53 protein-coding genes and 1 tRNA gene (1 of these 54 running past the window's edge) are annotated in these 56,948 nt (G+C 59.2%); 28 read left to right on the forward strand and 26 right to left on the reverse strand.

The annotated features are described in order from the left end of the window. Positions 1-489: 489 nt before the first annotated feature. Positions 490-1,248 carry an NAD kinase gene (locus GKA01_RS07785; protein WP_146861114.1) on the forward strand — a complete coding sequence of 253 codons (759 nt, stop codon included), beginning with the start codon at positions 490-492 and terminating at the stop codon, positions 1,246-1,248. A gap of 27 nt (positions 1,249-1,275) precedes the next feature. Here the strand turns inward: GKA01_RS07785 and GKA01_RS07790 are convergent, their stop codons facing one another. Continuing rightward, positions 1,276-1,536 (reverse strand): hypothetical protein, encoded by a 261-nt coding sequence (locus GKA01_RS07790; protein ID WP_146861117.1) that lies wholly within the window; start codon positions 1,534-1,536, stop codon positions 1,276-1,278. Between the two features lie 288 nt (positions 1,537-1,824). On the opposite strand from GKA01_RS07790, the gene GKA01_RS07795 reads away from it, so the two are divergent. From GKA01_RS07795 to GKA01_RS07825, 7 genes are all read left to right on the forward strand, one after another. Further along, complete coding sequence (locus GKA01_RS07795; protein WP_146861120.1) at positions 1,825-3,186, forward strand: autotransporter strand-loop-strand O-heptosyltransferase; 1,362 nt, start codon at positions 1,825-1,827, stop codon at positions 3,184-3,186. A gap of 402 nt (positions 3,187-3,588) precedes the next feature. Next, positions 3,589-3,975, forward strand: coding sequence for a hypothetical protein (locus GKA01_RS07800; protein WP_194265873.1), 387 nt, complete (start codon positions 3,589-3,591; stop codon positions 3,973-3,975). A gap of 104 nt (positions 3,976-4,079) precedes the next feature. Beyond that, positions 4,080-4,652 carry a DUF4405 domain-containing protein gene (locus GKA01_RS07805; RefSeq protein WP_194265872.1) on the forward strand — a complete coding sequence of 191 codons (573 nt, stop codon included), beginning with the start codon at positions 4,080-4,082 and terminating at the stop codon, positions 4,650-4,652. 167 nt (positions 4,653-4,819) lie between these two features. Next, positions 4,820-5,545: a tonB-system energizer ExbB gene (gene exbB / locus GKA01_RS07810; protein WP_146861123.1), complete on the forward strand. Its 726-nt coding sequence runs from the start codon at positions 4,820-4,822 to the stop codon at positions 5,543-5,545. 6 nt (positions 5,546-5,551) lie between these two features. Then, positions 5,552-6,001: a TonB system transport protein ExbD gene (gene exbD / locus GKA01_RS07815; protein ID WP_146861126.1), complete on the forward strand. Its 450-nt coding sequence runs from the start codon at positions 5,552-5,554 to the stop codon at positions 5,999-6,001. Next, the gene (locus GKA01_RS07820) at positions 6,001-6,831 is read left to right on the forward strand and encodes an energy transducer TonB (RefSeq protein ID WP_146861129.1); all 831 of its coding nucleotides are present in this window, start codon (positions 6,001-6,003) and stop codon (positions 6,829-6,831) included. The genes exbD and GKA01_RS07820 overlap by 1 nt, the downstream gene beginning before the upstream one ends. Before the next feature lie 184 nt (positions 6,832-7,015). Further along, the gene (locus GKA01_RS07825) at positions 7,016-7,366 is read left to right on the forward strand and encodes a zinc ribbon domain-containing protein YjdM (protein ID WP_146861132.1); all 351 of its coding nucleotides are present in this window, start codon (positions 7,016-7,018) and stop codon (positions 7,364-7,366) included. Here the strand turns inward: GKA01_RS07825 and GKA01_RS07830 are convergent. Beyond that, positions 7,353-9,032 carry a SulP family inorganic anion transporter gene (locus GKA01_RS07830; protein ID WP_146861405.1) on the reverse strand — a complete coding sequence of 560 codons (1,680 nt, stop codon included), beginning with the start codon at positions 9,030-9,032 and terminating at the stop codon, positions 7,353-7,355. The two genes, GKA01_RS07825 and GKA01_RS07830, sit on opposite strands and share 14 nt — an antisense overlap. Positions 9,033-9,168: 136 nt before the next feature. Here GKA01_RS07830 and GKA01_RS07835 point away from each other — a divergent pair, with 136 nt between their 5' ends. Then, on the forward strand, positions 9,169-9,900 hold the full coding sequence (locus GKA01_RS07835) for an SDR family NAD(P)-dependent oxidoreductase (protein WP_146861135.1): 732 nt from the start codon (positions 9,169-9,171) through the stop codon (positions 9,898-9,900). Positions 9,901-10,060: 160 nt separating this feature from the next. Here the strand turns inward: GKA01_RS07835 and GKA01_RS07840 are convergent, their stop codons facing one another. After that, on the reverse strand, positions 10,061-10,309 hold the full coding sequence (locus GKA01_RS07840) for a hypothetical protein (RefSeq protein ID WP_194265871.1): 249 nt from the start codon (positions 10,307-10,309) through the stop codon (positions 10,061-10,063). Between the two features lie 248 nt (positions 10,310-10,557). Between GKA01_RS07840 and GKA01_RS07845 the strand changes: the two genes are divergently transcribed. Next, positions 10,558-10,938, forward strand: coding sequence for an ArsC family reductase (locus GKA01_RS07845; RefSeq protein ID WP_146861138.1), 381 nt, complete (start codon positions 10,558-10,560; stop codon positions 10,936-10,938). Here GKA01_RS07845 and GKA01_RS07850 read toward each other — a convergent pair. Further along, positions 10,913-11,818, reverse strand: coding sequence for a helix-turn-helix domain-containing protein (locus GKA01_RS07850; protein WP_146861141.1), 906 nt, complete (start codon positions 11,816-11,818; stop codon positions 10,913-10,915). The two genes, GKA01_RS07845 and GKA01_RS07850, sit on opposite strands and share 26 nt — an antisense overlap. A 430-nt stretch (positions 11,819-12,248) precedes the next feature. On the opposite strand from GKA01_RS07850, the gene GKA01_RS07855 reads away from it, so the two are divergent. Together GKA01_RS07855 and GKA01_RS07860 are read left to right on the forward strand one after the other, a co-directional pair. Beyond that, positions 12,249-14,720 (forward strand): membrane-bound PQQ-dependent dehydrogenase, glucose/quinate/shikimate family, encoded by a 2,472-nt coding sequence (locus GKA01_RS07855; protein WP_146861144.1) that lies wholly within the window; start codon positions 12,249-12,251, stop codon positions 14,718-14,720. Positions 14,721-14,796: 76 nt separating this feature from the next. Then, a complete protein-coding gene (locus tag GKA01_RS07860) occupies positions 14,797-15,687 on the forward strand; it encodes a transporter (protein ID WP_146861146.1) in 891 nt (296 codons plus the stop codon). Here the strand turns inward: GKA01_RS07860 and GKA01_RS07865 are convergent. Beyond that, positions 15,675-16,439, reverse strand: a complete 765-nt coding sequence (locus tag GKA01_RS07865) for a hypothetical protein (RefSeq protein WP_146861149.1) — start codon at positions 16,437-16,439, stop codon at positions 15,675-15,677. The two genes, GKA01_RS07860 and GKA01_RS07865, sit on opposite strands and share 13 nt — an antisense overlap. 57 nt (positions 16,440-16,496) lie before the next feature. After that, positions 16,497-17,969 carry an aminotransferase class V-fold PLP-dependent enzyme gene (locus GKA01_RS07870; RefSeq protein WP_146861152.1) on the reverse strand — a complete coding sequence of 491 codons (1,473 nt, stop codon included), beginning with the start codon at positions 17,967-17,969 and terminating at the stop codon, positions 16,497-16,499. 123 nt (positions 17,970-18,092) lie between these two features. On the opposite strand from GKA01_RS07870, the gene GKA01_RS07875 reads away from it, so the two are divergent. After that, the gene (locus GKA01_RS07875) at positions 18,093-18,554 is read left to right on the forward strand and encodes an Lrp/AsnC family transcriptional regulator (RefSeq protein ID WP_146861155.1); all 462 of its coding nucleotides are present in this window, start codon (positions 18,093-18,095) and stop codon (positions 18,552-18,554) included. Positions 18,555-18,603: 49 nt separating this feature from the next. Further along, positions 18,604-19,902, forward strand: coding sequence for an amino acid permease (locus GKA01_RS07880; protein ID WP_146861158.1), 1,299 nt, complete (start codon positions 18,604-18,606; stop codon positions 19,900-19,902). Between the two features lie 4 nt (positions 19,903-19,906). Here GKA01_RS07880 and GKA01_RS07885 read toward each other — a convergent pair whose 3' ends face one another. Next, complete coding sequence (locus tag GKA01_RS07885; protein ID WP_146861161.1) at positions 19,907-20,305, reverse strand: DUF4186 domain-containing protein; 399 nt, start codon at positions 20,303-20,305, stop codon at positions 19,907-19,909. A gap of 93 nt (positions 20,306-20,398) precedes the next feature. On the opposite strand from GKA01_RS07885, the gene GKA01_RS07890 reads away from it, so the two are divergent. Further along, a complete protein-coding gene (locus GKA01_RS07890; RefSeq protein WP_146861164.1) occupies positions 20,399-21,433 on the forward strand; it encodes an exodeoxyribonuclease VII large subunit in 1,035 nt (344 codons plus the stop codon). A 3-nt stretch (positions 21,434-21,436) separates the two neighbouring features. Here the strand turns inward: GKA01_RS07890 and GKA01_RS07895 are convergent, their stop codons facing one another. Next, positions 21,437-21,763 (reverse strand): hypothetical protein, encoded by a 327-nt coding sequence (locus tag GKA01_RS07895; RefSeq protein WP_146861167.1) that lies wholly within the window; start codon positions 21,761-21,763, stop codon positions 21,437-21,439. A 93-nt stretch (positions 21,764-21,856) separates the two neighbouring features. Next, a complete protein-coding gene (locus tag GKA01_RS07900; RefSeq protein WP_146861170.1) occupies positions 21,857-22,351 on the reverse strand; it encodes a hypothetical protein in 495 nt (164 codons plus the stop codon). A gap of 145 nt (positions 22,352-22,496) precedes the next feature. Here GKA01_RS07900 and gap point away from each other — a divergent pair, with 145 nt between their 5' ends. Then, positions 22,497-23,519 carry a type I glyceraldehyde-3-phosphate dehydrogenase gene (gene gap, locus GKA01_RS07905; protein WP_146861173.1) on the forward strand — a complete coding sequence of 341 codons (1,023 nt, stop codon included), beginning with the start codon at positions 22,497-22,499 and terminating at the stop codon, positions 23,517-23,519. 3 nt (positions 23,520-23,522) lie between these two features. Next, positions 23,523-24,737, forward strand: coding sequence for a phosphoglycerate kinase (locus tag GKA01_RS07910; RefSeq protein WP_146861176.1), 1,215 nt, complete (start codon positions 23,523-23,525; stop codon positions 24,735-24,737). 256 nt (positions 24,738-24,993) lie between these two features. Here the strand turns inward: GKA01_RS07910 and GKA01_RS07915 are convergent, their stop codons facing one another. Further along, on the reverse strand, positions 24,994-26,229 hold the full coding sequence (locus tag GKA01_RS07915; protein ID WP_146861179.1) for an MFS transporter: 1,236 nt from the start codon (positions 26,227-26,229) through the stop codon (positions 24,994-24,996). 30 nt (positions 26,230-26,259) lie between these two features. Further along, entirely contained in the window at positions 26,260-26,409 is a 150-nt protein-coding gene (locus GKA01_RS07920; RefSeq protein WP_228119982.1) for a hypothetical protein, read from the reverse strand. Positions 26,410-26,714: 305 nt separating this feature from the next. Here GKA01_RS07920 and GKA01_RS07925 point away from each other — a divergent pair, with 305 nt between their 5' ends. Continuing rightward, complete coding sequence (locus GKA01_RS07925; protein ID WP_167506333.1) at positions 26,715-26,912, forward strand: SDR family oxidoreductase; 198 nt, start codon at positions 26,715-26,717, stop codon at positions 26,910-26,912. Positions 26,913-26,975: 63 nt separating this feature from the next. Here GKA01_RS07925 and rpoH read toward each other — a convergent pair whose 3' ends face one another. After that, complete coding sequence (gene rpoH / locus GKA01_RS07930; RefSeq protein ID WP_146861185.1) at positions 26,976-27,869, reverse strand: RNA polymerase sigma factor RpoH; 894 nt, start codon at positions 27,867-27,869, stop codon at positions 26,976-26,978. Positions 27,870-28,113: 244 nt separating this feature from the next. Then, positions 28,114-29,082, reverse strand: coding sequence for an RluA family pseudouridine synthase (locus tag GKA01_RS07935; RefSeq protein ID WP_146861188.1), 969 nt, complete (start codon positions 29,080-29,082; stop codon positions 28,114-28,116). Here GKA01_RS07935 and GKA01_RS07940 point away from each other — a divergent pair. Next, positions 29,081-29,455: a hypothetical protein gene (locus tag GKA01_RS07940; protein WP_194265870.1), complete on the forward strand. Its 375-nt coding sequence runs from the start codon at positions 29,081-29,083 to the stop codon at positions 29,453-29,455. The two genes, GKA01_RS07935 and GKA01_RS07940, sit on opposite strands and share 2 nt — an antisense overlap. Positions 29,456-29,612: 157 nt before the next feature. Here the strand turns inward: GKA01_RS07940 and GKA01_RS07950 are convergent, their stop codons facing one another. Beyond that, entirely contained in the window at positions 29,613-29,912 is a 300-nt protein-coding gene (locus GKA01_RS07950; RefSeq protein ID WP_146861191.1) for an ArsR/SmtB family transcription factor, read from the reverse strand. A 94-nt stretch (positions 29,913-30,006) separates the two neighbouring features. Here GKA01_RS07950 and GKA01_RS07955 point away from each other — a divergent pair, with 94 nt between their 5' ends. Beyond that, the gene (locus GKA01_RS07955; protein ID WP_146861194.1) at positions 30,007-31,092 is read left to right on the forward strand and encodes an alkene reductase; all 1,086 of its coding nucleotides are present in this window, start codon (positions 30,007-30,009) and stop codon (positions 31,090-31,092) included. 42 nt (positions 31,093-31,134) lie between these two features. On the opposite strand, the gene rlmB is transcribed toward GKA01_RS07955, so the two are convergent. After that, positions 31,135-31,980: a 23S rRNA (guanosine(2251)-2'-O)-methyltransferase RlmB gene (rlmB, locus tag GKA01_RS07960; RefSeq protein ID WP_194265869.1), complete on the reverse strand. Its 846-nt coding sequence runs from the start codon at positions 31,978-31,980 to the stop codon at positions 31,135-31,137. Positions 31,981-32,048: 68 nt separating this feature from the next. Between rlmB and GKA01_RS07965 the strand changes: the two genes are divergently transcribed. Next, positions 32,049-32,134 (forward strand) — tRNA-Tyr (locus tag GKA01_RS07965). Positions 32,135-32,291: 157 nt separating this feature from the next. On the opposite strand, the gene GKA01_RS07970 is transcribed toward GKA01_RS07965, so the two are convergent. Beyond that, complete coding sequence (locus GKA01_RS07970) at positions 32,292-35,366, reverse strand: TonB-dependent receptor (protein ID WP_228119981.1); 3,075 nt, start codon at positions 35,364-35,366, stop codon at positions 32,292-32,294. 690 nt (positions 35,367-36,056) lie between these two features. On the opposite strand from GKA01_RS07970, the gene GKA01_RS07975 reads away from it, so the two are divergent. Beyond that, entirely contained in the window at positions 36,057-36,362 is a 306-nt protein-coding gene (locus GKA01_RS07975; RefSeq protein WP_146861200.1) for a hypothetical protein, read from the forward strand. 30 nt (positions 36,363-36,392) lie between these two features. Here the strand turns inward: GKA01_RS07975 and GKA01_RS07980 are convergent, their stop codons facing one another. The 3 genes from GKA01_RS07980 to GKA01_RS07990 form a co-directional block, all read right to left on the reverse strand. Continuing rightward, on the reverse strand, positions 36,393-37,499 hold the full coding sequence (locus GKA01_RS07980; protein ID WP_146861413.1) for an SMP-30/gluconolactonase/LRE family protein: 1,107 nt from the start codon (positions 37,497-37,499) through the stop codon (positions 36,393-36,395). A gap of 93 nt (positions 37,500-37,592) precedes the next feature. Beyond that, positions 37,593-38,789, reverse strand: coding sequence for a DUF2075 domain-containing protein (locus tag GKA01_RS07985; protein ID WP_146861204.1), 1,197 nt, complete (start codon positions 38,787-38,789; stop codon positions 37,593-37,595). A 5-nt stretch (positions 38,790-38,794) separates the two neighbouring features. Then, on the reverse strand, positions 38,795-39,274 hold the full coding sequence (locus tag GKA01_RS07990; protein ID WP_146861207.1) for an aminoacyl-tRNA deacylase: 480 nt from the start codon (positions 39,272-39,274) through the stop codon (positions 38,795-38,797). A gap of 310 nt (positions 39,275-39,584) precedes the next feature. On the opposite strand from GKA01_RS07990, the gene GKA01_RS07995 reads away from it, so the two are divergent. After that, a complete protein-coding gene (locus GKA01_RS07995) occupies positions 39,585-40,373 on the forward strand; it encodes a triose-phosphate isomerase (RefSeq protein ID WP_244289186.1) in 789 nt (262 codons plus the stop codon). After that, positions 40,373-41,233, forward strand: coding sequence for a DeoR/GlpR family DNA-binding transcription regulator (locus GKA01_RS08000; protein ID WP_146861213.1), 861 nt, complete (start codon positions 40,373-40,375; stop codon positions 41,231-41,233). Before GKA01_RS07995 ends, GKA01_RS08000 begins: the two co-directional genes overlap by 1 nt. Here the strand turns inward: GKA01_RS08000 and GKA01_RS08005 are convergent. Together GKA01_RS08005 and GKA01_RS08010 are read right to left on the reverse strand one after the other, a co-directional pair. Continuing rightward, positions 41,199-42,248: an alpha-E domain-containing protein gene (locus tag GKA01_RS08005; RefSeq protein ID WP_194265868.1), complete on the reverse strand. Its 1,050-nt coding sequence runs from the start codon at positions 42,246-42,248 to the stop codon at positions 41,199-41,201. The two genes, GKA01_RS08000 and GKA01_RS08005, sit on opposite strands and share 35 nt — an antisense overlap. Beyond that, a complete protein-coding gene (locus GKA01_RS08010; RefSeq protein ID WP_228119988.1) occupies positions 42,230-43,660 on the reverse strand; it encodes a circularly permuted type 2 ATP-grasp protein in 1,431 nt (476 codons plus the stop codon). The genes GKA01_RS08005 and GKA01_RS08010 overlap by 19 nt, the downstream gene beginning before the upstream one ends. Before the next feature lie 388 nt (positions 43,661-44,048). Between GKA01_RS08010 and GKA01_RS08015 the strand changes: the two genes are divergently transcribed. The 3 genes from GKA01_RS08015 to GKA01_RS08025 all read left to right on the forward strand — a co-directional run bounded on the left by GKA01_RS08015 (position 44,049) and on the right by GKA01_RS08025 (position 48,658). Continuing rightward, a complete protein-coding gene (locus GKA01_RS08015; protein WP_146861219.1) occupies positions 44,049-44,948 on the forward strand; it encodes a transglutaminase family protein in 900 nt (299 codons plus the stop codon). Next, positions 44,935-46,008: a zinc-binding metallopeptidase family protein gene (locus GKA01_RS08020; RefSeq protein ID WP_146861222.1), complete on the forward strand. Its 1,074-nt coding sequence runs from the start codon at positions 44,935-44,937 to the stop codon at positions 46,006-46,008. Before GKA01_RS08015 ends, GKA01_RS08020 begins: the two co-directional genes overlap by 14 nt. A gap of 223 nt (positions 46,009-46,231) precedes the next feature. Then, positions 46,232-48,658, forward strand: coding sequence for a TonB-dependent receptor (locus tag GKA01_RS08025; protein ID WP_146861225.1), 2,427 nt, complete (start codon positions 46,232-46,234; stop codon positions 48,656-48,658). An 18-nt stretch (positions 48,659-48,676) separates the two neighbouring features. On the opposite strand, the gene GKA01_RS08030 is transcribed toward GKA01_RS08025, so the two are convergent. From GKA01_RS08030 to GKA01_RS08050, 5 genes are all read right to left on the reverse strand, one after another. Next, positions 48,677-49,969, reverse strand: a complete 1,293-nt coding sequence (locus GKA01_RS08030) for an NAD(P)/FAD-dependent oxidoreductase (RefSeq protein WP_146861228.1) — start codon at positions 49,967-49,969, stop codon at positions 48,677-48,679. Positions 49,970-50,240: 271 nt separating this feature from the next. Beyond that, the gene (locus tag GKA01_RS08035) at positions 50,241-51,632 is read right to left on the reverse strand and encodes an NAD-dependent succinate-semialdehyde dehydrogenase (RefSeq protein ID WP_146861231.1); all 1,392 of its coding nucleotides are present in this window, start codon (positions 51,630-51,632) and stop codon (positions 50,241-50,243) included. 570 nt (positions 51,633-52,202) lie between these two features. Then, positions 52,203-53,849, reverse strand: coding sequence for a phosphoglucomutase (alpha-D-glucose-1,6-bisphosphate-dependent) (gene pgm, locus GKA01_RS08040; protein WP_146861234.1), 1,647 nt, complete (start codon positions 53,847-53,849; stop codon positions 52,203-52,205). Positions 53,850-54,032: 183 nt separating this feature from the next. Further along, positions 54,033-55,208, reverse strand: coding sequence for an alpha-hydroxy acid oxidase (locus tag GKA01_RS08045; protein ID WP_208653399.1), 1,176 nt, complete (start codon positions 55,206-55,208; stop codon positions 54,033-54,035). After that, positions 55,205-55,990 carry an SDR family oxidoreductase gene (locus GKA01_RS08050; RefSeq protein WP_146861237.1) on the reverse strand — a complete coding sequence of 262 codons (786 nt, stop codon included), beginning with the start codon at positions 55,988-55,990 and terminating at the stop codon, positions 55,205-55,207. Before GKA01_RS08050 ends, GKA01_RS08045 begins: the two co-directional genes overlap by 4 nt. A gap of 242 nt (positions 55,991-56,232) precedes the next feature. On the opposite strand from GKA01_RS08050, the gene GKA01_RS08055 reads away from it, so the two are divergent. After that, positions 56,233-56,948, forward strand: the 5' portion of a protein-coding gene (locus GKA01_RS08055; RefSeq protein WP_146861240.1) for an NAD(P)-binding domain-containing protein. The gene runs 763 nt beyond the window's last position; 716 of the gene's 1,479 nt are visible here — the first part of the coding sequence; its start codon is at positions 56,233-56,235; its stop codon lies off the right edge, out of view.

Here is a 56,948-nt window from a genome sequence, read left to right on the forward strand (position 1 = left end):
CCAGGTGTTTAGTCCCGTGGTTTGATGGCGTGATATTTTCACGAGAGTGGAAGGAAGCCTTATGGGGCAGATATGTCGTGGCGCCACGCCTATGACGTTTCTGTCTCGGAACAAACCTTTGCCAGACCTTCACGGTGAGTTTCCCCGGACCTATCGTAAGACGTTACTCTTGTGCCGCAAGTCGTCATCTGGCGCGGATCGCTGGAATGGCCCTTACGTCAAAAATGGAAAAATTCCGCGCGATCCCTAGCAGCATCCCTATCTCTATCAGAATCCGTCTTTACGCGAGGGACATGACTATGGTCTGTGTTCGGGCAGCAGGGGATCTCAGGGGCAGGATGGCATGATCTGTAGCCGAGCCGTTTCAGCGGGGCAGGGGTTCGGGAGAGAGCCTGTCGTGACCGGTTGTGGGAATGTGCTGGAATGAAAATTCTTTTTAGAGCCTGCGAACAGGGCGCATTTTTCCCAGAATGAGCTAATGTCCCGGATATGAAAATCCATTTCGTGGCGTCTTCAGCGGACGCTCCCCAGACGGCCCTGACACAGCTTTCCCAGAAATACGGCAACGTTCCCCTGCACAGGGCTGACGTTGTCGTCTGTCTGGGAGGCGATGGTTTCATGCTGGAGGCGCTGCACAAGGTTCTGGACAGCAGCATCGCCATTTACGGAATGAATTACGGAACTGTCGGCTTCCTCATGAATGCCGCGGATGAGGGTGAACTTCTGCTCCGTCTGGAACAGGCCCAGCCTTCGGTCCTTCATCCCCTGCATATGACGGCTGTGACGAAAAGCGGCGAAGTCCGCACGGCTTTGGCTTTCAATGACGTTTTTCTGTTCCGCCAGACACGTCAGACCTCCCGGATCCGGATCGACATCGATGGCCAGACGCGCCTTGAGGAACTGATCTGCGACGGGATCATCGTGTCCACTCCGGCGGGATCGACGGCTTATAATCTGTCGGCGCATGGCCCCATTGTGCCGCTGAGCGCCAATCTTCTTCCGTTGACCCCGATCTCGCCCTTCCGTCCGCGCCGCTGGCGGGGCGCGCTGCTGCCTTCGACGGCGGTTGTGAAACTCACTTTGCTGGATACGGAGAAAAGGGCGACTGCCGCCGTGGCCGATTTCACCGAGTTCCGCGATGTGGTCGAGGTTGTCGTGAGGGAAGACCGCGACCGCAAGGCAACAATCCTGTTCGATCCCGGCCATGGCCTGTCGGAGCGGATCATCGCCGAACAGTTTATCGCTTGAGCGGCGCGGTTTTCGGTCTTCAGTCTTTCAGCTCCATGGTATGAAGGATGCGGCGCTGGGGATCGCATCGAGCGTCTTGCGTAGTGTCACGGTCCGCGGCAGGGCCTCCCTCAGGTCTTCGGTCAGTTTCGCGGCCGGCCTGTCCGTCTTCGGTGTTGCCCAGCCGCCGGGAAGGGGATTATCGGCGATACCGTCATCCTGCCGGGACTGACCGGTCGTGCTCTGGCCCTGTCCGCTGCCGGAGGAACTGTTCTGACTGCTGTCTTTCGTCGTGACCATGGACGGCACACGGTTTCATCAGGGCGCCATCCTCGATGTCATGGGAAAAAAATGCTGGCGCGTCCGATGCGCTTCGTCGCTGGCATGTTCAGCATGATTGCGGCAGTCCCGGGACGCAGGGCTCAAGATCCTGATCAGAGCAGGACGGGTCTCTCACGAGGTTTCATTGATCTTTGACTTCCACAGGGCTTCATTACGTCTATGCCTGTCCCTCTGGTGTCCCGCCCTCGACTAGGCAGGAATGGATAGGTTAACCTCGTTTCAGAGGCGTATTTTCGTACCAGCAGAGGACGTAGGATGACCCAGGCCGAAAGCACATCGGAGGTTTCCATAACCGCCGGGAATTCCTCTGTCGCTCTGTCGTCCGAATCTGCCTCTTCCGTCGTATCGTCTGCTGCTGCTTCGCCGGATACGAAGACCCCCTATCTTCCGGCCTCGAAGGTGCCGACCGTCGAGGCGCCGAATGGCGTGCGGTTCGATTTCAATGATGGTGCGCGCGTGCTGGTTCCCGCCCTTGCGGAGGGGCAGGGACAGTGGCGTGTCCGTCTTATGGACGCGGAGACGGGCAATATTCTTTTCGATACCAAGGTATCGGGCGGACTGGTTTCTTCAGCGAAAAAGTATTTCGTGCCTTTCGGCGTGGATGTCTGGTTCCATGCTCCGGATGGCGCGGTCACCCATGTCGTGCAGCATGTGATGTATCTGCGTGGTCGCAAGGTTTTCGTCCAGATCCCGGTCGGAACGCTGGGTGACACGCTGGCCTGGCTGCCAGCGGTGTCCCGTTTTGCCCGGGAGACCGGTGCCCTCGTTACCGCGACCGTCTCCGAAGCGATTTTTCCGCTTGTCGATGGCGCGGATCCGGCCATGAAGCTTGTCGTGCAGGGGGAAGCCCAGAAAGACAAGGCGTTTACGGAACAGTTCTATGCGACCTATGCGCTCGGCCTGTTCTTCACGGACAAGGAGCATGTCCGCCAGCCGACCGATTTCCGCCATGTCGGGCTGCACCGGACCGCATCCTACATCCTCGGAATCGATCCCTGGGATGATACACCTCCTGCCCTGAATGTGGATGATGGGGAGCGTCCGATCGAAGAACCGTATGTGTGCATCGCTGTACAGGCCAGTACGCAGTGCAAATACTGGAACAATCCAGGAGGATGGCGTGATGTCGTCACCTTCCTGAAATCCTGTGGCTACAGGGTGGTGTGTATCGACCTCAAACCGATCTACGGTCAGGGAATCGTCTGGAACCATATTCCCTACGGTGCGGAAGACGAGACGGGCGTACGGCCCCTGTCCGAGCGCGCACGGTGGCTGCGTCATGCTGCATTTTTTGTGGGGCTGTCGAGTGGTCTCGCCTGGCTTGCCCATGCTGCGAGAACGCCGGTCGTAATGATTTCGGGCTTTACCCACCCCGATAACGAGTTCGCGACGCCCTATCGCGTCATTAACTGGCATTCCTGCAACTCCTGCTGGAACGATGCGGCCCATCAGTTCGATCACAAGGATTTCCTGTGGTGTCCACGACATGCCAGTACGCCGCGCCAGTTCGAATGCACCCGCCTCATCACAAGCCAGCAGGTGATCAGGACCGTTCAGAAACTGCTGGGAGATTACGCGCTACCTGGCGCGGACAGGCCTGCTTACGTTCCTACCTGAGTTTTCGGGTGCGCCCCGGCGCGGAGAAAAGGCCGATCAGGTCTGATGCCGCTGTGTTCGCGTGGCAACAGTATCCCCATTGAAAAATTCTGTAAATGAGAACCATTTGCATTTTAATTTAACCTGAACCAAAGAGGCACCAGTCAGAATGTCGCGAGGACTTTTCCGGTGCGCGCGAGCTGAATGCAGAGGAGGAACCGGGTTTTGCAACTGGTGTCCTGCCGCTGTTTCGTGCCGGGTTGAAGTCAACCCAGGGAAAGCCCTTTCGACGTTCTGTGGAGCGTTTGAAAGTTCAGGTGTTGCATGCCTTCAGAGAACGATTTTTTGCACTCCCTGTCATCTGTAGCTCCTTTCAGGTCCTGTTGCCGCGAAGGAGAGGGGCAGAGATGGTCGGCTCTCATCTTGCTGCCGCTTGGTGCGGGATTCGGTATTGTGGAAACCGGGGACGCTGAAGCACGGGATAGTGTGGATGCCACGGCCACAGATAGTGTGAGCCGGCTGCTGGATATGCGTGTTCACGGACAGGGCAACGCTAAAAGCAGCAATAGCAACAACACGTCTTTTGATATCGGGCAGATGCCGCGTGAGGTCCGCGATATGCTTCAGACCATCAGCGTCGTACCAAAAGAGCTGATCGTCCAGCAGCGTCTGTTCACGCTGGATAATGTTCCGGGCATCATGATGTCCACGGGCAATGGTGGCCTGAATGGGGATCAGTTCTGCATTCGTAGCCAGCAGGCGCGCAGTGACATCTATGAGGACGGTCGGGATGTTTCCCATGCGTCTTGAGCCTGTTTCGTTTCATGGAAACAGATTTCGGATCCGTGTCCGTTTTCCGGACGCTTTTTCCCACCTTCCGCTGCTTTCGGCATGATCCGGCACAGGAAAGTCAGATGTTCAAGAAATTTATGAACCGTTATGGAACGCCGCTCACGACGGGGTTCTTTATTGTCTCTGGCGTGACAGGGGTCGCGCTGTTCTTCCACTGGGCGCCATTGGCGTTTCATCCCATTCATGAATGGCTCAGCATGGCGCTTCTTGTGCCTTTTGTGCTGCATGTCATCAAGAACTGGACGTCATTCGTCAACTACGCGCGCCGGAAGACATTGTTTGTGCCGCTGATCATTGCGTTCATGGCCTGTATTCCGTTCTTTTTTCAGGGGCCCGGTGGTCATTCGGGCAACAGAAAGACGGCTTCAATAGCGCTGCCCGTTCTCGAGCATGCCCCGTTGTCCCAGATTGCACTCCTGATCCACACGGACGGAGATGGACTTGTGGGGCGTTTGCAAGGGCAGGGCTATACGGTTCAGACGGCAGACCAGACTCTTGAAGAGATCGCGAAAGCCTCCAACCGCCCCATCAACGATGCTGTCGTCGCAGCGCTTCAGCCTTCCCACCACAAACCGGGTGATGGGTCAGGTCGTGGGCACCATCAGGCTGCCGGAACAGCCTCTGAAGGAAAATAATCTTTGCGAATTCCTTAGACGTCGGCCCGGTTCTGTGGAACCGGGCCTAAAGACCTGCGGTGCTGACACGACAGGGTATACGGGATCGTGCAATCATTCATTGATAATGAGAATTAGTCTCACTATTGTGTGTATTCAGGATTGTTTCAACCCATGTAGGTTTCGTGATGTCGCTCAGTTTCTCTCCCTGGCAGATGTTTCTCAACGCAGGTCCGGTTGTGCGGGGCGTTATGACGATCCTCGCGATGGCCTCACTCGTCACCTGGACGATTTTCATTGCCAAAACCATCGAACTTCAGCATTTGCGCTCGCGGCTGAAGAAGTCGGAAATCGCTCTGGAGGATGCCGAAACGCTGGATATGGGCGAGGAGTGGACGCGCACCGGTTCGGGGTCTGGGATCGTGCATGCCATGGTTGTGGCGGCCGAAGTCGAGCGTCAGCGTTCGCAGGACATTCCGGGCGACCGTGAAGGCATCAAGGAACGCATTGTCCTGCACCTTGAACGGCTGGAAGCGGCTGAAGGGCGCAGGTTAATGCGAGGGACCGGCGTTCTTGCGACCATCGGAGCGACGTCTCCGTTCGTCGGCTTGTTTGGCACGGTCTGGGGGATCATGTCATCCTTCACAGGGATCGCTGCGGCTCACGCCACCAGTCTCGCGGTTGTGGCGCCCGGCATCGCCGAAGCTCTGCTGGCCACAGCACTTGGTCTCGTCGCGGCCATTCCGGCAGTGGTAATCTACAATCATCTGGCCCGTCAGACGGCGGCGTGCCGGGCCTGTGTCGCGGATCTTACGTCGCTCGTGATGCGTCTTGTCTCTCGCGATCTGGCGCGCGGAACCAGCGGCGGCAGGGTGCTGAGTTTCGGTCGCGATACGCTGGCCGCGGCAGAGTAATTTTCCATGGCCATCCGGATCCGCCATGCGGACGACACCGTGCTTGAAGCACATGAAATCAACGTCACGCCCTTCATCGACGTCATGCTGGTGTTGCTCGTGATCTTCATGGTCACGGCCCCCCTCACAACCGTCAACGTGCCGGTGGAGCTTCCGTCGTCCACTCAGCAGCCGACGCCCAGACCGGATGAACCCGTTTTCCTGACGGTCAAGGCAGACCATACGCTGTCTCTGGGCGAAAATGACGTGGCCGCCACGCAACTGACGGAAGCGCTGAACGCGGCGACCAAAGGCAATCGTGACGAGCGCATTTTCCTGCGGGCTGACAAAACAGTGGATTACGGCACGTTGATGGACGTTATGGATCATCTGCGCAGCGCAGGATATCTGAAGGTGGCCTTCGTGACGCTCCAAGGCGGGAACATACCGGCTCGGACGACCGGGGCGACGCCCTGATGTCGGATGGTCTTTTCTCACCGCAGGGGGCGTCTCTGTCTTTCAGGCGGTGGTATGAGGCGTCCTGCCGTCTGGAAGATCGCCGGAGCATGAGGCTGTGGGGAGGGGTAGGTCTCGGTGTGACCGTGCTGACAGGGGTAGTCCTGTTCTGGGCGCTGATATCCGTTCCTCCTCAGGCACCGCTCGCGGAACCCGCGCCTGCCGCGATCAGCATCGATCTCGCACCTGCGCCCGCGCCGGTTCCCGTTCCGCAGCAGGATAGCGATCCGGGCCCGCAGCAAGTCGTGGCGTCTACAGAGCCGCAGTCAGACGATCCACCGAAAGTCGAGGCACCTCCTAGCCCCGCACCCAATCCGCCTGTTCCTGTGCCGAAGGCGCAGAAGGTCAGGCCGCACAAACCGTCACTTCACAGTCCAGCGCCCCCCGTGCCCCTGAAGGCCGCGTCTGCGGAAAAAACGACTGCGCCGCGAAGCGTCGATGTGCCTCCGGCCGCCAGGCCGAGCGCCTCTTCAGTCGCGTCGTCCAGTCAAGCCTCCCATGATCCCGTGACCTGGCAGGGAGAGCTTCTGGCCCGACTGGAGCGGTTTAAGCGCTATCCCGCAGCGGCCCAGTCTATCCGGCAGGAAGGAACGTCCCTTCTGCATTTCGTGATGGACCGCAAAGGCCATGTACTGAGCGCCAGCCTTAGCCGGAGCGCGGGTTATGATCTGTTGGACGCGGAGACACTGGCACTGATCCGACGCGCTGAGCCCCTGCCGATCCCGCCAGACAGCGTGCAGGGCGATCCATTGTCTCTGACGGTTCCTATCGAGTTCTATCTGGAGCACTGATCCGTAGGGGATGCTCTCGCCCCTCAGACTTCGATATCATCCAGTTCGAGAGTGACGAGCTTTCTGCGGCTGATAATTTTTCCCTGCATGTCGATCGGTAGGGTGCTGCAGGCGTCTGTCGAACAGGTTATGAAAATCGTATCCTGTGCGGTAATGTCCGGCCACGAACGAAAACAGGGTTATCATGGACAGTCATCTGAAATGCCCGGTCTGCGGGTGCGAACATGTTTATCCGGATGGTGCGCTCTGGATGTGCCCGGAATGCGCGCATGAGTGGAATCCGGCTGAAACCTCAGAAGAAAATGGCGGAACGTCTGGAGAAATCCGGGACGCAAATGGCAATGTGCTGGCAGATGGCGACACGATCACAGTCATCAAGGATCTGAAGGTCAAGGGTTCGTCCCTTGTCGTCAAGGGTGGCACCAAGGTGAAGAACATCCGTCTGTCGGACGGCGGCGACGGGCATGACATCGCCTGCAAGATCCCGGGGATCGGCGCGATGAACCTGAAATCTGAGTTCGTCAGGAAAGCCTGACGGACGGGGGCGGGCCGTCCAGAATATCGTGGGCGGCTTTCAGTGCCGTGTGCAGTTCGGCATAGATATTGGTTGCTCCGAGGGCCAAGGTGATGTGGTGCCGATCCATGTCCGCGCGAAGAAAGACGCTTACCCGGCCGAAAATCAACGCGATGTCGCGTTGATGTAACTGCGCGATCAGATCCCGCAGGTCCGCGGCGGCGGAATAGTCGATATCGGTGACGGGACTGGCATCCAGCACTATGCATCGCACCGGATGTGGGGCGTGGTCCACCAACGCTAGCAGATCCTGACGAAAGCGCGTCGAATTGGCGTAGAACAGGTCCGCGCAGAAGCGGAAGACGATTAGCCCCGGTGAACTTTCCTGTCCGTTCTTTGCGGGCAGGGCTTCTAGAACTCCGGCAGTTGGAGACTGTTGCAGCACCAGTGTATGCGGTTCGTAGCTGTGCCGGACGTGGCGGAACAGGGAGAGCGCGATGGCGAGGAAAATGCCTTCCTCGACGCCCACTCCCACCACGACCGCAGCTGTCGTAACAGCCAGCCAGAACTCACCGGGGCTTTCCTGCCGGATCGCGCGCAGGCTTTTCAGGTCGATCATGCCAACCGCGACCGTAAAGACGATCCCGGCCAGCACGCAGCGCGGCAGGGCTTCGAGTGGGCGTGTCAGGAACAGCAGCACCAGAAGCGTCACGCAGGCAAACGTAGCCTGTGCCAGCTGCGTTCGTGCACCGGAGCGGACGGCCATGGCGGTCTGTGTCGGGCTGCCATTGACGGTGAAGGTACCGCTCAGCCCTGCGGCAACATTGGCCGCCGACAGGCCCAGAAGGTCGCGGTCTTCATCGACGGTTTCATGAAACCGCTCCCCGAACGCCCGGGACGTGGCAGCACTTTGGGCAATGATGACGAACACGCAGGATGCCGCGACGGGCAGCAGGGCCAGAAGCTCGTTCCAGGAAACGTCCGGCAGGCCGAAATGTGGCAAGCCGCCCGCAACATGCCCGAGTGTCGGGACATCGTGATGAGACAGGTTCAGCGCCATACTCAGCATAATGCTTCCGATCACCACGCAGAGCCCTGCGGGCAGATGCGGCGCAAGGCGTTGCCCGGCCATGAGGGTCCCGACCGTCACTGCCGACAGGCCCGCGACCATGAGACTCCCCTGCGGAATGTGCCGGAAGGTCTCATAAGCCTGCACCAGCGGATTATGTGCGCTGACGGACACGCCCAGCATATCATGCAGCATGGCGATACAGACCTGCACGCCCACCCCGGCCAGAAATCCAGTCAGCACGGTCCGGGAGAGGAAATCCGCCAGAAAGCCCAGCCGGAAAACACGCGCCACGAGGAGAAGTACCGCGCAGAGCAGCGCCGTTGCGCTGACGAGCGCAATGTAATGCGCGCTGCCTGGGAGCGCCATTTTGCCGATGGCGCTTGAAAAAATGGCTGCCGTCGCGGAGTCAGCGGCCACGACCAGATGCCGCGATGATCCGAAGGCCCCGAATGCGATAAGCGGCAGCAGGACCGTATAAAGTCCCGTGACTGCCGGCATGGCCGCAATCCGCGTATAACCCAGAACCTGCGGAATATTGACGGAAGCGAGGGAGAGACCTGCGACGATATCCGACCAGTTCGGCCGGCCGGTGATGGGCTTCTGCTGTTCCGACATGGCATCTGTTTTAAGCGCGTGACGCAGATCTGTCTTCACAATGTTCCGCGGGAGGTTGGGTCAGGCTCGAAAATGGCTCATGCTCCGGCAGATGGAGGACGGCTCTTCCGTCCATACAGCCAGAAGGAACAGGATCATGACCCAGAGAGTGGCGCTTATTACCGGTGGATCACGCGGCATCGGCGCGGCAATCGCGTTGAAGCTGGCGCAGGATGGCTTCGATATCGCTATCACCTATGCCCGTAACGAAAAGGCCGCGCAGAAAGTCGTGTCAGAAGTCGAGGCACTGGGCCGCAAGGCCGTCGCCGTTCAGGCCGATGGCGGCAGCACGGACGGCAATATAGCCGCCATTACGAAGACGCATGAGGCGTTCGGGCGTCTGGATGCGCTGGTGTGCAATGCGGGCATCTATCCTTATGGTCCTATTGACCAGATGACGGTGGCGCAGATCGAGGACGTCCTGAACCTCAACCTGCGCGCCGCGATGGTTGAGACGGTCGAAGCTCTGAAATACATAAAGGCGGGTGGTCGCCTGATCTATATCGGCTCGGCTTTCGGCGAACGTGCGCCATTCCCCGGTATCTCGCTATACGCGTCGACGAAGGCCGGTCTGATCGGCTTTGCGAAGGGCGTAGCGCGGGATCTTGGACCGCAGGGTATCACGGCGAATGTTGTCGAGCCCGGCCCGATCGCAACGGATCTAAACCCTGAAGATGGTGCCGCCGCCGCGGTCATCCGCAAGTTCACGGCAACGGAATCCTACGGCAAGGTGAATGACATTGCCCGCACCGTGTCGTTCCTGGCCAGCCCGGATGCGTCTTACATCACGGGTGCCTCCATTCTGGTGGATGGCGGTCTCGTCGCTTGAGACTGAAAACGGCTCCCTCGCAGCAGGGAGCCGTCGTTTCTTCAGGAGCCGAGGGACAGCGAAATCATCATCGAGAAGGGAGTCTATGCCATGAAGAATGTCGGCAGGTGATAGCCAAGCGCCAACGAGCTCGAGAAATAGGATGGCATCGCCTGATCATTCAGAATGTTGAGTATTGTTTGTCCGTGTAGCGAATGCTGGTGTTGAGGAAGAGCGGGCCTGCCGTATAGGTCAGGCCGACGCTGCCCATGAACTTCGGCATTATGATAGGCGTGCGGCCTTCGGTCCTCAGAAAGTCGATCGAACCGTTATCGGCTGCGATGGGCAGGTTGTTGTCCATCGTGGCGTGCAGGTATTCAAACGACAGATACGGCCTGACGCGGTGGAACAGCGACTTGGTGGAGAGCATCGGCACCGCGCCGCTGGGAACTATTTGTTCACATTGTGGAACGTATTCTACAGTGTTGAGACCAATACATTATTTACTATATATTATGGGAAGAATTAATAATTTAGATTTTGTGCTTCCAACAAAATATGACGGGAAAGATCGTCGACGGTGGTGTGCCAGCGGGTTTGTCGAACCGGGCGTTCCATGATTTTATGGGGTCTTTCGAGCCTTGAAAAACCGCCTTTTTGCGATTGGGAACAGACCGAATGACAGCGTCGCTAACGATTTACGGGCTTGCGAACTGCGATACGATGCGCAAGGCGCGGACGTGGCTGCGTGAGCATGAGATCAGTGTGGTTTTCCACGATTATCGCAAGGAAGGCGTGGACCCTGAGCGTCTTAGGGCCTGGGTGGAAAAGTTCGGCTGGGAGAAAATACTGAACCGGTCCGGCACGACCTTTCGCAAACTGCCTCCCGAGCGTCGAGAAGGTCTTGATGAACAGCGTGCTCTGGCGCTCATGCTGGAACAGCCCGCCATGATCCGCCGACCGGTTCTCGAAGGGCAGGGAGTTCTTCTCGTCGGATTCCGGCTGGAGGACTACGCTGTGGTGCTGTCGGGGGCTAGCGCTCCAGACCGAGCGCTCTGATCTTGCGGTGCAGCGTGGCGCGGCTCACACCCAGCAGTCGTGCCGCCGCGCTGACATTTCCGTGGACGGTTATAAGCGCCGAGCGGATCACCTGAGCCTCCGCCCGGCGGAAGCTGGGTTCCTCGCATGCATCAAGCAGGGTGAGCAGCGCCGGAAGTCCTGTGAGTTCGCCTTCAGGCCAGTGCATATGTTTACGGCTGGCATGGGTAGCGCCCCGGACATGCCCGTCCCTGTCTATGGCGACAAGCATCGCGGAAGACGCGGTCGAGGGCCCCAGCGACACAATCATGTCCTTGTCGAAGCGATCGTGAAACAGTTTCTCCTCCACACGCCGCGCAGTTGTCTGAAGGGCATCCATCAGAAGCGATGCAGCGGGAAGAACATTTTCCGCCGTGAAAGAACAGATGTTGAGGGCGCCTGCAAGCTCTCCGATTGAATTGTAGACCGGCACTGCCATCCCGGTCAGTTTTCGGAAACACAGACGCCAGTGCTGGTCATGAACGACCATGACCGGGCGTTCCTCGCGTAGGCAGGTGCCGATGGCATTCGTGCCCGCATTGCGTTCATCCCAGACTGCTCCGGCCTGAAACCGCCATCGGCGGCATCCGCTCAGATTTCCCCGCTGGGTGTGGCGCGAGAGAACAATTCCCGTGGGGTCCGCCAGAAGCACCGTGAAATCCAGCGGATCGACAAGCGTATGCAGGCGTTGCATTTCAGGTACGGCGCTCTGGATCAGGCGTTGCGTCCGGCTGCTGACAAAACGCAGTTCGGGTTGGCTGAGAACCTGTGTTTCCCATTGTTCGGCCGGGTCGAGATTATAATTCGTGGAGCAGCGTGCCCAGGAGTCCGAGAGGCATGTCCGCGTCGTGGAGAGCGTCATCGCGCACTCGCGACTGCGGCATAAGACACCGGGTGCCGAAAACCTGTCGCAGTTCTGCGACAGGTGCGACGCAGCCCGTCACAATCGGGTGAGAGTTCAACGATGCGGGATAGCCCCGCGCGAGGACAATGGGGAATGACGGTTTCCGGGAAGGACGAAAAGTTGCGTGTCGGGGATGTAATCTTACAGGCCATCGGTAACGCAGCGCTCCTCGTCTTTCTCGGTACAGTGCTGTGGTTCGGACGGGAAACAGGCCTCAATGCCGGTGTTTTTGCAAGCACTGGTTCATAAGGTCCCCGACGCGCGAACAGGACTGTCCCGACCACCACAGCCATGACGGAACGCAAACGATATCGCGTTCCGCCGATGATCAGGAAAGACAAATCATTTCAAAGAAAGTGATTTCCGTTTTTCACAAGAACGAGGTCTCATGTCTGCTTCACTTCAGAGGGTAATGTCGCCATTAACCTCTATCCTGCTCGCGCTTGTCGGGCTTTTCCTGCTGGGAGGAGGAGGGTATCTCCTCGTTCTCGGTGGTTCGTGGTTTTATGCCCTTCTGGGCCTCGTGATGCTCGCCGCTGCTGGCGTCAGCTTCAGAAACCCGCTTCTGGCTGTACGCCTGTATGCGGCCCTGCTGCTCGTGGCGACCGTCTGGTCCATTTTCGAGGTCGGTTTCGACATCTGGGGTCTGGAAGTCCGTCTGTTCACGCTTGTCGGCATCGCAGCCTGGATGCTGCTGCCGTGGGTTTGGCGGACCAGTGAGAGCTGGGTTTCGGACAAGCGCGAACTGCTCGGCTCGGCCGTTATTGCGATGGTTGCGATCATTGCAAGCTGCTTCACATCCTATTCCATCAACGGCACGCTGCCGGCGGATCGTATGGCCGCCAGCGGACAGTCCGATCTGACGGCCAAGAATACGTCGGCAGCCGACTGGCCAGCTTACGGCCGTACGGTTGGTGGTGATCGCTACAGCCCGCTGGCGCAGATCACACCCTCCAATGTCAGCCATCTCAAGCGCGCCTGGGTGACCCGCACGGGTGACGTCCAGAAGTCTGATGAAGGTGTTGTCGCAGGTCCTGATCAGGGCCACGAGTTCAACCTTGAAGTCACCCCCATTAAGGTTGATGACACGCTCTATCTCTGCACGCCGCATAACTGGGTCATGGCGCTTGATGCCAAGACTGGTAAGGTGAAGTGGAAGTTCGATCCAAAGCCTGCCGCCGCCGATCTGGCTGCGAACGTCTATCTGGCCTGCCGTGGCGTGTCCTACTATAAGGCACCGGACGACTATACGGCTCCTGATGGCTCCAAGGCTTGCCAGAAGCGTATTTTCTCCCCGGTTGGCGACGTGCGCCTGCTGGCTGTCGATGCTGAAACCGGCAAGCCCTGCGAAGACTTCGGCGAGCACGGCTTCATCTCCCTGCGCCAATATCTTGGTCATGTTCCGCATGGCTTTCACTTCGTGACGTCGCCGCCGCTGGTAGTGAAGGATCGCGTAGTTCTGGGCGGCTGGATCTTCGACAACCAGGCGAATTTCGAGCCTTCCGGCGCAATCCGTGCGTTCAACCCGATCACGGGCGAGATCGAATGGGCGTGGGATGCCGGTCATAATCCGGAAAACTGGAAGCCCGGCCCGAACGACGAGCTGACGCGTGACACACCGAACGCCTGGGGCGTTTACACGGCCGATCCGGATCTCGGCCTGCTGTATATTCCGACGGGCAACTCTCCGCCGGATAACTGGGGTGGCTCGCGCCGTCCGTTTGACGACGCAACCTCCAGCGCCACGATTGCTCTCGACATTGAGACGGGTGAGCGTCGCTGGACCTTCCAGACCGTTCATCATGACCTGTGGGACATGGATCTTCCAATCGGTCCGTCCATGGTTGATCTGCCCGGCCCGAATGGTGAAAACATTCCGGCTCTGATCCAGAGCACGAAGCGCGGTGAGTTCTTCGTTCTGGACCGTCGCACCGGCAAGCCTGTTCCGGGATATCCTGTCGAGGAACGTCCGGTTCCGACCGCAGGTGTAGCTCCGGATGATCATGTAACGCCAACGCAGCCTTTCGCTGTTGGTCTGCCGTCACTGACGCCGCCGGATCTGAAGGAAAGCGACATGTGGGGTGCGACACTGCTGGATCAGATGATCTGCCGCATCCAGTTCCGTCAGTCTTCTTATGACGGTCAATTCACGCCGCCGCATGTTGGCAAGACGACGATCGTCTACCCCGCATTCTATGGCGTGGTGGACTGGCAGGGCGCATCCATTGATCCGCAGCGTAAACTGCTGATCGCCAATGCGAGCTACCTGCCGTTCCGGATCCGTCTGGAACACCGTCAGAAGGCTGAAAATGCCGGCATTCTTCCGAAGTGGAACGGCCAGGGTGACAAGCCGGAAGCCAAGGGCGATGCGCTGAGCGTCTCTCCTGATTACGGTACGCCTTATATCGCCTACACCAGCCCGTGGCTGAATCCGCTTCAGATCCCCTGCAAGGGGCCGGCCTGGGGAACGATCACGGCAATCGATCTGGTGACGAAGAAGATTGTCTGGCAGCACCCCGTCGGCACTACGCGCGACACGGGTCCTTTCCGGACGCATAACAATCTTCCGCTTCCGACCGGGATGTACAACATCGGCGGCAGCGTTCTGACGAAGGGCGGCGTGTCCTTCATGGGGGCGACGGCCGACGATTACCTGCGCGGTTTCGATATGTCGAACGGCAAGGTCATCTGGCAGGACCGTCTGCCCGCTGGCGGACAGGCAACACCGATGTCCTATCAAATTGATGGGAAGCAGTATGTTGTGATCGCCGCTGGTGGTCATGGGGGCCTTGGCACCCGCAGCGGTGATTATATTATCGCTTATTCTCTGGACGGAGATCAGGGCGCGACTGCGCGCTGATCCTTTGATCGTGGCTGGAGCGTGTTCCCTGGGGGCACGCTCCACACCCTCATTCATTTCGATGGAAATTCACGTTATGCGTCGCAAATTCACGCTCGGAGTGCGTCTTGGGGCCTTCGCGGCCTCCCTGCCTGCCGTTGCTCTCTTTCCGGGCTTCGCCGCGCATGCCTCGGATATTCCACTGGCCATCATTGGACCGCACGAATACGATCTTCCGGTGGATTTTAAGCCATTCAACGTGCTGGTGCAGTACGGTGACGGCAACGCGGCGGGCCACACTTATGACAGTCTCGGAAACCGCCAGCCAAGGGGTGGAAGTCACACCTGGGCGGGTATGACCAAATACGTTCATTTCCGCAGTTTCGACGCTATCCCGCATGTCGGTTTCGCATTCGAGCTGATCCAGTCCGAGAGCTTCGCGCTGGCCAACGGGCAGAACTGGGGTGGGCTGGGTACGACGATTGTCGGACCGGCAGCCTGGTTCAAGCCTAACAAGCATAGTACGCTCGGTATCCAGACGTTTATGGAAACGCCGTCGGGGACGCGGGATTCCACGGCGATGCATTACTGGGCGAACCTGTCGAGCATCATTTTCGATTATGAATGGAAGCATTTCAGTTTCGATGGCGATCTTGGCAGCGTCGTGAGTTCGACAAAACATCGCAACGGCGAACACAGCTATTCGGCCGGGAACGTCTTCTACACGAATCTGCGTTTTAGTTGGAAAGCGACAAAGATGGTTGAGCCGTTCTTCTCGCTCGACTGGCAGAACACGGGCGGCATGCACGACAACACGTCCAATCTCTGGGTCGCGAATTCAAGCAGCAGGGAAACGGCGCTCGGTGTCGGCGCAATGTTCAACGTGACACCGCATTTCTCGATTACGCCGCGTTATTCCCATTCCGTGGAGGGCCGCAACACGCCTGAAACGAATGCCTATTACATGAAGATTGTCTATCTCTGGTAGATTCTGGCAGGCTCCGGAATCAGAAATGTTTCCGGACAGGCGTCGCTTGCAGGGGCTTCATCGGCGAGCGATGAGGGTGCCGGAAAACGGGCCAGCCGTCGGGCACGGATGCCGATATAAATCCTGTCGAGCAGGCTTTCCCGCGTTTCGGCATCGGTTGCACAGCGCAGACGGATCGCATTGGTTTCTGTGGTTCCCAAAGAGGCCGCAAGCTCATGGAGCAGGGCGTCCCGATGGACCATTCTGCCGGCCTGATCCCTCAGAAATGTGCCTGCCGCACTGTTGCTGAAGGCGGCATAGGTCTGTCTGGCTTCCTGAAAGAAACTCTCCTGCGGAAATCCCAGACAGGCCGCTCGAATCTGGTAATCCCAGCTCAGACCTCTGACAGTCTCTCCTGGCGTCAGGTCAAGCATTGCCTGTTGCAGGGTCGGTGAGAGGGCGACAGGGGGAAAGTGGACTGGTCCATAGGCGCGGCATCCCCGCTCGCGCCAGTCATCCGCAGACAGACCGGCCTTTTGCAGATCCTTCGGGATCGACCCCCTGAAAGCCCAGAGATAGAGGGTCCGGGCCGGGGGTGACAGGGTTTCGGTGCTGCTTGTGCTTCCAGTCCGTTTGAGAGAGGGTGTCCATCCCACTTCAAGCGTATAAGCTGAAAACTGACGACCATGCACCGGCTTCAGAGGGCCCGTTCCGGCACATCCCGTCAGCGACAAAAGACATCCTGCAAGCCAGATCCCTGTCTGTCGTCTCATGGCGCTTTCTCTATCACGGTCCCGTAATAAAGACCCTGGACGGAGCGGAAGATGATTTCAAGCGGCTTTCGGGCGGAAGCGCGCCGTGGTGATGTCGCAGTCGTAATGCGCTGCCGTCTCGCACGGATTGCTGGCAAGTTCGCTGACGGCATCAAGGATACGCTGAACTTTGGCGTCCTCCATCAGCACGCTGAAATTCAGGCGCGTCCAGCCCGGCTTCTCGATTTCCTGCCCGGACAGAATGGCTCCGCGGATCAGCCCTGATTCGTCTTCATCAATCCCAAGCAGTCGATGAGCGTACGGGCCTGCACAGGCACAGCCCCCACGGACCTGAATACCATAGCGGTCCGACAGCATGCGGGTGAAAAGCTGTTGATGAATGAAGCCGCCATTCTTCACGTCGCGCACCCGGAACGAGAAGATCGGGAGGGCCGCTGCGGTCGGGTGCCCCAGAATTTCGATGGCGGGATTGCTGGCCCAGGCTGTCATGGCACGCTCGCGCAGTTCGGCGTTGCGCTGCGCCATGTAGGCGTCTCCGATGACGTCCTTGACGATGAATGCCAGAGCCGCCCGGATGTCGCCGATCACGTTCGGCGTGCCGCTTTCCTCGCGGGCGGCAAGGCTCGCGGTGTAGTCGTGGTTCCAGGGCGACACGAAGCGGACGGTCCCGCCGCCCGGCAGGACGGGGCGCGTGCGGGTGATCGCTGCATTGCGCACGATCAGGATGCCCGACGCCGCCGGACCGCCAATGAACTTGTGGCAGGAAACGACCACCGCGTCCTTTTCAAAGGACGTTCCGGGCTGCATGTCGATCGGGCAGTAAGGACCGGCCCCGGCATAATCCCAGATGGACAGCGCACCATGACGCTTGAGAAGTGCCGTCACGGCATTCACGTCCGTCAGGATGCCCGTGACGTTGGATGCGGCCGAGAAAGAGCCGATCCTCAGTCGCTCCGCCGGGCAGGATTGCAGAGCCTGCTCCAGAACCCACAGGTCGGGGCCACCCGCGGGGGCTTCGGGGATCTCGACGATTTCCGCGCCACTTTCGCGCCAGGGCAGGATGTTGGAGTGATGCTCGTAAGGGCCGATGAAAACGATCGGACGCTCATCGGCCGCGCACAGGGCCGGAATGTCCAGAAGATGTACGAGGCGGTTCAGGCCGGCCGTGGCGCCGTTGCCCACGAAAATGGTCGTGAAGTCAGGGGAGGGCGCGTGACAGATCCCCGCGATCGTGGCGCGCGCGCTGTTGCGCAGCCGCGTCATGTAGGCGCCGCAGAACGAGGCTTCGGTATGACTGTTGGCATAAAACGGCAAAATCTCGTCCATGATGAACGTTTCGATCTGCTTCAGCGCGCGACCTGAGGCAACGTAATCGGCATAAAGCAGGGATTGCGTCCCGAACGGCGTTGAAAACTTCGCACCATCACCGATCACGCCCCGCCCAAGCGCGGCCAGCCCGTTGTTGCGCAGCGTTTCCTCGAACTGCTCAAGAATGGCGGTGCTGTCCTCGAGATTGCCGATCGTTTCCATGGCGCGATGTTTTCCCCGTCCGTAATAGCCCTGCGTGACGAGAGAACGATAGACCGACGGAAAGAGTAAAAACCGCTTCTTTTTTAAGGATGAAAAATCCTTTTTGTGGTCATATGATGCGTAATGGCCAGAAAACTCGATCAGACGGACAGGGCAATCCTGAGAATCCTGCAAAAGCAGGGCACCCCCTCGCAGCGCGAACTCGCCGAGAAAGTCGGGCTGTCGCAGAATGCCTGTTGGCGGCGGCTCAATGCCCTGCGCGAGGACGGGGTGATCGCCCATGATACCGTGCGGCTCAATGCCGCTGCGCTGGATCTGACCCTGACGGTGTTCGTGTTGATGCGGACGCGACATCACTCGCGCGAATGGTTCGAGACATTCCGCAAGGTGGTCGGTTCGATCCCGAACATAGTTGATTTTTATCGGATCGCGGGCGAATACGATTATCTTCTGAAGGTGGTGGCCTGCGACATGAACGATTTCGATCGTGTTTATCAGCAGATCATCAGCAAGGTGGAGCTTGATGCCATCACCTCGTACATCACCATGGAAACCCTGGCGGATAACAGGGATCTTCCGGTCTGAAGCGTCCGGCCAGCAACACCGTCCCGTCCACAGCAGGAACCCCTTGTCCATGAGCCAGCCCGACCAGCTTGCCCACAGTCTGCGTACGCGCCATGTCGTCATGATCGCCCTCGGCGGCGTGATCGGGGCGGGATATTTCATCGGGGCGTCCGCGGCGCTCTCGCTGGGTGGGCCGGCGGTGCTGCTGTCCTATGCTCTGGCCGGCACGCTGGTGTTTCTGGTCAATCTGATGATGCGCGATCTGGCGCTGAAAGTGCCGGGACGGGCTTCGTTTCTGGGCCAGATCCAGTATGCGCTCGGAAACCGCGCGGCCTTCGTCGCGGGCTGGGCATACTGGCTGACATGGATCATCGCGATCGCCGTGGAGGTCATCGCGGTGGCGACGATGCTCGCCCCCTATATTCCGCTGCCCTACGCGGTGCTGGAAATCCTGATCATGGCGGTGATGACCGGGGTGAACCTCATGTCCGTCAAAGGATACGGGGAATTCGAATACTGGTTCTCGGCCATCAAGGTTCTGGCGATCGTCTGCTTTATCGGGATCGGCCTCTGGGCGTTGTTGAGCCATCCTGTTCCGGTCCATGAAAATCTGTTCGCGCATGGCGGCCTGTTGCCGCATGGCTGGCTGGCGCTTCTGGCTGTGATCCCGACGATCCTGTTCTCCATGGGCGGCAGTGAGATTTCCACCGTTGCGGCCGTTGAATCCGACAACACCGAACAGAATATCGTCCGTGCTACGCGCTCCATCGCGCTGCGGATCGGTGGGTTCTATATCGTGTCCATTGCGCTCGTTCTGTGCCTGGTGCCATGGAGCGATGTAGTCCCGGGATATTCGCCATTCCTGCTGGTGCTGCATCGGGTGCATGTTCCATTCGCGGATGTGGCGCTGGCGCTCGTCGTCATGACGGCGGCGCTCTCCAGCCTCAACTCCGGGATTTATGTGACGTCCCGCATTCTGTACGAACTGGCGGAATCCGGCTCTGCACCGGGACTGTTCCTGACGGTGGATACAGCCACGAAACTCCCCCGCCGCGCCATTCTGGTCAGTGCGCTGGCGTCCATTCTGGTCGCTGCCGTGGCCGTGTTTTCTCCCACACTGATTTTTGGTCTTCTGGTCAGTCTGACGGGCGGGTTCATGGTGTTTAACAACACCATGATCGTGGCGGGACGGCTGAAACTTGTGCCGGAAACCCCTTGGAAGGCCTATGCCGCGCTTGCTTTGATCGGCTGTACGCTGGTCGCCATGCTGATCCAGCCTGAGACGCGCTCGCAGATCGTGCTGGGGGCGTTTGCCCTGCTGCTGATCTTCATAGCAGAGCGGTTCGTGCCACGTCGCCAGCCAAACTGAACCTTTAGAAAAGAGCGCCCTGCGCCGGGCTTTTGGGCACGGACCCTCCAAAGTCCCGCTCGATCCAGTGTCGCAGTACGAGCAGGATCCGTGCCTGCTGCTCCGCCGTTAGTGCTTGTCCGGGCGCCATACTGTGCCATTTGGACAGGCAAGTCCGGCAACATGAGCCAGTTGCATGTTGGGCAATGAAGACAGGATGGCCACGCATGGGCGTCTGTTTGCCGTCCTGTGGCGGGTGGGCGGGGGCAAGACGCTCTGCGATGAAGGTCGCGCCATGCTCTATGACGGCATCCAGCCCCCGGCTTTCAAGATAGAGTCGCGCCTGATCGTCCAGATGAAATCGTGCCCTGAAGCGCGAGCGGGAGAGGCGTTCGAACAGTTCAGCGGGATCAAATCGGTTCACCGGCCCACAACCTTCTGAAAAACAGACAAAAATCCGCGTGAGAAGGCCGTGACCCCCTGTAAGAACATTTGTTCTTTCTCCATATGGTGACGGATGGACGCTTTTCCGAGACGCTCCCGCTCATCTTCCGCGGCGGGAGATACAACGACACTGACGGCTCTCTCTCCGCTTCAGGTGCAGGATCTTTTTTCTGCCCGGCTGGAAGAAATCTGTGCGGCTTTCGACGAATGGGGCTTCCCGCTGGTCGTCGCGGGTCAGCTTGGGGACGCCGCGTCTAATAATTACCCGAAATACTACCAGCTTCCTCTCGTCGATCCGCAGTTCGGCACAACCCTGTCCCTTGAAGTTAAGAAAGACGTTCTGACACGGGCGGAGGTCGGGCCGGGCGATCATGTCCACGTCACGGGAATGTTGCGGGCACGGCAGTATCGCGGGCAGGTCGTCCTGCGGTTCGAAGTGGTCGCGGTGGAACTGCATGATCCGGGTCGCCAGAAGGTCGAAAGGGTGGAGCGTTCCATTCTGGACACGCTGCGAGGATTGCCCTGCGCGTTTCATCCCTATCCCACGCGCCCGGATGCCCGGCTCCTGCTGATCCATTCCGCCGCGTCCAGTACGCTTGTGGCGGAGGATTTTCTTCAGGCTCTGGGGGGCGCCTGGCGTCCCGAGCGTGTGCGAAGCCTGCCCGCCGCCATGAACGATCCAGGACGACTGGCGGAAGCGATCGGGACCTGTCGGGAAGACATTATCGTTCTGATACGCGGCGGCGGTGATGCCTCGGATTTCGTGGTGTTTGAAAATCCTACGGTGATGGAGGCGCTCGCCGTCTGCCCGGCGCATCGCGTTCTGGGGGTAGGGCATACGGCCAACCGGACGCTGGCCGAACGCGTCGTGGATCATGCAGCAACGACCCCGGCAGATGCCGGGCATTACATTCGACGCATGAGTGGCCGGGTGTGGCAGGAACAGGAGGAAGCCCGGGCGCAGCAGGAAGAAATGACCGCGCTCCGGGACAGTGTGGCGCTCAACGTCGCACCGGAGCGCATGCCAATCGGGGGACGTCTGCGCAACGGGTTGATTCTGTTGGCGATCGGTCTCGCCTTCGGCTTGCTCCTGCCGAAGCTATTCTGAGCGTCAGGCTGCCATCAGCTTTACTTTGATGAGAAAGCCGAGCGCTGTCATGGCGACAAGTGCAAAGGCGACGACCCCATGCCCGTGTGTGACCGCGTAGGTTGTCATCGCAGTTGCAAGAAAGAGGTCGAGGCGATTCAGACGTGAGAGGGGCATGCTGCCCAGTTGTGAAATCATCAGTCCTGACGTCCTTTGTTTCTGTGCCAGATTGCCGAAAGAATGGTTAGGATCGCGGTCGGTGATGTGCGCTGCTAAAGTAAATCCATGCGCCTGAAGACGTGCGGCAATGAGGGACGGCGTCCAGACAATCGTGCCAAGATCCTGCCTCACGACCTGCTTGACACGAAAAAATTATCGTCCTGCCGTGGAGGGGTCAATGCTTAATCGGAACAAGTCGCGGCGTATTCCAGTCGTTGGTGATGCCTAGCGCACATCCACACGCACGAACGGTTTTGCGGTCGATCCATCCGTGATGGCGTGCATCTCGATCTGGATGGGCTGGGCTCCGGCCTTGGTGAGATGGGCAGCGACAGGTGCGGCCAAGTGGTCCGTTACCTCTGTCAGAGCCTGCGCCTGGGCGTCCGGTGTGGCCTGTGGAGGTGCGAAGGCCTGTACGATGAAGAGCACGTTCTCCTTGCGAGACAGGGCGGTCTTCGCGGCACGTTCGACGACCGGCCCATACTCCGATTCCGGTGTTCCCTCTGAAACGGAGAGGAAAGGCGCGTGCGGCGGCGGTCCTGGAGGAGCGGGCGGGATATAGGGATGGGGAGGTTTGCCCGCATTCGGGTTGAACGTGCGCTGGTCCAGCAGTTTGCATCCGGACAGCAGGGGCATGACGAGCAGCAGCCCCCCCATCAGGAGGGCGGACTGCGGAAGGAGACCCCGCGGCGAACGGAAATGTTGGACAGGCAGTGTCATATCGTGCGGAACCGTCGCAGGAACGGACGTTTTGAGCAAGATTATAGAATCAACTTCGTGAAAAACTGTTGAATCCCCCTGTTGCTCTGCTGTGGCGGTGCTATGGAGGATGCCCGAGTTTTCAAGAAACGGAGTAGGGCAGGTCATGGCTGTAAAAATCGCGATCAACGGTTTCGGACGGATCGGACGGCTGGTGCTGCGTGGCATCATTGAGAGCGGTCGCACGGATGTCGAGGTTGTCGCCATCAACGATCTGGGTTCGGTCGAGGCCAACGCGCATCTTCTGGCTTATGACAGTACGCATGGCCGCCTTCCGGGAACCGTTCGCGCCGAGGGCAACAGCCTGATCATTGAAGCCAATGGCCGCACCTATGGTCCGATCACGGTATCTGCCGAGCGTAACCCGGCACAGGTCCCGTTCCAGGGCGTCGATGTGGCGATGGAATGCACGGGCCTCTTCACGTCCCGCGAAAAGGCTTCGGCCCTGCTGGAAGCTGGTGCCAAGCGGGTCGTCATCTCTGCTCCGGCCACGGACGTCGATGCGACGATCGTTTATGGTGTGAACAATGATGTTCTGACGCCGGACATGAAGATCATCTCCAACGCGTCCTGCACCACGAACTGCCTGGCGCCCGTGGCCTCCGTTCTGGACAAGGCGTTCGGAATTGAATGTGGCTACATGGTCACGATCCACTCCTACACGGGCGACCAGCGCACGGTGGACACCCTGCACAAGGACCCGCGCCGTGCCCGCGCCGCCGCGCTCAACATGATCCCGACCTCCACGGGTGCGGCCAAGGCCGTTGGTCTGGTCCTGCCGCACCTGAAGGGCAAGCTGGACGGAACCTCCATCCGCGTTCCGACCCCAAATGTCTCGGTCGTTTCTCTGGATTTCGTCCCGACGCGCGCCCCGGCCTCAGCCGAAGCCGTCAACGAAGCCATCCGCGCTGCGTCGCTCGAAGGGGCCCTGAAGGGTATTCTCGAGTACAACACGGCGCCGCTCGTCAGTTCCGATTTCAACCATGACAAGGCGTCGTCGATCTTCGATGCGACGCAGACGGTCCTTGTCGATGGTGGCAAGATGGTGCGCGTCTGCTCCTGGTACGACAACGAGTGGGGCTTCTCCAACCGCATGGCCGATACGGCCGCTCTGTTCGGAAGCCTCTGAGTGATGGCCTTCCGCACCCTTGATGGTGTGGACGCACGCGGCAAGCGCGTGCTGGTCCGCGCCGACCTCAATGTCCCGATGCATGACGGCGTCATTACTGATGACACCCGCCTGCAACGGGTCGCGCCCACGATCCGCGAACTGGCCGACAAGGGTGCGCGCGTCGTGGTGTTCAGCCATTTCGACCGCCCCAAGGGGCAGGTCGTCCCGGCTCTGTCTCTGCGTCCGATCGCCCTGAAGCTCGGTCAGATTTTGGGGCAGCCGGTCGGCTTCGTAGCCGAATGCGTCGGCCCGACCGTGGAAGCGGCTGTGGGCGCGATGGAAGATGGGGACATCATCGTCCTCGAAAACACGCGCTTCCATGCGGGTGAAGAGGCCAATGATCCGCAGTTCGCCAAGGCCCTGGCGCAGAATGGCGATATCTTCGTCAATGATGCGTTCTCGGCTGCGCATCGCGCCCATGCCTCGACTGAAGGTGTGGCCCGCGACCTGCCGTCCTTCGCCGGACGTCTGATGCAGGCCGAACTGAGCGCTCTGTCCGCTGCTCTGGAGAACCCGGAGCGCCCGGTCGGTGCGATCATCGGCGGCTCCAAGATCTCGACGAAGCTCGACCTGATCGGGAATGTCATCGAGAAGGTGGACACGCTGTTCATCACGGGTGCGATGGCCAACACGTTCCTTGCGGCTGAAGGCATGAATGTGGGCAAGTCCCTGCAAGAAGCCGACATGCACGAAACGGCACGCAAGATCGCCCATCTCGCGCAGGAAAAAGGCTGCGAGATCATCCTGCCCGTCGATGCAGTTGTCGCGCGTGAGTTCAAAGCCAATGTCCCGACCGAGACCTGCCTGATCGGTGAAGTCCCGGACGATGCCATGATCCTCGATGCTGGTCCGCGCACGGTCGAGCTGATCCGCGAGCGACTGGATACGCTCAAGACGTTGGTCTGGAACGGCCCGTTGGGTGCGTTCGAGATCGCACCGTTTGACAAAGCGACCGTCGATGTCGCGCAGTATGCTGCGAGGCTGACGAAAGAGGGTAAACTCAAGACGATCGCTGGTGGTGGTGATACGGTCTCGGCCTTGCGTCATGCGGGTGTCGTGGACGAGATGACCTATGTCTCCACGGCGGGCGGAGCCTTTCTCGAATGGCTGGAAGGCAAGATCCTTCCCGGCATCGAGGTGCTGCGGTCCGCAGGCCACGATCTGGGGCTCGAATAAGAGAAAAGCCGGGAAGGGGTATCTTCCCGGCTTTTTTATGCGCTCTTTGAAGAGGAGAGGCGGATGTTGAGAAAATTTCTGTCAGGCTTTTGTCTGCTCTGCAGTCTGGCCGGGTGTCAGGCCTACAACCAGCCCCCAAAGCCGCCCGCTCCGCCTTCGACCGGGGAGCCTATTATAAGCGGACGCCCTGCAGGATTGCTGCTGTCTCCTCCAAGGCGTACGAGCGGGACATATTACTAAGCAGGTTGTACACCTCTCAGTCGATTGGACCCCGGATTTCGGACTGCCCACTGCGCCTGAGCAGCAGCATCGCCAGAAGATAGACGAGCAGCCCAGCCACAGAGAGAATCGCCCCGCCGATGCCGAGCGAGCCATAGCCGAACTGCCGGGCCAGCAGAACGCTTCCGAGCGAAGCGCCAAGCGCATTGGCGATATTGAACGCGGAGTGGTTCAGCGAGGCCGCCAGCGTTTGCGCGTCTCCTGCAAAATCCATTAGCCGTGTCTGAAGCGCCGGGCCAAGCGTGCTCACAAAGGCTGGGATTAGAAAAACATCCACCATCAGCAGTGGACCGTTATGAAGCAGGAAGGGGAAGGTTATCATGACCCCCGCGCTGCCTGTGAGGGCGACAAGGGCAGCGGCATCAAGGTTCCGGTCCACGATCCAGGCGCCGACATTGGTCCCCGCCAGCATCCCGAAACCCCACAGCATCATGAACAGCATGACCTGCCATTCCGGTACATGCGTCACGTTCTGAAGCACGCTCGTCAGATAGGTGTAGATCGCAAACATTCCGCCAAAGCCGATGGCCGCCGTCAGCAGGGTCAACAGGATCTGTACCTTTACAAGGGCCGTGACCTCCCGCAATGGGGAGTTCTTTCGGTTGGGGATATCGGCCGGAATATAGCGCCACACGCCGAGGAACGTCAGGAAACCGAAAACACTGATGATCAGATAGGCAATCCGCCAGCCAAAATGGTTAGCGGCAAATGTCGAAAACGGCGCGCCGATCAGGCTCGAGATCGCAATACCCGACAGAACGCGCCCGATTGCCCAGCCGCGCCGTGAACGCTCCACCATGGACGCGGCGACGAGCGCCGAAATCCCGAACAGCGCGCCATGAGGCAGGCCGGTAATGAACCGCCCGATCTCCACCAGCCCCAGTGTCGGCATGGTGATGCTAAGCAGGTTGCCGCAGCAGAACAGGATGAGAAGCAGCAGCAGAAGCTCGCGCCGTGAGAGCCGGGCGCCCAGAATGGTAATGAGCGGTGCGCCGATGACGACACCCAGCGCATAGGCCGTGATCGCATAGCCGGCTTCTGCGGGAGAAAGTCTGAGAGAATGGGCAAATTCCGGGAGCATGCCCATGATGGCGAACTCTCCGGTTCCCACCACGAACGTCCCGAATGTCAGGGTGAGGAGCGCGGCTGTCCGGCCATGCGGGGGAGGGACCTGAACAGTGGTATCCGGTGGAGGAAGGGTGTCAGTCGTCATGCAGGAAAACCATTGATGCGGGCTGGAGGATCAGGCGTTGAGCGCAGCGGCACTCGGACGGGCGACCGCGATATCGTCGTTCACACTTCCGTCGGAAACCCCGATGGCCCCAAGGAGGGGGCCGTCCATCCGGATCGTTGCCATCGGCCAGGCGGTCTCGTCAATGATGGAAATGCACACGGCGACGTCCAGCTGTCTGGCCTGCTTCACGCCGGGCAGTGGCGATGGAAAATTTCATGAATCCGGTCTCTATCACTGAAGAAACGGTGGGAACTACTCACGTTCGGTAGGAATGAAATTGGCAGATTTGTGAAAAATCGATTTGTCGATCAACATTGAATACAGGCTTTTTCGATCTGATACATCATCCGTTCCGGATTGATTAGCCGGGATTTCGGAAGAGCGGGTGCAGGGGGACTGACGCGGTCTATGACACCGGATCTTGGAAAATGTGGAATTCGCGTTAGTGCGGTTAATCCGGGACTGTGTCGTACGTTGTCGATGATCCGGAGAAAGCGGCGCGTTTCATTGAACGAACGGCTCTGGGGTGTCTTGGGGAACCTGAAGATGTGGCTGCTGTAATCGTTTTTCTCGCCAGTCCCGAGGCTGGATTCGTAACGGGCGAGACAGTCGCCGTGGATGGCGGAGCACTGGCATCCAATGGTCAACTTTCGATGTTCTGATAGAAAAAACCCCGCTGCAACCGAGGTTTCAACGGGGTCTTTCTGAACAGGATGCGGTCAGGATCAGGCCTGCAAACCGTTTTCACGACGGCGATGTTCGACTTCGGCTGCCATTGCCTTCTGGAGTTTTTCCATCGCTCTCGCCTCGATCTGACGGATACGTTCGCGAGAGACGTTATAATGATGGGAAAGATCTTCCAGCGTGGAGGGCTCTTCCTTCAGACGACGCTCGGACAGGATATGACGCTCACGCTCGTTCAGCGTCATCATAGCCTGATCCAGAAGTGCCTTGCGGCCCGTGAACTCTTCGGACGCGGCGTAGGTCTGTTCCTGGTTCTCGTGATCGTCCACGAGCCAGTCCTGCCACTCACCTTCACCATCGATGCGCAGCGGCGCATTGAGGCTGTGGTCGGGCGCGGCCAGACGCTGGTTCATGGACAGGACGTCCTGCTCCGGCACGCCAAGCGTTGTGGCAATGGAATTGACCTGCTCCGGTTTCAAATCACCGTCATCAATGGCCTGCATCTGTCCCTTGAGACGACGCAGGTTGAAGAACAGCTTTTTCTGGGAGGCCGTGGTGCCAATTTTCACGAGCGACCAGCTATGCAGGATGTATTCCTGCATAGCGGCGCGGATCCACCACATGGCATAGGTTGCAAGGCGGAAGCCACGCTCCGGATCGAACCGGCGCACGGCCTGCATCATGCCGATATTGCCTTCGCTGATGAGTTCGTTCACCGGCAGGCCATAGCCACGATAGCCCATGGCAATCTTGGCTACGAGGCGCAGATGGGACGTGACGAGGCGGTGGGCCGCGCTCGTATCCTCGTTCTTGCGCCACTGGCGGGAGAGATCGAGCTCTTCCTGCGGGGTCAGCAGGGGGAACTTGCGGATTTCCTGAAGGTAGCGGGTGAGATTGTTCTCGGGACCCACTGAAATGACGGCTGGGGATGCCATGGTTTTCGACTCCTTTCGCCCGGGGCTTAACCCGCATCCGGATGAGATGGAGACTCATACGGACCGGCGACGAAAGAGTTCCGTCTGACCCAGGTGACGCATTGGGAAGGACTTTCACGTCCCCGACCGTCAGTCCCCGGACTGGGCGACTTCTGGCGGTACGATCCGTTCCGGCGGCGCGTCAGCTCGTCGGATAAGCTGTTTATGACAGGCTCAGCCAAAAAAGTCAATGGCCTTTTAAGGTTTAGCCGATCAGTCGCTTTTTCAAGGCCTGGAAGTCTTCAGGGGGAGCAGTTTCGAACGATAGCTGCTTTTTCGTCCGCGGATGGATAAATCCGAGTCGGGTCGCATGAAGCGCCTGACGGGGAAAATCGAGCGCTGCTTCCTTCGCATCCTGCGACAGACCGCGCGCCGCAGCTGGAATCCGGCGCAGATAAACCGGGTCACCGAGCAGGGGATGGCCTGCATTTGAAAGGTGAACACGGATCTGATGAGTCCGTCCAGTGGCGAGGCGACATTCGATCAGGGACACAGCAGCCTGAAACGGCTCAATCAGTTTGAACCGTGTCAGCGCGACCTTGCCGCCACTGCCCACGACCGCCATGCGTTTGCGGTCCCGCTTGTCGCGGCCGATATTGCCGTCAAACTCGCCCTCGGATGGCACAAGCCCCCAGGCGAGGGCCAGATAGGCGCGGTCTATATCGCGGGCAGCGAAGGCTTCGGACAAGGCGTTATGAACCATCGCCGTTTTGGCCACGACCATCAGCCCGGACGTGTCCTTATCCAGCCGGTGGACGATTCCCGGACGCTTCTCGCCGCCAATTCCTTCGAATCCTTCACCGCAATGGCCGAGCAGCGCATTAACCAGCGTACCCGTCTCGTTGCCAGGAGCGGGATGTGTGACGAGCCCCGCCTGCTTGTCGAGCACGATCAGGTCGTCGTCTTCGTAAAGGATATCGAGCGGAATCTGCTCGGCGATCGGCCGGGCAGGCGTCGGTTCGGGAAATGTCAGCACTAATGTCATGCCATCGCGCAGGGTCTCGGCCGGTTCGCAGACCGTTTTTCCATTGACGCAGAGGTGTCCGGCTTCAATCAGGGCCTTGACCCGGGAGCGCGAAACCGTGCCGATGGCATCCGCAAGGGCGCGATCGGCTCTCTGGCCGGCCACGGTCGCATCGACAACAAGACGGAATGGGGAAACAGGATCAGACATGACACAGGGTGTAGCCGAGGAAGTGGCGAACAGCGAGTCGCAGACACCGAAAGCGCTGCTGGCCGCGGTAATTTTGATGGGAGTCCTGATCATTGCGGCTGTTTTCGGCCTGATCGGGGTGATTGCTTATCGTTTCCTGCATCCCCGGCCCAGTGTTACGGCAACTGTCCCGCTTGTTGAGGGTGGCTTTTCGCGTTTGGCGCTGCCGCTTCAGGAAGGGGAACATATTACCGCTGTGACGGCGCGTCCGGATGGTCTGATGGCGGTGACGCTGGGCGGAGTGGGGCGTGATCGTGTGCTGCTATGGAATCCGGAAGCCGGAAAGATTGCCGCCGAGCTTGATTTTGGTGCGCCTGCGTCGGCCGCTCCCTGATTGACGCGATCGTCGCGACGGGCACTGTGTTCGGAGTACAGTACGCCCCGCGTGAAATCAGCCCGGCGGACGACGCTTCTACCCGTCGCTGGTGTTCGCCACCTGCTTCCACGAGAAAATCTGGCGCAAAAACTGAGGCCAGAGAGGGAAAGACGTCTCAGGACGCCTGAAGAATGGCCGACAGCAGACCGGGAAAGCGGGTGTTGAGTTCATCGCGGCGCAGGGAGTTACGATGCTGCACCCCTTCGATGCGCGTATGCAGGATTCCGCTCTCTCGCAGCACCTGAAAATGATGCGACATGCTGGATTTGGGGCGCGTTCCGATCAGCGTAGCGCAGTTGGCTTCCCCGACGCGTTCGAGATGCCGCACGATATCCAGCCGTGCCGGATCGGCGAGCGCGCGGAGTACCGCACTCAGTTCGAACGTCTCGGGGGCGGGATGGTGATAGGCGGGCATGAATCCCTTATCCCTTTCCTGAGATTTTATCGCAACACTTGCATTGTTCGAGTTTTATCGAACAATATGACATCCCCTTCTGAGGAGAGATGTAATGCCTACATTGTTTGATCCTATCGATTTCGGTCCCATTCATGCGAAGAATCGGATTCTGATGTCTCCGCTCACACGCGCACGGGCTGACAGGAACGCGGTTCCCACGCCGATCATGGCGGAATACTACGCCCAGCGCTCAGGGGCCGGCCTTATCATTTCCGAAGCTACGGGCATTTCCCGTGAAGGTCTGGGCTGGCCTTTCGCGCCGGGCCTGTGGACCGATGAGCAGGTTGAAGCCTGGAAGCCTGTCGTTGCTGCTGTTCATGCCAAAGGCGGGAAAATCGTTGCCCAGCTCTGGCATATGGGCAGGATGGTCCATTCGTCGGTGACGGGAACGCAGCCCGTTTCGTCTTCCGCAACGACCGCGCCGAACGAAGTCCACACCTATGAAGGCAAAAAGCCTTATGAACAGGCTCGGGCGATTGATGCGTCCGATATCAGTCGCATTCTGGGGGACTACGAAACGGCGGCCCGCAATGCCATTCGGGCGGGTTTCGACGGCGTCCAGATCCATGCGGCCAATGGCTATCTGATTGACGAATTCCTGCGGGACAGCACCAACCTTCGGACGGACGAATATGGCGGTTCCCCTGAGAACCGCCTCCGCTTCCTTCGGGAAGTGACGAAGCGTGTGATTGCCGCTGTGGGTGCGGACAGAACGGGCGTTCGCCTGTCGCCGAATGGAGACACGCAGGGTTGCATCGACAGTGCGCCGGAGACGGTCTTCGTGCCCGCCGCGAAGATGCTTCAGGATCTGGGTGTCGCTTGGCTTGAGCTGCGTGAACCTGGTCCTGACGGGACTTTCGGAAAGACGGATCAACCCAAGCTGTCCCCGCAGATCCGCAAGGTCTTCACCCGGCCGCTGGTGCTCAATCAGGACTATACGTTCGAGGCAGCGCAGGGCGCACTGGCTGAGGGACACGCAGATGCGATCGCTTTCGGCCGGAAATTCATTTCGAACCCTGACCTGCCGGAACGGTTCGCCAAAGGACTGCCGCTTCAGCCGGATAATATGCAAACCTGGTACAGCCAGGGGCCAGAAGGCTACATCGATTACCCTGCTGCGACGTCCACGACGGACTGACATGGCAGGCCCGGGAGCGGAACAGGCTCCCGGGCTTTCCGGTCAGACAGGGCGGACCAGTTCATAAAGCGCCACGGCGGCGGCGTTGGAGACATTGAGGCTTTCCATGTCGCCCGGCATATAAACGCTGGCGATTTCGTCGCAGGTCTCACGCGTCAGGCGCCGCAGTCCGGCCCCTTCCGCTCCGAGAACCAGTGCGACCCGGCGTCCGGCAAAGCTTTTGCCGTCAAGCCGCGTGCCGCCTGCATCCAGCCCTACCACCCAGAAATTTTCAGCCTGAAGTGCCTGAAGGGCACGGGAGAGATTAACCTCCCGCAGGATCGGCACGACGTCTAGGGCCCCAGAGGCCGCTTTTGCCATGGCGCCGCTTTCCTGCGGAGCATTGCGGTCCTGAACGAGAAGCGCCGCCGCTCCGAAAGCTGCGGCAGATCGCAGGATCGCACCGATATTGCGGGGGTCCGTGACCTGATCCAACACCAGAACAGGACCGGTCCGCTCAACGATATCGGGGATGGCCAGTGTCTCCAGCGGTTCTACCCGCAGGCAGACGCCCTGATGGACGGCATCACGCTCGCACAGTCGGTCCAGCCGCTCACGATCGACGATCTGTGGCTTGCGCGAGGTGGTGTCGAAAGAAGCGGCAGCCTCGCGCGTTGCCAGAAAGTCGTGGATGACGCGCTCGGGATTGGAGAGAGCGGCCTGAACCGCGTGATGTCCGTATATCCAGTACCCCGATCCGGAGCCGCCTCCCGATGGCCGCCCTGAACGGGCATTGCGCCCTCCCGATCGCTCGCCCGCCGGGCGGGCAGACTGTTCGGCATGAGGGGAGGGAGAGGGACGAGCCGTGGAACGGTCGGGAGCGGAACGGGAGGAGGATCTTCTGGCCATAAAAAGCATATAATCGACAACAGGCGATTGACATAGCCGTCAATCCGCCATATCCCAACCGCCGACCCGGAGAGGTGCCCGAGTGGCTAAAGGGGGCGGACTGTAAATCCGCTGGCGTACGCCTACGTTGGTTCGAATCCAACCCTCTCCACCAGGTCTTTTTCCAGAAAATTCCTATCTGTATTTCCGTAAAGCGGGCGTGACGACGTGATCGCCGTTCATGAAATGGCGATGCGGTTCAGTTGCGTCTGTCCATGTGGGACTCTGTCGACCCTGCCTCTTTGCAGAGACAGGGCGAGGTGCTGTTCAGATCAGAAATGGGCGCCGATATTCATCTGGAATGAGCGGCCGATTATCGCTTCGTAATAACGTGTCAGGCTCACGGTCCCCGCGTATTTCGGCAGGGCGTTCGTGATGTTGTTAACCATGAAATTTATGTCGAAATTCTTGGTGAGTTCGTATCCGACAGTCAGGTTGAAGTAAGCCCAGGATGGGCGCTTGTTATGCTCGTACTCGCTGCTCGTGACCTGGGTAGCGTACTGGGATGGTCCGTACCAGATGGTCTGCCACTGGAGCGTAAACGGCCCGCGGATGTAGTTGGCATTGAGCGTGAAAAGGTCGTTCGGCGTACCCGTCGTTCCGCTGAGCAGATAGGTGTTCTGAAGATAGGATTCCTGGCTCTTCAGATAGTGTGTGTAGTTTCCGCGCAGATCGAGCGAGCCGGAACTTCTTGGCAGGCCAAATCGTGAGAGCGGGGTATTGTAATCCACCGATGCCTTGAGGGCCTGTGTCTCGTAGGAGGCGATGTTGTAGTAGCCGGCGGTGAAGGACGTGAGCTGACCGCTGCTGCTGCGTGTGAAATCCTTGCAGAAAGCATTGTTGGGATAATCACTGGAATCGTAGCACGCATCCATGATGTCCTGAGCGTCCAGATACGTGATGGCATTGTGGATTTTAACGTCCACGAAAGATCCCTGGAAATCGAAGCCCCTTATGAAGTGGGGGCGAACTTCGAGGGTGCCGGTGAAGCTCTTTGAAACTTCATTTTGCAGTTTCGAGTTTCCACCTGCCTTGCCCTCGATCGTTGCATTGTTGAAATTCGATTCAAAAGGCTGCGTGATTCCGGCCTTGGCGCAGTTCGCCGCGCGTGTGGCCGGATTTGGGCCGGAGGAAATACCTTCTGTTGAGCAGGGATCGATACCATCTTCGTAATCGGTGGTTTCCGGAGAGAAAAGCTCGGTGATGGAAGGGTTACGCACGGACTGGGCGTAGTTGCCGCTCAGGCCGAAGTCCCGTGTTGGCCACCATGCGCCGCCGAACATGTAGGTCCAGTAGCCGCCGGTCATGCTGTTATGGATATAGCGTCCGTTCGCTGTCGCGGAGACTGAATACGCACCTGGAACATGCATGGCCGGGGAGACGATCGGGATATCAAGCTCGCCAAAAGCTTCATGCGTCAGGTAATGGCCGCTGGTGGCGTGAATGATCGTCGAGTTGCCGTATTGCAGGTCGGACCCGTCGTCCGCTCCGCCGGACCAGCCTTCGAAAAAGGTTCCCGGATCGAAGTTGTAACCTTCGCGACGGTGCTCGTAGCCGATATCCCAGCGGATATCGCCGGCCGGAAGCCGGAAGAGCGTGCTGTGAATTTCTGCCTGAAGGTCGCGCTGCGTATTGACGTTCTTCGAATGGGCGTCGGCGGTAATGTAGTCCTTGGCCGCCTGGGTCATCTGGTTATAGCCGAACGGATCCAGTGGCGAGCATGTGGAACTGCGCGTCTTGACCGGCGCATTGACGTAGCCCGAGGAGCAGACGATGTTTCCGCTGGAATCCGTGGTGGCGTTCAGCGCATTCAGAAGATTCTGGGTCACGATTTCCGGTTCCCAGGTATCGTTCATGTAGCGGCTGTATTCACCTTTGACGCTCCAGTCGAAATGCCGCCCGACGGCATCGAAATCGCCTTTGAGCCCGCCCTGGAAGCGGAACATCTGCATCGTGGTCTGATACATGCCTGAATCCAGATCCTGGTTCAGGCGGGACATGTAGAACGTGTCCGTGGACTGTCCCGCAGCGGCTAGGGCGCTTTTGATCGTCGTCTTTTCAGCCGTCGTCAGATAGGGATTGTCTGTGCTCAGCGTATAGGCCCCGTTGACGTCACCCGTCGCATGATAGCTTGCAAGCGAGAGGGGATTGTCGAAATCGGGCGTATTCCAGGTTCCCTGAGCCGTGTCGCTGGCTGCGGTGCCTCTCGCATACCAGCCCTGCCATGTCGCATGCAGATGGTCAGTCAGATCGTAATGTCCCAGCAGGGTCAGGTTGAGTTTCTGGGTAGGGGCGTAAAGCTGTTCGTAATCGCGAAGTGCGGTCGCATTGCCGCCAATGACGCTTAATGCGTTCTTCGTGGCGTAATCATAGGTGAGGGGGACAAGAGATTTTCCGTCCGCACTGAAAATCAACGGGTTGCCGTTGGCGCCGGAAATCCCGTCCTCGGTCTGGCCGTAAAGAACGGGAAAATCCTCTCCCGTCAATTGAGGTGTTCCCGTGACGCTGGCCAGCGTGTTCCTGATATTGCTCTGGAGCGTGTAGACGTAATTGGATGATGTTCCGTATTCCGGACGGGCATAGGATGTTGCGCCTGATCCGATCAGGTTTCTGCGGTCATTATAAAGCATGCCGCCGGAATTGCGGTACTCGACATCAAACACGATGCCGCCTTTCCCATGATCAAATTCCCGACCGGCCTTGAAGGTGATCTTCTCGCTGGGCGCGTCGAGCTTCTGACTCCAGCCGCCCTGCGCGTTGAAGTCCACGCCGGTAAAGTGATCGTCGAGTGTATAGTTTACCACACCGGCGACGGCATCCGCGCCATAGGCTGCACCGGCGCCACCCAGCTTGGTATCGACCTGCTTGATCAGGGAGGTGGGGATGGTGCTGACATCGACCTGAGAGCCGGATCCTGCGCCATAGAGCGATGCCGTCGAACCGCCGACCATTCTCATACCATCAATGAGCGTCAGCGTCCTCTCGGAGCCAAGGTTCAGCAGCGAGATCATGGATTGACCCGCGCCAAAGCTGCCTTGTGTTCCGATGGGGGAGTTGTCGCCAATGCTGAAACTCGTGTCTTCGCGAAGAAGGGCGAGGCCGATATCCGTGTAGCCGCGCTTGCGAAGCTGGTCAGCGCTCACCGTGAAACCCGCCATCACATTCGTCAGGCGTGTCTGTGTCAGGCGTGTTCCCGTAACAACAATGCTTTCGCTACCCCCATCGCTGTCCGACGTACCGGTCTTTTTGTGAACGGTTTTCGACCCCGTTTTCGACGGGCCTTTCGAAGTTGCCTTAGGGGGGGCTTTTGCTGGGCCTGCTATCTTGTGATCTGCATTTTTCTTCAATGGGGCCGATGTTTCTGCCGCCTGTGAAGAAACGCTGTCCTGCGCAAAAGATGGAAGGGAGAAAAAGCCTGACAGCAGGGCGCCATAAGAAACGAATGCTACAGAACGAAATAATAAATAAAAATTAGATTCATTCCTGTAACGCGCCATAAACATCTCCATAAATCTAGAATCTTGAAGGATAGAGAATCCTCTCTGGCGTAATGAAATATGAAAAAAATAATTCATTTGAACTCTGTATTTTTGATTCTCTTTCTATGGATTCTGTGTGTTGCAATTTGGCAACTTAATATATTTCCAATTTAGAAATAATATAAATTTATTCTTCATTTTCGGTTTCTTTTCATGATCTCTGAGAAAAGATCTGTTGAGACATGATGCATCCCGTAACGGGGCATTTTCATGCTCTGGGCGGCTGATTTTTCATAAGGCACTGATAAAAATGAAGTTTTTAGTTCGTTGGTAGAAATGTCAGATATGGAATGAAATATTCCTGGATGTGACAGGCTGATTCATATCCTTGGTACCCGTTTCACGGAGCCACAGCGGTGGTGATCCGCCCGCTTCGCGGTGAGCACCTTGTTGTGAGGGCGTGTTATCTTTCGTTGCTTGGCCTGCAGTGCCCGTCCGTTAAGACAGGGCCTGCCGTCATCAGGCCCTGTCTTGGGTCTGTGCCGAAGGAGAAAACTTATGAAGCAGCGGATCTGTGTTGTGTTTGTTCTGATCGGGCTGGAGGGCTGTACCCGTCCCCATCCCCATCCCCGTCCACCGGCGGCAGACGGTCGCGATGTGCTTTTGCGTCCGGTTGCGACCAGCGGTTCCGAAAGTCCCAGGGATACGACGCATGCGGATCGGAAGATCCATGGCGCGGTGAGTGTCGGAACGGGATTTGGCGGCGGCAGGAATTATGGTCTGGGATCGCCCTCCTCACTGGGATCGGGGCTCGGCACGGGAACCGGTCTGGGGAGTACGGGATTGACGTCAGGCGGCTGGTAGGCCGCCGCCTGAGCCTATGGACGTCTGTTTTCAGTCTAGAGGGGCAATCTTCACGACGATATACGGCATGACTTCAAGGTCCTTGCCGCCATGGAACACCGGCAGACGTGCCCACTGTCCGATCGTGGCGTAGAGCGCGCCGTTGGCATAAGTCAAACCATCGGGTTCCGTCATGCGCGGGTCGTGAGCCACGACCGAGATCTGTCCGTCGGGTTTGCGCCGCAGAATGGCATGACGTTCATCATCCGTCATGTAGAGCGATCCGTCCGGACCCGTCGCCATGCCGTCGCCCATCCCGGTTTCGCCTTCGTCCTTCACGGCGCGCTCCAGCGTCGTCTCGCTGGCTTTCGGGTCGGACAGAACAGCGGTTGGCGCGGAGTAGAGGCGTCTGCTGGTCTGGGGTTGCCAGTACAGTGTCTGCTGGTCCGGACTGATGCCGATTCCGTTCACGCCACCCTGGGGCAGAATGGCGTGTGTCGGATCGTAGCGCCCCGCCACACCATCCATGACCGCCACAAACCCCTGAACAGGCATGACGGAGACTGTATCGGCGAGGATACGGCGCTGATGTCCGGTGGCCAGATCCACAACGATCAGTGCGGGATGCACCCCCGTCGAGGTGTCGGTAATGAAGGCGGTTCCTGCCTGACCATGCGTCAGGTCGATGCGGACGTCATTGACATGACTGTCCGGCAGAAGGGCAGGTGCGTTCAGCGGAATGACTTGAGCGATCTTTCCGCTCGCCGGATCAATGCGAAAGAGCTTCTGCGCCCCGGTCACGGTCCCTGTTCCCGCGACCATGCCTTCATCCAGAACCCAGAGCTGCCCTTTTGCATCGACCGTCATGCCGAGGGGGGAGACGAACTGCTCCTGTGCGGCGGCGTCAGGGAAGGGCGTCAGCTTGCCATTGGCATAGAGCGCAAGACGTGGGCCGGAATGTTCGTGGGCGCTGCGCGGGAAGCCCAGGACCAGACGGCCATCCGGTAGAACCGCAATGCCGGACGGCTGGGCTTCGGAAAAACGTCCGATGATCTGCACATTGCCGGACGATAGCGTGCCCTTGTCCACGGTCTGGGCGGCGAGAGCGGATGGCGCGGCCGTCAGGGCTGCGAGAGTGGTACTGAAAGCAAGGGCCATGAAGGGCTGACGGGGCATGGTCTGAAATCTCCTTTACCGTGAAAGGACTAGAGGCGACGGAATCTGACAACCCAGAAAACGCGGGCGCATCGATCAGGTTTGCAGCAGCCGCTTCCGCAGGGCAGGGTCATGAGCGTACAGGAACAGCCCGTGGATTCCGCGAGTGAGAATGACGTTCAACGCATTGAGAATAACGCGCTTCTTCGCCTCGTCAGGCGCTGCGATACCGTCGCGTCCCTGAAATGCCGCACTGTCTTCATAGCGTTCCGGCCGCACCCCGATCCGGTCATGGGCCGCATCGTAAAACAGGGACGGACCCAGGATCACGCCTGCATAGTTCAGGTCGAATCCCTGGATCGTATAGACAGAACCCACTTCGTCGATCGTATCCGGGCGCTCGGCCCAGGGCTGTTTCTCGGTCGGGAGGGAGCGGTCCCAGCGCAGGTGGAACGCGCCTTCGGTAATGAAATGGTCCTCGCCGTTGAGCGTATAGGGATAATCATAGGTCGAAAGCAGACGGCACAGGCCGTATTTCGCATTGCACGCGCACAGATCCGCATAGAGCATCGCGCAGTCGTCATAGATCCGCAGGTCGAAAGACGGATCTTTCCGGCGCGGCAGAAGCCTGCCCTGTCCCAGGGCATCGATCCACGAACGCGTCGCCGGGCTGGCCGCGACCCGGAACTGCGTATCCAGATGGAATGTTTCGGACGGACGCCCCTTGCGGAACGTGTCCAGTAGATCGACCGACCAGTGGCTTTTGAATTTCAGCACCTGCAACGGATCGAACACCACCACTACGATCCGCGCCCAGCGCAGGATTTCTTCCAGATGGTTCTGTTGTGCGAAATGGTTGTAACGATCCGGTCGCGTCAACAGCAGATGTGCCTCGTCCACCAGAACGATATCCGCCCGTTTTCCTGTTTTGGCCGATTTATTGATGAACGTCGTCGGGCGCTCGTAATCGCTCTTGCGCAGGTTCGGCATGATGGCCGCGATGTTGCGGTAAAGCTTGAGCATCTCCGGATGGTTGACGATCACCATGTTCTGCAGACCCTGCAGCGGATCGTCCCCCCTGCCATTCCGCGCCCGGGTCTGAAGCGTATTGAAAATCGCGTTCAGAACAACGCTTTTCCCCGTGCCCGCCGCGCCTTCAATGACGAACAGGGCGCTCTCATCTCTGTGGTGTTGCTCGCAGAACGACACCACACGATTCAGCAGTTCCGTCTGTGGCCCGGACAGCGCCCGCCCGGGGGAGAGCTTGTGTGTCGCGGCGTTATCCGTGGTCATGCGGATCAGTCCGCTGCGATATCGGCCACCGTGGCATCCGTCGCCCGCTGGGCGTCCGCGGGGGTGATCCGCACGACGAACCCCTGCCCCCCGGCATTAATGTAAACATGCCCGCGCGGCATGGCATCCTGCGAGATGACAACCGGGATCGGGGTCTGCGATCCGAAGGGACTGGTCCCGCCGGACTCGAAGCCGGTCAGATCGTGCGATTTTTCCGGACTCATCATGCGCGCGTTGCGGCCTCCGAACAGCGCGGCGACCTTCTTGAGGTTCATCCGCTGATGGGCAGGGGCCACCACGCAGACAGGCTGTTTCTTGTCCACTTCCACAATCAGCGTCTTGAGCACATCTTCTGGCGCCACGCCGATGGCTTCCGCAGCCTGCATGCCGATCAGGCCGCCATTGGGCGCGTATTCGTAATCATGGGTACTGAAGGGAATATTCCTGTCCGTCAGGAAGCGTGTTGCAGGTGTTTCGCGGGTCACGGCGCACTCCGTTGCAGGCGGCAGGTCTGCCTGAGCGGGGTGTTCGGAACCGTGCCAGAGCAGTCTCGGCATGACCTGCAAAGTCTGAAAGATTTATGGCGTCCGGGGAGGGGATTGGCAACCGGCATGCCCGAAGTCGAAAAGGGCGTGATCGGCGCGTGGTTGCAGGCATGTTTGTGATGTATCGTTATTTTTGGTTCAAATGGCATTTTCGGTGTGACTGTTTAGCGTTAAAGTCAAATGTATGGATTGGATCTTAAGGAAACGCCCGGGTAACCGGACGGATGGGATCTGTCGGAGGAGAGTGAGCGTGGATCAGAAGAGCGTGTGGGTCGGGACGAACTGGAAAATGAACAAGGGCCCGGGGGAAGCCATCGCGGCCGCCGATGCGCTTGCATCCTTTAAGCTCCCCGAAGGGGTGCGGGCATTTGTCACGCCTCCGCTCACCTCTCTGAAGGACGTGGCTTCGATCCTGCAGGACAGCCCGGTTATGGTGGGCGCGCAGACGATGTACTGGGAAGACAGCGGCGCCTGGACCGGTGAGGTTTCAGCGCCCATGATCGCTGAATGTGGAGCATCCTGCGTACTGCTCGGCCATTCGGAGCGCCGGCAGAATTTCGGCGAGACGGACTGGACCGTAAACCGTAAGGTCCAGGCGGCGCTACGCCACGGGCTGCGTCCGCTGATTTGTATTGGCGATCTTCTGGATGAATATGAAGCAGGCGTATCGCAGGAGACCCTTGCCCGGCAGACGAAAATTGCACTGAACGGTCTGTCGCGGGAGGATCTGAGACAGGTCGTTGTCATTTATGAACCTGTCTGGGCGATCGGCTCTTCCGGCCGGCCGGCTGATCCTCCTTTCGTGTCGGAAATCCATACGAAACTTCGCTCCGTGGTGGAGGAGATCGCAGGGCATGACGGGTCCATCCGGATTCCACTGCTCTATGGCGGCAGCGTTTCGCGCGCCAATATCCGCGATTATGTTGCCCTGTCTGACGTAGACGGCGTGCTGATCGGCCGCGCGGGCTGGGACCCTGAGGATTTCATGAGCCTCATCGCGAGTGTCGGCGATCTTGTTTCGGTCAAGGCCGGAGCCTGATGGACACGCCGATCGGGGATTGGCCGTCCGTGTTCGGCCAATCCCTCTCCGGGCGCTGTCGGGGTATCCTTGATTTCGTCATGGAGCGGGGGGCGGTTCCGGTCGAGGAGCTCGTAAAGACGTTTTCGCTCAGTCAGGCCTCGGTCAACCGCGATCTCATGGCGCTCTCCGTGCAGGGACTGATCCGCAGGACAGGCAAGAAGATTACGGCACTTCCGGGGCTGGGCGTTGCAGCAAGTGTGACGTACCGCTCCCGGCAGGCCGTAGCCCGGAAAACCGCGATCGCAGCCTTGGCTACATCACTGATCAGCCCGGGCGAGACATTGGCTTTCGATGACTCGACGACTGCCCGGTGTGTGGGGACATCTCTGACCGATATCGCGCCGCTTGCGATTGTAACCAATAGTCTGGGTCTTGGGTTACATCTGGGGCAATCCGAGACGATCACATTTGTCGGGCTTGGTGGCCACTACCTTCCAGCTTTTGATGCTTTTGTCGGCATGATCTGCGAGCAGGCGATCCACTCCATGCGGATCGATACGGCGTTCGTCTCGGCTGCCGCGATCGACGGGCTGACGGCTTTTCACCAGTCGGAAGATGTCACCCGGGTCAAACGGGCCCTGATGGAAACCGCGGACCGCCGGGTTCTTCTGGTGGATAGCGGGAAGTTCGGCAGGACCGCGATGTGCAGGTTCGCCACCCTGGCAGAATTTGACGTCGTCATCACTGATGACGGCCTTGACCCACAGCTTGCGGATCTTCTGCGCGACGCGGGCGTTCCCCTGTGGCTTGCTCCCGTTGCCCCCGCAACGGACCATACGGGCGCTATTGTAGGGCGGGAGCATCCTCACGGATCGTGAACGGGGTCACGGGCCAGAACGCAACTGAAACCTCTTCCTGCAGGGCTGCCAGTTCATCTTGAATATAGGTCATGTATTCATGCAGCCCGCGGGAGATGATCTCTTCCGCCGTCTGGTCCTCAAGGGTCGCGCGCAGATTGATGATTCGCTCCTGAAGCGGACTGCACTGATGGCGAAGATTGTAATGGGTCGAGAGGGCGGAAAGCGTACTGTCCACCTGTCGTAGGTTGAGCATCAAGGAGCGGGGAAAGCCTTCGTTCTTTAGCAGGAAACCCACGACATTGGCCGGTGTGGTTGTGACCGGCTGAAGGCGCCGGAAAGCATGATATGCGGCGGCCGAGCGCAGGACGGACCCCCACTGCGTGATGTCCATCTGCGAGCCGGAGGTTTCTCCGCTGGGGAGGAGCGTATGATAGCGGATATCGATCAGGCGGGTGATCTGGTCGGACCGCTCCAGATATTTTCCCAGCAGATAGAACAACCAGGCCTGATCGCGGTAGAGCGTGCCTTCGGTAATTCCGAAATGGCTTTGACAGTCCTGTTTGATCCGGTTGCACAGCCCCGACAGGCCGTTACGGCGGATGTCGGGCGTGGAAAGTTCCATCATGCTGTGGGTGAAGACATTGAGCTGCATCCACATTTCGGTGGAAATCAGAGGACGGGCCGACCGGGCGTTTTCGCGGACCATATGGGCCATGGCGCGGATGGAGGTCGGGTTGGAGCTCTCGGTAATGTAGAAGGCGAGGATGTTCTCTTCCGTTGGGGGAAGCGGGTAGATCGCGGCGTAGCGTTCTTCGTCGGAATTGATCTGCAGGATCGTGTCCCAGCCCGGACTGCCGTCAGGGTTGCGGACGAACGCTTCCGTGACTTCCAGCAGGCGGGCCAGATTCTCGATGCGCTCCATGTAACGGGCGAGCCACATCATGCTCTCGCCATAGCGCGACAGCAGCATGTTGAGGTTGGCGAGCATGGCGGGAAAATGAGAGCCGGTCTGTGTCATCGCGCCATCACCCATGTGTCTTTCGAGCCGCCGCCCTGGGAGGAATTGACGACCAGCGATCCCTTTCGTAACGCCACGCGGGATAGGCCGCCGGGCAGAACCCATGTGCTTTTTCCGGTCAGGGCAAAGGGGCGCAGGTCCACATGGCGGGCTTCCACCCCGTTGGGGCAAAGCGTTGGCGAGACGGACAGATCAATGACGGGTTGGCTGATGTAGTTGGACGGATCGTCGAGCAGTTTGACGCGGAATTCGTCCAGTTCGGTCTGCGTGGCCTGAGAGCCGATCAGCAGGCCATAGCCACCGGATTCGCCGACGGGTTTGATGACGAGTTTGTCCATGTTGGCCAGCGTGTAGGCAAGGCCTTCCGGTTCCGCGCAGATATGGGTCTGGACGCTGTCGAGAATGGGGTCTTCACCCAGATAATAACGGATGAGACGCGGCATATAGGCATAGACCGCCTTGTCATCTGCGACCCCGGTTCCGAGCGCGTTGGCCAGTGTGACGTTACCTCGCCGATAGGCCTCCACAAGCCCCGGAACGCCGAGCATGCTGTCCGGGTTGAATGCCAGCGGGTCCAGAAAATCATCGTTCAGGCGACGGTAGATCGCATGAACCGGCCGCAGCCCTGCGACCGTCCGCATGTAGACGCGGTGGTTCTCGACGATGAGATCCCGGCCTTCCACGAGGGGCACGCCCATTTCACGGGCCAGAAAGACATGTTCGAAATACGCGGAGTTGTAGATGCCGGGCGAAAACAGCACGACCTGCGGATTGGTGACACCCGCAGGGGCCACGTCGCACAGCGTCTGATGCAGTTTCAGCCCGTATTCCTCGACCGAGCGCAGCGGCATTCCGGAGGCGAGATCGGGCATCAGCCGCAGCATCATGTGCCGGTTTTCGATGACGTATGAAACGCCGGACGGAGTCCGGGCATTATCTTCAAGGACCATGAAGCGCCCGCTGCTGTCGCGGATCAGGTCGGTTCCGTTGATGTGGACATAGACGTCCCCAGGCACACGGACGCCGATCATCGCTTCGCAGTAATTCGCATTCCCGAGCACCAGATCGGTCGGAATGATCCCGTCCCGCAGTACATGGCGCTCGTGGTAGATGTCTCGTAGAAACAGGTTGAGCACCCTGACGCGCTGTTGCACGCCGCGATCAATATGGTCCCATTCCGCGGCGGTCAGGACGCGGGGGATCATGTCGAACGGCAGGATACGGTCGATGGCCTCGCGGTCGGAATAGACGGTGAAGGTGATGCCGAGGCGATAGAGCTGGGCTTCGGCAGTGCTGGTGCGATGACGGAGCTCTTCGAGATCGAAGCTGGCCAGACGATCACGGACGCTCCTGAGAGACGCTGGCATCTCATCCGTCCGCCGCATCAGTTCGCAGAAGAAATCAGGCGTATCGTAGGCGGCGAACATACCTGCCCGGGCAGCCGAACCAGCAGGAGAAGGTATGGATGAAGGAAGGGAGGACTGTGCAACCGGCCTGTTCATTGTCTGCCTCACCATCCCTGTTTCCCGTCCGCTTTGACGGCTGTCCGAAGGTCCGGACAGCGGCAGCGCTTCGTTACGATATTTTATTAACGGAGCAAGATTTCGACGGTTTGCCAAGCGTGAAATTTACCCTTCAGCCGTATCGCGAAAAGGGGTGTGGAAATTGTTGCGGTTCCTGGCAGGACTGATAGGGTAACGTTTCGACTGATGTCAGAGACCCGGGCCGATGAAGCGGGATGGGCCCCAAAAACGCGAGGAAATGGCGCGGCTGGCAGCAGATGTCTGAACCGATTTTGCGCAGGGCCTCCTGACCATGAACTCCCGTGTCGTCCTGAGCCATGCGACCCGATACCAGTATGATCGGCCCGTGCATCTGGGGCGGCAGACAATCCGCCTCTGCCCGGTAACGCAGCTTCGCTCCGTTCGAGGATATGCGCTGGATGTGTCGCCGGAAGACGCGGACATTCTGTGGCGGCAGGATCGTTACGGCAATCGCGTGGCGGAAATCCAGGTCACCGAACGGGTGACGCATTTCGACGTCTACGTGAAAATGGAAGTCGATCTCGCGGCTATACCGGAGAATGCCCTGAAGTTCGGCGTGCAGCTCGAACGCCCACTCTGTACGGCCTATGGCGCTATCGACAGCGCCGGGACGCAGGTCAGGCGTTTCGTGGAAGCCTGGCGTCCGGCGGGACAGAAAAATACGTTTGCCGCCCTGATGGCGCTTAACCGCGAAGTGGCGCGGCGTTTGACCTATCAGCGCCGTCTCGAGCCCGGAGTCTGGACGCCGGATGAGACGCTGGACCGGGCAAGCGGCTCATGCAGGGACAGCGCCTGGCTGCTGGTAACGGTCCTGCGTCATCTGGGGCATCCTGCGCGTTTCGTTTCGGGCTATTTGATCCAGCCGGACCCGGAAGGGGCGCTCGACTGCGAGCTTCATGCCTGGGCCGAGGCATGGATCCCTGAACAGGGCTGGGTCGGTTTCGACACGACGTCGGGACGGATGGTGGGTCAGAACCATATTCCGCTGGCTGTCGCCGCGCGTCCGGAGGAGGCGGCGCCGGTGTCAGGTTTGCTCGACAGGTGTCGTTCGACGCTGGACGTGACGATGCGCGTGGAACCGCTGGGCAGCGACCAGGGGACTGCACAGGGTGGTGCCGGACTCGCCTTGATCGGGAAAGCCGGTGTAATGCGGTCCCATGAAGCTCTTTGAGTGCCAGTCCTGCGGACAGATTCTCTTTTTCGAAAATACGGTCTGCGAACAATGCCGACATCCGGTCGGTTATCTACCGGAACAGACACTACTGACGGCGCTCGATCCAGCGGGCGAGCGTCTGTGGCATCCGCTGGAGCCGTCGGTTGCGCAGGAACAGGTTCTTTACTGCTCCAATCATGAATATGGTGTCTGTAACTGGCTGACAGTACCGGAACCCGGCGGTCGGCCATTCTGTTTCGCCTGCCGGTTCAACCGCACGATTCCGAACCTCCAGATTCCCGAAAACCCGGAGCGCTGGCGCAAGATCGAAGTCGCCAAGCATCGTCTGTTCTATACGCTGCTGCGCCTGAAGCTGCCCATTCATGATCGCAGGGAAGATCCCGAGAACGGTCTGGTCTTCGATTTTCTGGATGATGCGCCGGATGGTTCGGCGCCCGTGATGACCGGTCATTCCAATGGGGTCATCACGCTCGCCATGCGTGAGGCGGATGATGCGACCCGGGAGCGGATGCGCGTCGAGATGGGGGAATATTACCGCACCCTCCTCGGGCATTTCCGTCATGAGATCGGACATTATTACTGGAACCTGCTAGTGCGGGACGCGGGGCGGCTGGAGGATTGCCGGACAGTGTTTGGGGACGACCGGGCGGATTACCAGCAGGCCCTGAAGACCTATTATGCCAGTCCGGCACCAAAGAACTGGCAGGACAGTCATGTGAGCGTCTACGCGACGTCCCATCCATGGGAAGATTTCGCGGAAACCTGGGCGCATTACCTTCATATCGTCTCCACCCTTGAAACCGCCTGTGCATTCGGCGTGAGTGTCAGCCCGATTGTGAAGGGTATCGGGCGTGCATCAGGGGGAAAACTTGGCGATCCGTATACGGAGGCCTGTTTTGAGGACATCATGCAGGCTTGGCTGCCTCTGACTTATGCGGTCAACAGCCTCAACCGCTCGATGGGCTTGCCTGATTTCTATCCGTTCGTCCTGACGGAAGGAGTGATCCAGAAACTGGCCTTCATTCACAGGCTGATCCGGGAAAGCCGGAAGGACTGAAAGCGGAGTTAGCATTTAGTCCTCGGGCTTCACTGTGATGCGTTGGGATCAGAACCGGTTTTTCTGTGTGTCTGTGCGGGAGATGATGCGTTTTGCTGAAAAATGTCGTATCCGTTCCGCAACCCGGATGATCGGACAGTCCGGGGTCTGACTGCGGAATGAAATCTGATGGCAGTCTTGTGCTCTTCTTGGGGCTGCCAGCGGCAAAACAGGTAATGAATCTATGGACATGCGGTCCGCTTTTCTGCGTGTTGCGCTGTCGGTAACGACCGCGCTTTCAGTCGGGTTTTCGCCCGTCGTTCTGGCTGCGGGAACGCACCGCACCGGCACACCTCATGCGGATCGTCATCCGCGACACACGCTTCCGGTACCGCAAAAGCACCATGCAAGCGGGCCGTATGTCAGTCGGGACGCCGAGACGGTGGCCGTTGTGGCGCGTCATCCGCCTCGGGGGGCGGTGGAAACGGTCAGTCAGAAGATGCTTGCGGAGGCGCCTGCCGGAACCAACCCGATGAAGGTTATGGCGCAGCTTCCCGGTATCACGTTCCAGTCCGGGGATGGGCAGGGGCTGGACACCTGGAGCACGCAGGTTTTTATGCATGGTTTCCAGCAGCAGGAAATCGGGATGACGCTGGACGGTATGCCGCTCGGGGAGATGACGTACCGGAACTATAACGGCCTTAACCCGATCATGGCGATCTCGTCGGAGAATGTGGCGCGCATTGATGTGTCGCAGTCGGCGGGTGCGGAGAGTATGGCGGCGAGCAATAATCTGGGGGGCGGGCTGAGCTACGTCTCAATGACACCGTCCGATAAAATGGGCGGCACGGTTGCGGCGGGTTTCGGTAGTTATAGCACCTATCATACCTTCCTGCGCTTCGAGAGTGGGAAGCTGAATTCCAGCGGCACGAAGTTCTTCACATCCTACATGCGCAACGATAGTGGGATGTGGAAGGGCTATGGTGAGCAGTTCATGCAGCAGGTGAACGCCAAGCTGGTGCAGCCGATCGGTCATGACAGCTCGATTTCAGCATTTTTTGACTGGAGTGACCTGCACCAGAATACTTATCCGGATATTTCACCCCAGATCATCAGTCGTGTGGGTTATGGTCTGTCGAGCTATGAGAACGGCAGAAATTCAGGCTATATCGCGGCTGTGAATGCGGCGAACGGGATCTATCCCGGCAAGGTCGGAACGCTCGATGATCCGACGGATGCGGCCTATTATGATGGCAGCACGAATACGGTCGATACGTTTGGTGGCATCAAGGCCGACCTGCGCCTGGCGGAGCGTTTGACCTGGAATACCACTGCCTATGGCCATGGTGAACGCAACCAGACATCCTGGGCAACACCCTATTTCCCGTCGCCCACGGGATCGCCAGTCAGTGAATTGATGAAGGAGCCGGAAATCAGGCGTTTCGGCATCGTCTCGGCACTGCATTACGATATCGCGCGCAATCATATCGGTGCGGGTGTCTGGTACGAAAACAACAGCTATATGTCGCCCATGAACGCCTATGCGCAGCCGGCGGTGGTGAATGGCGTGGTTCAGGGAAAGGTGCATGATCCGCTGACCCAGTGGCGCGATCCGTTCGCCCAGATCTTTAACCAGAACTATAACACCAACACATTCACGGCTTTCGTGCAGGATACCTATAACGTCCTGCCAAACCTGGCCCTGCATTTCGGCTTCAAGTCCCTGCTCAGCACGACCAACGTGGGCGACGGGTATCTGAACCAGGAGTATTACGGCGCAGGGGCTGCCGTCACGAGCGGGGAGAGCCTGACGGTCGCCAAGCCGTTCCTGCCGCATATCAGTGCGGACTGGCACTTCCTGCAGGATCATGAGCTGTATTTCGATATTTCGGAAAACGCTCGGACCTATGCGGAATCCGGCTACAAGCTTTCAAATTCGCCCTTCGCTGTCTCTCAGACGGCTTATGACGACACGAAATCCTCCATCCGTCCCGAGACGGCCTGGACCTATGCGATCGGCTATCGCTACACGGGCAAGCTGCTCGCCGCGACGGTCTATGCCTACCGGACGAATTACAACAACCGTCTGCAACAGATTACGGAAGGGCCGGTCGTCAACCCGATCTCGGCGGTCTCGAATGTGGGCGGCGTGACGATGAATGGCGTGGATGCGGGCCTGACGCTGACGCCGTTCCGGGGTTTCGCGCTGACCAACTCCGTCAGCTATAACCATGGCGTCTATGACCAGAACCTTGTCAGCGGCGCCACGGTATACGCGACGAAGGGCCAGCAGGTCGTGAATTATCCGCGCTTTATGTACAAGGGACGTGTGTCTTACGAATGGCGCGGCATGACGGCCTATGCCGACGGGAGTTACACGGGCACGCGCAATTACAGCTACACGGGAGATGTCAGAAGCCCCGGTTACTGGCTGACGAATGTGGGCATCCAGTACAGCTTTGGAAACATGAAGCGATATAGCCGCTCTCTGGGGGCCATCAAGAACCTGACGGTCGCGTTCAACGGCTCCAACCTGACGAACAAACGTTATGTTTCCACGATGGGCCAGAATGGCAATCCGGCCGATATCGCCTCGGGCGCGCTGACGGACCAGTCCATGCAGATCGGGGCGCCCCGGATGTTCTTCGGCAGCGTTCGCGCGGATTTCTGAAGTTGGATATGCCTCCCCTCAGTCCAGCCGGACGGAGGGGCGTACGAAGGTTTCGACCCAGTCGGAATAGAAGGACATCATGCCTCGGTAATAGCCGAACAGTTCGATCTGGTGCTGACGATACAGCATGAGATGAGCCATCCGTGCAGAAAAACCGTGCGAAATTCCTCCACCCCACACGGTTCCGCCGGGCAGGGCCGCCCATCCGTTGTATTTTCCCAAAGCGACTATCGCGCCCTTGTTGTGGAAGATACAGCTCGGAACTTCTTGTCCGTGTTCGATCCAGGCGGGCAGATACCGCGCCAGATGCCGGGCCTGCTGACGCGCTACCTGGGCCGTGGCGGGCAGGGGATCGTTCTGGATGAATGAGCAGTCTCCCATCGCGAAGATCCGCGCGTCATCGATGGAGGAGAGGTTCGGATTGACGAGGATCTGCCCCGTCCGGTTGATCGTCAGGCCGCCATAGGCCGTGGTTACGTCGGGTGCCTTGACGCCTGCCGCCCATACACGGAGCTTCGCGGGAACATACGAGCCGTCTTTGAGTGTAAAGCCATGGGAGTCGGCCCCCGCGACGCGCGCGCCGGTGCGCACAGTGACGCCGATATGTTCCAGCTCCTGCTGGGCTGCTGCGGAAACAGATTCTGGAAACGCGGGGAGAATGCGGTCTCCTGACTGGAGAAGCGTGACGTGCAGCTTGGGAGGAGCCTTGCCGAAGGCGTGCAGATTATAGGGGCCGACGATTTCCAGTGCCTTGTGCAGTTCTGCGGCAAGCTGGACGCCGGTGGCGCCTCCGCCGACAATGGCGATGTCCAGCTCCGAATTGTTGGCGAATGCCCGGAGCAGTTCCCTGCGGAATTTTTCGTTGAATGCGTTGGCTTCTACGAGATTGTCGATGGACAGACAGTGTTCCTTGACGCCAGGCGTGCCGAAATCGTTGGCGCAGCTTCCGATCGCGATCACGATCGTGTCGTATTTCATGCGCCGGCTTTCCAGAATGACTGTCCCGTCCGCCTCCAGAAGCGGACTGAGGACGACTTCACGGCAGGCGCGGTCTATGGAGGCGACTTCTCCCGGCCAGAACTCGAAATGGTGCCCGCTGGCCTGCGAGATGAAATTGACCCTGTCGTTTTCGTTGCTGAGCGTGCCGGAAGCAAAGCAGTGCAGCATCGGTTTCCAGACGTGGGAAAAGCTTTTGTCGATCAGCGTGATGCGCGCCTTTCCGGTTTTTCCCATGGATTTTCCAAGACGGGTGGCAAGGGACAGACCGGCAACGCCGCCACCGACAATGAGGATTTCAGATCGAGACGCCATCGGTTTCCAGGCCTCCGTTCAGGGGGTGGGCAACAGAAAAAGACACGAGGAAAGGCATGTTTGCCCCGTTGTTCGGTAGTAAACAGGAGGAAAGCACGCAGGATTTCGCACAGACTGTTATGGGTATTCCGGATATTCCGAAAATCATATTCAGGTGACTGTGGTAGATAGTGATGAGTTCTTTTCTGAATTCAGTAAAGAACTCAAATGAACGTGATGTTTCTGACAGGAGGAACCCGGAAATGCTCTTCCGGGCTCCTTCCTGGTGTCGTCAGATCGGAGCGTCGATATCCACGATATTGATGAGCTTGTGGTTGACGAACTCCTTGATCCCGAGCCCCACCAGTTCGCGGCCGTAGCCGGAGCGTGCGATGCCACCAAAGGGAAGATCGGCCTTCGGGATCAGGGGGTGGTTGATATAGACCATGCCAGTGCGGATCTTTGCGGCGACCTGTGCACCGCGGCTCTCGTCTTTCGTGAAGACCGCTCCACCCAGACCATAGGGAGAGTCGTTTGCGATGCGGATGGCGTCGGCCTCGTCCTTGGCACGATAGAGCTGGGTAACGGGGCCGAAGAACTCCCAGTGACGGGCCTCGTTCTGTGCGTCCAGTCCCGTCATCAGCAGGGGCTGGAAGAAGGAGCCCTTTTCCGGGACCGGAGCGCCGATGGCCTCGACCTTGGCACCGTGTTTCTTGGCTTCCTCGACCTGTTTGCGCAGATCATCCGCCGCACCCTGCGAGCAGAGCGGAGCAAGGGTGGTGGATGGGTCCATTGGATCACCGGCTTTCAGTGCGGCGACGCCCTTCTTGTAGAGGTCGAGGAATTGATCATAGACCGCATCGGCCACGATGATGCGTTTGGCGGAAACGCAGACCTGACCGGCGTTCCAGTGACGTCCCATGACGGCCCATTTTGCGGCTTTTTCCACGTCGGCGTCGTCGAGCACGATGAAGGCATCCGCGCCGCCGAGTTCCATTGTGGCTTTCTTGAGCGCCTTGCCGGCCGTTCCCGCGATGATGACGCCAGCCCCTTCGGAGCCCGTTAGCGCCACGCCGCAAACGCGGGGATCGTTGAGGATCATTTCCGTATGGGGCCGGGCAAGATAGAGGTTGCGGAACAGCCCCTTGGGCAGTCCGGCTTCGTTCATGAGGTCCTCGCAGATGGCGGCACACTGCGGCAGGTTGGACGCATGTTTGAGTAGAACCGCGTTACCGGCTGAAAGCTGCGGAGCGATGATGCGGACGACCTGATAGAATGGGAAGTTCCAGGGCTCGATGGCCAGGACGATGCCGAGAGGTTCGTGAACCAGCGTGGCCTTGCCTTCTGCCGGACTGGCGACCGGAAGTGTCTCGGGCTTCAGCAGTTCTTCTGCGTATTTGGCATAATATTCGAAGATTTCGGCGGAGAGGATGATCTCCAGTTTCGACTCTGTAAACAGTTTGCCCATTTCCAGCGTGCCGAGGCGGGCGTATTTGTCGATATCGCGGCGCAGGATCGCTGCGGCGGCATTCATGATCTTTGCCCGTTCGGCAAAGGGAGTGTCGCGCCAGCTTTCGAAAGCTGCGTGGGCTTCGGAGAGGGCCGCCTGGACGTCTTCATCCGTTGCGTTAGGGAAGGTCTTGAGGACTTCGCCTGTAAGGGGATTTGTCGTTGCGTAGGCCATTTTTACCTCGTTACCGATTAAAAGAAGGCGATAGGGCGCGGGGCGTCCGGGCGTAAGCGGTACTGTTTCTGGATTTCATAAAAAATAGGAAAGTAAACATACTACCGGATTGAATAGAGTGGATAAAAATATCATAGGCTTCGCATGGTAATTCCATAGAATTCCGGTATATATTTAACATCCATTTTATCCTTTATCCGGATTGAAAACAGATAGACTGTCGGAAGACAGATTTTTTCAAAAAAATGACACCGGGTGCCAGAAATTGGTATTATCCAAATCCTGGCTGATGACCAGAGCGCGGACATCACATGGATGTGAGGCTGACCGGCCGAACAATGTGCCCGCGGGGTGCTGGGATGGGCAGGGAGAGTGAAAATACGCAGAAAATCTGTCTCTTCAGCCATGCGGAATTTTCTCGTCGCATGTGAAGGTCGAATTGTGGCTCAGGGAGCGTCAGACAGGTTTTCAGGATCGTAAAAAAGGGAGTCGCCGGTCTGTAAAGCTGCAGACGCGATATCAGGCGGCCAGACCCGGGACATATGCCTATGTCCCGGGGTAATATTGTGATCAGGCGGCAAAGACCCTGGAGATCGCGTCCTGTGCTTCCTGCTGGATCGCGCGCAGGTGCTCCTGACTGATGAAGCTCTCCGCGTAGATCTTGTAAACGTCTTCCGTGCCGGACGGACGGGCGGCGAACCATCCGTTTTCAGTCACGACCTTCAGACCGCCGATCGGTGCGTCATTGCCCGGAGCGCGGGTCAGCTTGTTGATGATTTTGTCGCCAGCCAGCGTCTCCAGTGGGAACTGCTCGGGCGTGAGCTTGCTGAGCTTCGCTTTCTGTTCCGGATTGGCTGCGGCGTCGATACGCTCGTAATAGGGCGTACCCAGGCGCGTGATGATGTCGTGATAATGTGCGCTGGGGTTCTTGCCGGTCTTGGCCGTGATTTCAGCCGCCAGCAGGCCGAGGATGAGGCCGTCCTTGTCCGTGGTCCAGACGGTGCCGTCCCGACGCAGGAAGGTCGCGCCCGCGCTTTCCTCTCCGCCGAAACCCAGCGAGCCGTCCATTAGTCCCGGCACGAACCATTTCAGCCCGACCGGAACCTCAACAAGCTTGCGGCCCATGTCTTTCGCCACGCGGTCAATCAGCCCGCTGCTGACGAGCGTCTTGCCAACACCGAGCTCCGGACTCCAGTCCGGACGGTTCCGGAACAGGTAGGAAATCGCCACAGCAAGATAATGGTTGGGGTTCATCAGCCCGTCGGGCATGGCGACGATGCCGTGACGGTCGGCGTCGGTGTCATTGGCGAAAGCGACGTCGAAGCGGTCTCCCATTTCGATCAACCGCGCCATGGCGTAGGGGGAGGAGCAGTCCATGCGGATCTGCCCGTCCCAGTCGGCGGTCATGAAGGAGAAGGTGGGGTCCACCACGTCGCTGACGACGGTGGCATTGAGGCCATAGCGGTCGATAATGGGCTTCCAGTACGCCACAGCCGCACCGCCCAGCGGGTCGATTCCGATTTTCACGCCCGCATCGCGGATCGCCTTCATGTCGATGACGGAGTCCAGATCGTTCACATAGGGGGTGATGAAATCGTAGCCCCTGATGCAGGCTTCCGCCTTCGCCTGTTCGAAAGGCAGACGTTTGACGTCCTTCAGATCGTTGGCGAGGAAGTCGTTGGCCATGTCCTGAATGGCCTTGGTAATGGCGGTGTCAGCCGGGCCGCCATTGGTCGGATTGTACTTGAAGCCGCCATCTGAAGGCGGGTTATGCGACGGGGTGATAACCACGCCATCGGCCAGACCTGTCGTGCGGCCTTTGTTATAGGTCAGGATGGCGTGGGAGATGACGGGAGTTGGGGTGTAGCCGCCGTTTTCATCGATCCGGGTGTCGATTCCGTGGGCTGCGAACACCTCGATGGCGGATTTCTGTGCCGGCCCCGAAAGGGCATGGCTGTCCATACCGATGAAGAGCGGGCCGTCGATACCTTCGGCCTTGCGATGGCGGCAGATGGCTTCGCAGATGGCAAGGATATGGTTCTCGTTGAAGCTGGTATGGAGCGACGAGCCCCGGTGGCCGGAGGTGCCGAACGAAACGCGCTGTGTGACGATCGACGGGTCGGGCTTGCGGTCATAATAGGCCGCGATCAGGGCGGGGATGTCTGTAAGCTGCGACGGGGAAAGGGTTTTTCCGGCCAGAGGACTGATATGGGCCATTGCTTCAAGATCCTTGCACTTGCCGTCGGGGTAGAGACGTCGATGGACGGCTGTAACGCGTTAACGCCCGCTCGGGGCGTGCCGTTCGGGCAGGAAAACTTGGATCGGCCCAGATGTCCAGAGAAGCGGTCCGGATTGCTCCTTTTCAAGGTGATAGCGGCGTCCAAAGCGGGCTTTTCCCGATCAGTCCGGAAATGTGCTCTGCAGAAGGTTTTCCGGCCCGAGTCCGGACAGGGATGCCTGTCCGCTCAGCCCCATTGTGACTCGCAGTTCTTCCAGAAGCATCGTCAGGACACGTTCCACTCCCCGGGTTCCCTCTGCAGCGAGGCCGTAGAGGGGCAGGCGGCCGATCATGACCGCGTCTGCGCCGAGCGCCAGAAGCTTGAAGACGTCGCTTCCCTGGCGGATGCCGCTGTCGGCAATAACGGTCATATTGCCTGACTCCGCCACCAGACCGGGCAGCACGTCGACGATGGGAGGAGCGGAGTCCAGATTGCGCCCTCCATGCGTCGAGACAACGATGCCATCCGCTCCGAGGCGTCTGGCGCGCACGACGTCTTCGACCGACAGCAGCCCCTTGATGACGAGTTTTCCTTTCCAGACCGTGCGCAGATGTTCGATATCGCTCCATGTCACGTCATGGGCCAGTCGGACCGACGGATCCTGTACGGGTTTCAGGACCGTCGGACGGAGGTCCTCCGGATAATGCGGAAAACCGGGAATGCCACGTCCGTGCAGCAGGGGGCGCAGGAGCGCAAGCCATGTCCATATGGGGTGTGTGGCGATATCGAGCAGGGAGCGTGGCGTCGCGCGGAAGCCCATGCTGAAACCATTGCGGCGGTTATAATGCCGCAGGGGCTGGACGGCGGTGTCGACGGTGACGACGAGCGTCTCCACGCCCGCTGCCTTCACACGGGCCACAAGGTCCAGCATTTTGCGCCGGTCCCGCCAGACATAGAGCTGGAACCATACGTTTCCCGGGGCGGCCCGAACCACGGTTTCGATGGGAACGATGGACTGCGTCGCCAGACAGACCGGAATACCGGACCGGGCCGCTGCCGTCGCGATCCTGGCTTCTCCGCCCGGACGGATCATGCCCGCGATGGCTGTGGGCGCTACGATCAGTGGCGTGGGGAGCGTCTTGCCCAACACGGTGCAGGACAGATCGAGGGTGTTCACGTCGTTGAGAACGGAGGGGACGATCCGCAGCCGGTCCAGCGCCGCGCGTCCCTGTCGCAGGGCGGTCTCCTGCTCGCTGCCCCTGTCCATGTAGTCGAACAGGACCCGCGGCAGGTAACGGCGCGCCGCCCTGCGAAAATCTTCGGCGTCGAGCAGGGAGGAGGGATTAGGAGACATCATACGCTCCGGATCATGCCGCCATCAACGCGAAGCTGGCTGCCGGTAATGTAGGAGGCGCGTTCGCTGGCGAGGAAAACCGCCGCATCTGCAAACTCTTCAGGTCGTCCGTAACGGGCGGCAGGAATATCCCGGAGGGAGCGTCGGGCGACGTCGTCGCGGGTCAGTCCGTCCCGCTGTGCGGCGGCCCCGTCAAGCTGGTCGAGGCGATCGGTATGGATGCGTCCGGGAATGAGCATGTTGACCGTTACGCCATCTGCTGCGACCTCGTTGCTGAGCGTTTTGGACCATCCGGCGATTGCGCCCCGGATTCCATTGGACAGGCCGAGGCCCGCAATGGGCTGCATGATGCCGGAAGATCCGACCGTCAGCACGCGCCCCCACTTACGCTCCCGCATTCCCGGAACGAGATGCGAGGCCAGCAGGAAGAAGCGGCTGGCCATGACCGTGAAATGGGCGATCCAGTCCTCGTCGGAAAATGTGCTGATTGCGCCAGGGGGGGGGCCGCCGCTGTTGTTGACGAGAATGTCCACGCCCCCGTCCCTTACGACCCGCTCCGCCAGGGCGACGATCGAGGCACGGTCCGCAAGGTCCGCATGGAAGGCAGTTAGCTGGGTCTGTTGGTCCGGGGGAAGATCCGCGCGCCAGGCTTCGATGTCGGATGGATGGCGCGCGGCTGCCAGCACGGTGGCACCCTCCGCACAGAGCCCTGCGGCGATCGCGCGGCCAAGTCCGCGGCTCGCTCCCAGTACGAGTGCGGTCTTTCCGTTCAGGCCCAGATCCATGGATATCCTCCTTTGCAACCCTGTGCGGATGACTGTGGAACAGCTTTCACAGCCTTGTCGACAGGCTGCTTTGGAAGGGCATGTGCGAGGCAATCACGATCTGACACTTTATTTCGATATGGTATTGGTTAAAGTTATAGCACCCGATGATTTACAATCGGGCAGAATTGCAAAACAGGTTCACCTGAGCCGCTTTTCGTTTTCTCCTGTAAACGACATCCCAGACGACAGGCAGGCCCCCGATGACATCCCACGCTCTTCCGCACGCAGACCGCGCCCTTGCCGACCTGACATTGCGTGTCCGTGACGATCTTGATCGTATCTCCCATCCGCGACGTCCCTGGACATTCGCGCACGACGCGCCGTCTGGCGGGACGATGCTCGATGTCCTGATCGTGGGAGGCGGGCAGAGCGGCCTTGCGGCGGCGTTTGGCCTGATGCGGGACGAGGTGCGCAACATTCTGGTCGTCGATCAGGCGCCGCGCGGTCTGGAAGGGCCGTGGCTGAGCTATGCGCGGATGCATACGCTCCGCAGTCCGAAAGACTTTACCGGCCCGGATCTCGATATTCCGTCTCTGACCTATCAGAGCTGGCACGAGGCGAAATTCGGCCCGGAAAGCTGGACCGCGCTTCATCTGATCACGAAGCAGGACTGGGTGGACTATCTGCTTTGGCTGCGCGATGCGGTCGGAATCCCGGTCCAGAATGATACGACCGTTCTGGACATTGAACCCTGCGAGGGTGGGCTGTGCGTCGTGCTGTCCATGATGGGGGGCGAGCCTGTACGCCGTTATGCCCGCAAGGTGGTTCTGGCCACGGGGCAGGAGAGTCTCGGCCGCTGGTCCATGCCCGGTTTTGTCGAGGCGCTTCCCCCCCAGGTGCGCGCCCATACGGCGGAAGGTATCGATTTTGCGGCCCTGCGTGGAAAGCGTGTCGCCATTCTCGGCGCAGGGGCTTC

The sequence above is a fragment of the Gluconobacter kanchanaburiensis NBRC 103587 genome (assembly GCF_007988905.1).
Lineage (GTDB): Bacteria > Pseudomonadota > Alphaproteobacteria > Acetobacterales > Acetobacteraceae > Gluconobacter > Gluconobacter kanchanaburiensis.

Bases quoted from the DNA above. Each gene is read 5' to 3' on its own strand.
- GKA01_RS07875 (WP_146861155.1), top strand. From the start codon at position 18,093: ATGGCCAGAAAACTCGATCAGACGGACAGGGCAATCCTGAGAATCCTG.
- GKA01_RS07835 (WP_146861135.1), top strand. From the start codon at position 9,169: ATGACCCAGAGAGTGGCGCTTATTACCGGTGGATCACGCGGCATCGGC.
- exbD (WP_146861126.1), top strand. From the start codon at position 5,552: ATGGCCATCCGGATCCGCCATGCGGACGACACCGTGCTTGAAGCACAT.
- GKA01_RS07940 (WP_194265870.1), top strand. From the start codon at position 29,081: ATGACACAGGGTGTAGCCGAGGAAGTGGCGAACAGCGAGTCGCAGACA.
- GKA01_RS07880 (WP_146861158.1), top strand. From the start codon at position 18,604: ATGAGCCAGCCCGACCAGCTTGCCCACAGTCTGCGTACGCGCCATGTC.
- GKA01_RS08015 (WP_146861219.1), top strand. From the start codon at position 44,049: ATGAACTCCCGTGTCGTCCTGAGCCATGCGACCCGATACCAGTATGAT.
- GKA01_RS07825 (WP_146861132.1), top strand. From the start codon at position 7,016: ATGGACAGTCATCTGAAATGCCCGGTCTGCGGGTGCGAACATGTTTAT.
- GKA01_RS07795 (WP_146861120.1), top strand. From the start codon at position 1,825: ATGACCCAGGCCGAAAGCACATCGGAGGTTTCCATAACCGCCGGGAAT.
- GKA01_RS07980 (WP_146861413.1), bottom strand. From the start codon at position 37,499: ATGGCCCTTGCTTTCAGTACCACTCTCGCAGCCCTGACGGCCGCGCCA.
- GKA01_RS08010 (WP_228119988.1), bottom strand. From the start codon at position 43,660: ATGTTCGCCGCCTACGATACGCCTGATTTCTTCTGCGAACTGATGCGG.
- GKA01_RS07850 (WP_146861141.1), bottom strand. From the start codon at position 11,818: ATGACGCTCTCCACGACGCGGACATGCCTCTCGGACTCCTGGGCACGC.
- rpoH (WP_146861185.1), bottom strand. From the start codon at position 27,869: ATGGCATCCCCAGCCGTCATTTCAGTGGGTCCCGAGAACAATCTCACC.
- GKA01_RS07830 (WP_146861405.1), bottom strand. From the start codon at position 9,032: ATGTCGGAACAGCAGAAGCCCATCACCGGCCGGCCGAACTGGTCGGAT.
- GKA01_RS07855 (WP_146861144.1), top strand. From the start codon at position 12,249: ATGTCTGCTTCACTTCAGAGGGTAATGTCGCCATTAACCTCTATCCTG.
- GKA01_RS07900 (WP_146861170.1), bottom strand. From the start codon at position 22,351: ATGACACTGCCTGTCCAACATTTCCGTTCGCCGCGGGGTCTCCTTCCG.
- exbB (WP_146861123.1), top strand. From the start codon at position 4,820: ATGTCGCTCAGTTTCTCTCCCTGGCAGATGTTTCTCAACGCAGGTCCG.
- GKA01_RS07915 (WP_146861179.1), bottom strand. From the start codon at position 26,229: ATGACGACTGACACCCTTCCTCCACCGGATACCACTGTTCAGGTCCCT.
- GKA01_RS07910 (WP_146861176.1), top strand. From the start codon at position 23,523: ATGGCCTTCCGCACCCTTGATGGTGTGGACGCACGCGGCAAGCGCGTG.
- GKA01_RS08045 (WP_208653399.1), bottom strand. From the start codon at position 55,208: ATGATGTCTCCTAATCCCTCCTCCCTGCTCGACGCCGAAGATTTTCGC.
- GKA01_RS07805 (WP_194265872.1), top strand. From the start codon at position 4,080: ATGTTCAAGAAATTTATGAACCGTTATGGAACGCCGCTCACGACGGGG.
- GKA01_RS07870 (WP_146861152.1), bottom strand. From the start codon at position 17,969: ATGGAAACGATCGGCAATCTCGAGGACAGCACCGCCATTCTTGAGCAG.
- rlmB (WP_194265869.1), bottom strand. From the start codon at position 31,980: ATGGCCAGAAGATCCTCCTCCCGTTCCGCTCCCGACCGTTCCACGGCT.
- pgm (WP_146861234.1), bottom strand. From the start codon at position 53,849: ATGGCCCATATCAGTCCTCTGGCCGGAAAAACCCTTTCCCCGTCGCAG.
- GKA01_RS07985 (WP_146861204.1), bottom strand. From the start codon at position 38,789: ATGACCACGGATAACGCCGCGACACACAAGCTCTCCCCCGGGCGGGCG.
- GKA01_RS07950 (WP_146861191.1), bottom strand. From the start codon at position 29,912: ATGCCCGCCTATCACCATCCCGCCCCCGAGACGTTCGAACTGAGTGCG.
- GKA01_RS08025 (WP_146861225.1), top strand. From the start codon at position 46,232: ATGGACATGCGGTCCGCTTTTCTGCGTGTTGCGCTGTCGGTAACGACC.
- GKA01_RS08030 (WP_146861228.1), bottom strand. From the start codon at position 49,969: ATGGCGTCTCGATCTGAAATCCTCATTGTCGGTGGCGGCGTTGCCGGT.
- GKA01_RS07860 (WP_146861146.1), top strand. From the start codon at position 14,797: ATGCGTCGCAAATTCACGCTCGGAGTGCGTCTTGGGGCCTTCGCGGCC.
- GKA01_RS08000 (WP_146861213.1), top strand. From the start codon at position 40,373: ATGGACACGCCGATCGGGGATTGGCCGTCCGTGTTCGGCCAATCCCTC.
- GKA01_RS07845 (WP_146861138.1), top strand. From the start codon at position 10,558: ATGACAGCGTCGCTAACGATTTACGGGCTTGCGAACTGCGATACGATG.
- GKA01_RS07890 (WP_146861164.1), top strand. From the start codon at position 20,399: ATGGACGCTTTTCCGAGACGCTCCCGCTCATCTTCCGCGGCGGGAGAT.
- gap (WP_146861173.1), top strand. From the start codon at position 22,497: ATGGCTGTAAAAATCGCGATCAACGGTTTCGGACGGATCGGACGGCTG.
- GKA01_RS08020 (WP_146861222.1), top strand. From the start codon at position 44,935: ATGAAGCTCTTTGAGTGCCAGTCCTGCGGACAGATTCTCTTTTTCGAA.
- GKA01_RS07975 (WP_146861200.1), top strand. From the start codon at position 36,057: ATGAAGCAGCGGATCTGTGTTGTGTTTGTTCTGATCGGGCTGGAGGGC.
- GKA01_RS07785 (WP_146861114.1), top strand. From the start codon at position 490: ATGAAAATCCATTTCGTGGCGTCTTCAGCGGACGCTCCCCAGACGGCC.
- GKA01_RS08005 (WP_194265868.1), bottom strand. From the start codon at position 42,248: ATGGGTGATGGCGCGATGACACAGACCGGCTCTCATTTTCCCGCCATG.
- GKA01_RS07840 (WP_194265871.1), bottom strand. From the start codon at position 10,309: ATGCTCTCCACCAAGTCGCTGTTCCACCGCGTCAGGCCGTATCTGTCG.
- GKA01_RS07955 (WP_146861194.1), top strand. From the start codon at position 30,007: ATGCCTACATTGTTTGATCCTATCGATTTCGGTCCCATTCATGCGAAG.
- GKA01_RS07865 (WP_146861149.1), bottom strand. From the start codon at position 16,439: ATGAGACGACAGACAGGGATCTGGCTTGCAGGATGTCTTTTGTCGCTG.
- GKA01_RS08035 (WP_146861231.1), bottom strand. From the start codon at position 51,632: ATGGCCTACGCAACGACAAATCCCCTTACAGGCGAAGTCCTCAAGACC.
- GKA01_RS08050 (WP_146861237.1), bottom strand. From the start codon at position 55,990: ATGGATCTGGGCCTGAACGGAAAGACCGCACTCGTACTGGGAGCGAGC.
- GKA01_RS07820 (WP_146861129.1), top strand. From the start codon at position 6,001: ATGTCGGATGGTCTTTTCTCACCGCAGGGGGCGTCTCTGTCTTTCAGG.
- GKA01_RS07935 (WP_146861188.1), bottom strand. From the start codon at position 29,082: ATGTCTGATCCTGTTTCCCCATTCCGTCTTGTTGTCGATGCGACCGTG.